The sequence below is a fragment of the Asanoa hainanensis genome, from assembly GCF_900188485.1.
Lineage (GTDB): Bacteria > Actinomycetota > Actinomycetes > Mycobacteriales > Micromonosporaceae > Asanoa > Asanoa hainanensis.
The window spans coordinates 111,944-167,382 of sequence record NZ_FZPH01000015.1 but is presented as its reverse complement, the minus strand read 5'-3'; the positions used below and the strand labels follow the sequence as shown (position 1 = coordinate 167,382).

The 55,439-nt window shown below is 71.5% G+C and carries 56 protein-coding genes (2 of these 56 running past the window's edge); 35 read left to right on the top strand and 21 right to left on the bottom strand.

The features are described from left to right. The 3 genes in view from modA to CHC05_RS30795 are tightly spaced (each overlapping or abutting the next) and all read left to right on the top strand, a layout consistent with a single transcriptional unit that may run on beyond the window. Nucleotides 1-283: the 3' end of a molybdate ABC transporter substrate-binding protein gene (gene modA / locus CHC05_RS30805; protein WP_089254126.1), read on the top strand. Its footprint begins 524 nt before the window's first position; only the last 283 of its 807 coding nucleotides appear in the window; its start codon lies beyond the left edge, outside the window; its stop codon occupies nt 281-283. Further along, the gene (locus tag CHC05_RS30800; protein WP_089254125.1) at nt 283-1,107 is read left to right on the top strand and encodes an ABC transporter permease; all 825 of its coding nucleotides are present in this window, start codon (nt 283-285) and stop codon (nt 1,105-1,107) included. The genes modA and CHC05_RS30800 overlap by 1 nt, the downstream gene beginning before the upstream one ends. Further along, nucleotides 1,104-2,171: an ABC transporter ATP-binding protein gene (locus CHC05_RS30795; protein ID WP_089254124.1), complete on the top strand. Its 1,068-nt coding sequence runs from the start codon at nt 1,104-1,106 to the stop codon at nt 2,169-2,171. Before CHC05_RS30800 ends, CHC05_RS30795 begins: the two co-directional genes overlap by 4 nt. Here the strand turns inward: CHC05_RS30795 and CHC05_RS30790 are convergent. Beyond that, nucleotides 2,153-2,983 (bottom strand): helix-turn-helix transcriptional regulator, encoded by an 831-nt coding sequence (locus CHC05_RS30790; RefSeq protein WP_089254123.1) that lies wholly within the window; start codon nt 2,981-2,983, stop codon nt 2,153-2,155. The two genes, CHC05_RS30795 and CHC05_RS30790, sit on opposite strands and share 19 nt — an antisense overlap. 116 nt (nt 2,984-3,099) lie before the next feature. On the opposite strand from CHC05_RS30790, the gene CHC05_RS30785 reads away from it, so the two are divergent. After that, a complete protein-coding gene (locus CHC05_RS30785; protein ID WP_089254122.1) occupies nt 3,100-3,915 on the top strand; it encodes an SDR family NAD(P)-dependent oxidoreductase in 816 nt (271 codons plus the stop codon). Between the two features lie 13 nt (nt 3,916-3,928). Here the strand turns inward: CHC05_RS30785 and CHC05_RS30780 are convergent, their stop codons facing one another. After that, nucleotides 3,929-4,204 carry a hypothetical protein gene (locus tag CHC05_RS30780; protein WP_089254121.1) on the bottom strand — a complete coding sequence of 92 codons (276 nt, stop codon included), beginning with the start codon at nt 4,202-4,204 and terminating at the stop codon, nt 3,929-3,931. On the opposite strand from CHC05_RS30780, the gene CHC05_RS30775 reads away from it, so the two are divergent. Further along, the gene (locus tag CHC05_RS30775) at nt 4,153-4,944 is read left to right on the top strand and encodes a helix-turn-helix domain-containing protein (protein WP_089254120.1); all 792 of its coding nucleotides are present in this window, start codon (nt 4,153-4,155) and stop codon (nt 4,942-4,944) included. The two genes, CHC05_RS30780 and CHC05_RS30775, sit on opposite strands and share 52 nt — an antisense overlap. A gap of 51 nt (nt 4,945-4,995) precedes the next feature. Here CHC05_RS30775 and CHC05_RS30770 read toward each other — a convergent pair whose 3' ends face one another. After that, nucleotides 4,996-5,340 (bottom strand): GNAT family N-acetyltransferase, encoded by a 345-nt coding sequence (locus CHC05_RS30770; protein ID WP_179266455.1) that lies wholly within the window; start codon nt 5,338-5,340, stop codon nt 4,996-4,998. Nucleotides 5,341-5,520: 180 nt separating this feature from the next. Between CHC05_RS30770 and CHC05_RS30765 the strand changes: the two genes are divergently transcribed. Together CHC05_RS30765 and CHC05_RS30760 are read left to right on the top strand one after the other, a co-directional pair. Then, nucleotides 5,521-5,907, top strand: a complete 387-nt coding sequence (locus CHC05_RS30765) for an OsmC family protein (protein ID WP_089254118.1) — start codon at nt 5,521-5,523, stop codon at nt 5,905-5,907. 45 nt (nt 5,908-5,952) lie between these two features. Then, entirely contained in the window at nt 5,953-6,807 is an 855-nt protein-coding gene (locus tag CHC05_RS30760; RefSeq protein WP_089254117.1) for a GNAT family N-acetyltransferase, read from the top strand. A 13-nt stretch (nt 6,808-6,820) separates the two neighbouring features. Here the strand turns inward: CHC05_RS30760 and CHC05_RS30755 are convergent, their stop codons facing one another. Further along, nucleotides 6,821-7,786: an ArsR/SmtB family transcription factor gene (locus CHC05_RS30755; RefSeq protein ID WP_089254116.1), complete on the bottom strand. Its 966-nt coding sequence runs from the start codon at nt 7,784-7,786 to the stop codon at nt 6,821-6,823. Between the two features lie 60 nt (nt 7,787-7,846). On the opposite strand from CHC05_RS30755, the gene CHC05_RS30750 reads away from it, so the two are divergent. From CHC05_RS30750 to CHC05_RS30740, 3 genes are all read left to right on the top strand, one after another. Further along, entirely contained in the window at nt 7,847-9,040 is a 1,194-nt protein-coding gene (locus CHC05_RS30750) for an MFS transporter (protein WP_089254115.1), read from the top strand. Between the two features lie 67 nt (nt 9,041-9,107). After that, on the top strand, nt 9,108-9,944 hold the full coding sequence (locus CHC05_RS30745) for a hypothetical protein (RefSeq protein ID WP_089254114.1): 837 nt from the start codon (nt 9,108-9,110) through the stop codon (nt 9,942-9,944). Nucleotides 9,945-10,029: 85 nt separating this feature from the next. Then, nucleotides 10,030-10,527 (top strand): YcxB family protein, encoded by a 498-nt coding sequence (locus CHC05_RS30740; protein ID WP_089254113.1) that lies wholly within the window; start codon nt 10,030-10,032, stop codon nt 10,525-10,527. A 5-nt stretch (nt 10,528-10,532) separates the two neighbouring features. Here the strand turns inward: CHC05_RS30740 and CHC05_RS30735 are convergent, their stop codons facing one another. Further along, nucleotides 10,533-12,266: an L-aspartate oxidase gene (locus CHC05_RS30735; RefSeq protein WP_089254112.1), complete on the bottom strand. Its 1,734-nt coding sequence runs from the start codon at nt 12,264-12,266 to the stop codon at nt 10,533-10,535. A 59-nt stretch (nt 12,267-12,325) separates the two neighbouring features. Beyond that, nucleotides 12,326-13,534 carry an alpha/beta fold hydrolase gene (locus CHC05_RS30730; protein WP_179266454.1) on the bottom strand — a complete coding sequence of 403 codons (1,209 nt, stop codon included), beginning with the start codon at nt 13,532-13,534 and terminating at the stop codon, nt 12,326-12,328. On the opposite strand from CHC05_RS30730, the gene CHC05_RS41750 reads away from it, so the two are divergent. After that, on the top strand, nt 13,533-13,691 hold the full coding sequence (locus CHC05_RS41750) for a TetR family transcriptional regulator (RefSeq protein ID WP_218824731.1): 159 nt from the start codon (nt 13,533-13,535) through the stop codon (nt 13,689-13,691). The two genes, CHC05_RS30730 and CHC05_RS41750, sit on opposite strands and share 2 nt — an antisense overlap. Before the next feature lie 26 nt (nt 13,692-13,717). Beyond that, nucleotides 13,718-13,990: a hypothetical protein gene (locus CHC05_RS30725; RefSeq protein ID WP_089254110.1), complete on the top strand. Its 273-nt coding sequence runs from the start codon at nt 13,718-13,720 to the stop codon at nt 13,988-13,990. Here CHC05_RS30725 and CHC05_RS30720 read toward each other — a convergent pair. Further along, nucleotides 13,987-14,379: a nuclear transport factor 2 family protein gene (locus tag CHC05_RS30720; RefSeq protein WP_179266453.1), complete on the bottom strand. Its 393-nt coding sequence runs from the start codon at nt 14,377-14,379 to the stop codon at nt 13,987-13,989. The genes CHC05_RS30725 and CHC05_RS30720 overlap by 4 nt on opposite strands. Before the next feature lie 51 nt (nt 14,380-14,430). On the opposite strand from CHC05_RS30720, the gene CHC05_RS30715 reads away from it, so the two are divergent. The 5 genes from CHC05_RS30715 (at nt 14,431) to CHC05_RS30695 (ending at nt 18,254) form a co-directional block, all read left to right on the top strand. Beyond that, a complete protein-coding gene (locus CHC05_RS30715) occupies nt 14,431-14,970 on the top strand; it encodes a TetR/AcrR family transcriptional regulator (protein ID WP_089254108.1) in 540 nt (179 codons plus the stop codon). A 343-nt stretch (nt 14,971-15,313) separates the two neighbouring features. Next, nucleotides 15,314-15,859, top strand: coding sequence for a serine hydrolase (locus tag CHC05_RS30710; protein WP_218824730.1), 546 nt, complete (start codon nt 15,314-15,316; stop codon nt 15,857-15,859). A 59-nt stretch (nt 15,860-15,918) separates the two neighbouring features. Continuing rightward, on the top strand, nt 15,919-16,527 hold the full coding sequence (locus CHC05_RS30705; protein ID WP_218824729.1) for an HAD family hydrolase: 609 nt from the start codon (nt 15,919-15,921) through the stop codon (nt 16,525-16,527). Nucleotides 16,528-16,602: 75 nt separating this feature from the next. Next, nucleotides 16,603-17,598 carry an LLM class flavin-dependent oxidoreductase gene (locus CHC05_RS30700; RefSeq protein WP_089254106.1) on the top strand — a complete coding sequence of 332 codons (996 nt, stop codon included), beginning with the start codon at nt 16,603-16,605 and terminating at the stop codon, nt 17,596-17,598. Next, nucleotides 17,595-18,254 carry an NADPH-dependent F420 reductase gene (locus tag CHC05_RS30695; protein ID WP_089254105.1) on the top strand — a complete coding sequence of 220 codons (660 nt, stop codon included), beginning with the start codon at nt 17,595-17,597 and terminating at the stop codon, nt 18,252-18,254. The genes CHC05_RS30700 and CHC05_RS30695 overlap by 4 nt, the downstream gene beginning before the upstream one ends. A 4-nt stretch (nt 18,255-18,258) precedes the next feature. On the opposite strand, the gene CHC05_RS30690 is transcribed toward CHC05_RS30695, so the two are convergent. Beyond that, entirely contained in the window at nt 18,259-19,275 is a 1,017-nt protein-coding gene (locus CHC05_RS30690; protein ID WP_245871295.1) for an iron-containing redox enzyme family protein, read from the bottom strand. A 70-nt stretch (nt 19,276-19,345) separates the two neighbouring features. Here CHC05_RS30690 and CHC05_RS30685 point away from each other — a divergent pair, with 70 nt between their 5' ends. From CHC05_RS30685 to CHC05_RS30675, 3 genes are all read left to right on the top strand, one after another. Next, complete coding sequence (locus tag CHC05_RS30685; protein ID WP_089254103.1) at nt 19,346-19,567, top strand: CDGSH iron-sulfur domain-containing protein; 222 nt, start codon at nt 19,346-19,348, stop codon at nt 19,565-19,567. Between the two features lie 66 nt (nt 19,568-19,633). Continuing rightward, nucleotides 19,634-21,145: an MFS transporter gene (locus CHC05_RS30680; protein WP_089254102.1), complete on the top strand. Its 1,512-nt coding sequence runs from the start codon at nt 19,634-19,636 to the stop codon at nt 21,143-21,145. A gap of 55 nt (nt 21,146-21,200) precedes the next feature. Continuing rightward, nucleotides 21,201-21,920, top strand: coding sequence for an SDR family NAD(P)-dependent oxidoreductase (locus CHC05_RS30675; RefSeq protein WP_089254101.1), 720 nt, complete (start codon nt 21,201-21,203; stop codon nt 21,918-21,920). On the opposite strand, the gene CHC05_RS30670 is transcribed toward CHC05_RS30675, so the two are convergent. From CHC05_RS30670 to CHC05_RS30660, 3 genes are all read right to left on the bottom strand, one after another. Then, complete coding sequence (locus CHC05_RS30670) at nt 21,917-22,609, bottom strand: type 1 glutamine amidotransferase domain-containing protein (protein ID WP_089254100.1); 693 nt, start codon at nt 22,607-22,609, stop codon at nt 21,917-21,919. The two genes, CHC05_RS30675 and CHC05_RS30670, sit on opposite strands and share 4 nt — an antisense overlap. Before the next feature lie 151 nt (nt 22,610-22,760). After that, complete coding sequence (locus CHC05_RS30665) at nt 22,761-23,786, bottom strand: coiled-coil domain-containing protein (protein ID WP_089254099.1); 1,026 nt, start codon at nt 23,784-23,786, stop codon at nt 22,761-22,763. A gap of 97 nt (nt 23,787-23,883) precedes the next feature. Beyond that, entirely contained in the window at nt 23,884-25,602 is a 1,719-nt protein-coding gene (locus CHC05_RS30660) for an IlvD/Edd family dehydratase (RefSeq protein ID WP_089254098.1), read from the bottom strand. Nucleotides 25,603-25,648: 46 nt separating this feature from the next. On the opposite strand from CHC05_RS30660, the gene CHC05_RS30655 reads away from it, so the two are divergent. Further along, nucleotides 25,649-26,665: a zinc-dependent alcohol dehydrogenase gene (locus tag CHC05_RS30655; RefSeq protein ID WP_218824728.1), complete on the top strand. Its 1,017-nt coding sequence runs from the start codon at nt 25,649-25,651 to the stop codon at nt 26,663-26,665. Between the two features lie 125 nt (nt 26,666-26,790). Here the strand turns inward: CHC05_RS30655 and CHC05_RS30650 are convergent, their stop codons facing one another. Next, nucleotides 26,791-30,258: a CHAT domain-containing protein gene (locus CHC05_RS30650; protein WP_144022848.1), complete on the bottom strand. Its 3,468-nt coding sequence runs from the start codon at nt 30,256-30,258 to the stop codon at nt 26,791-26,793. Between the two features lie 391 nt (nt 30,259-30,649). On the opposite strand from CHC05_RS30650, the gene CHC05_RS30645 reads away from it, so the two are divergent. Next, on the top strand, nt 30,650-31,138 hold the full coding sequence (locus CHC05_RS30645) for a GtrA family protein (protein WP_179266450.1): 489 nt from the start codon (nt 30,650-30,652) through the stop codon (nt 31,136-31,138). A 1-nt stretch (nt 31,139) separates the two neighbouring features. Here CHC05_RS30645 and CHC05_RS30640 read toward each other — a convergent pair whose 3' ends face one another. The 6 genes from CHC05_RS30640 to CHC05_RS40965 form a co-directional block, all read right to left on the bottom strand. Further along, on the bottom strand, nt 31,140-31,769 hold the full coding sequence (locus CHC05_RS30640; protein WP_089254094.1) for a hypothetical protein: 630 nt from the start codon (nt 31,767-31,769) through the stop codon (nt 31,140-31,142). Further along, on the bottom strand, nt 31,766-32,062 hold the full coding sequence (locus CHC05_RS30635; protein WP_089254093.1) for a hypothetical protein: 297 nt from the start codon (nt 32,060-32,062) through the stop codon (nt 31,766-31,768). The genes CHC05_RS30640 and CHC05_RS30635 overlap by 4 nt, the downstream gene beginning before the upstream one ends. Next, a complete protein-coding gene (locus tag CHC05_RS30630; protein WP_144022847.1) occupies nt 32,059-35,709 on the bottom strand; it encodes a CHAT domain-containing protein in 3,651 nt (1,216 codons plus the stop codon). The genes CHC05_RS30635 and CHC05_RS30630 overlap by 4 nt, the downstream gene beginning before the upstream one ends. A gap of 110 nt (nt 35,710-35,819) precedes the next feature. Next, complete coding sequence (locus CHC05_RS30625; protein ID WP_144022846.1) at nt 35,820-36,518, bottom strand: hypothetical protein; 699 nt, start codon at nt 36,516-36,518, stop codon at nt 35,820-35,822. A gap of 5 nt (nt 36,519-36,523) precedes the next feature. Beyond that, a complete protein-coding gene (locus CHC05_RS30620) occupies nt 36,524-40,450 on the bottom strand; it encodes an AAA family ATPase (protein ID WP_089254090.1) in 3,927 nt (1,308 codons plus the stop codon). After that, nucleotides 40,437-40,727 (bottom strand): hypothetical protein, encoded by a 291-nt coding sequence (locus CHC05_RS40965; protein ID WP_144022845.1) that lies wholly within the window; start codon nt 40,725-40,727, stop codon nt 40,437-40,439. The genes CHC05_RS30620 and CHC05_RS40965 overlap by 14 nt, the downstream gene beginning before the upstream one ends. Before the next feature lie 160 nt (nt 40,728-40,887). On the opposite strand from CHC05_RS40965, the gene CHC05_RS40960 reads away from it, so the two are divergent. After that, nucleotides 40,888-41,466 carry a DUF1707 SHOCT-like domain-containing protein gene (locus tag CHC05_RS40960; RefSeq protein ID WP_144022844.1) on the top strand — a complete coding sequence of 193 codons (579 nt, stop codon included), beginning with the start codon at nt 40,888-40,890 and terminating at the stop codon, nt 41,464-41,466. On the opposite strand, the gene CHC05_RS30610 is transcribed toward CHC05_RS40960, so the two are convergent. After that, nucleotides 41,467-43,539 (bottom strand): beta-glucosidase family protein, encoded by a 2,073-nt coding sequence (locus CHC05_RS30610; RefSeq protein WP_089254088.1) that lies wholly within the window; start codon nt 43,537-43,539, stop codon nt 41,467-41,469. A gap of 92 nt (nt 43,540-43,631) precedes the next feature. On the opposite strand from CHC05_RS30610, the gene CHC05_RS30605 reads away from it, so the two are divergent. After that, nucleotides 43,632-44,306 (top strand): hypothetical protein, encoded by a 675-nt coding sequence (locus CHC05_RS30605; RefSeq protein WP_089254087.1) that lies wholly within the window; start codon nt 43,632-43,634, stop codon nt 44,304-44,306. Here the strand turns inward: CHC05_RS30605 and hypB are convergent. Beyond that, complete coding sequence (gene hypB / locus CHC05_RS30600; RefSeq protein ID WP_089254086.1) at nt 44,303-44,992, bottom strand: hydrogenase nickel incorporation protein HypB; 690 nt, start codon at nt 44,990-44,992, stop codon at nt 44,303-44,305. The two genes, CHC05_RS30605 and hypB, sit on opposite strands and share 4 nt — an antisense overlap. A gap of 3 nt (nt 44,993-44,995) precedes the next feature. After that, entirely contained in the window at nt 44,996-45,325 is a 330-nt protein-coding gene (locus CHC05_RS30595) for a hydrogenase maturation nickel metallochaperone HypA/HybF (RefSeq protein WP_179266449.1), read from the bottom strand. A 121-nt stretch (nt 45,326-45,446) separates the two neighbouring features. On the opposite strand from CHC05_RS30595, the gene CHC05_RS30590 reads away from it, so the two are divergent. The 11 genes in view from CHC05_RS30590 to hypD are tightly spaced (at most 21 nt apart) and all read left to right on the top strand, a layout consistent with a single transcriptional unit that may run on beyond the window. After that, complete coding sequence (locus tag CHC05_RS30590) at nt 45,447-46,502, top strand: NADH-quinone oxidoreductase subunit B family protein (RefSeq protein ID WP_089254084.1); 1,056 nt, start codon at nt 45,447-45,449, stop codon at nt 46,500-46,502. A gap of 21 nt (nt 46,503-46,523) precedes the next feature. Further along, nucleotides 46,524-48,314, top strand: a complete 1,791-nt coding sequence (locus CHC05_RS30585; RefSeq protein ID WP_089254083.1) for a nickel-dependent hydrogenase large subunit — start codon at nt 46,524-46,526, stop codon at nt 48,312-48,314. Further along, nucleotides 48,311-48,862, top strand: coding sequence for a NifU family protein (locus CHC05_RS30580; RefSeq protein ID WP_089254082.1), 552 nt, complete (start codon nt 48,311-48,313; stop codon nt 48,860-48,862). The genes CHC05_RS30585 and CHC05_RS30580 overlap by 4 nt, the downstream gene beginning before the upstream one ends. Then, a complete protein-coding gene (locus tag CHC05_RS30575) occupies nt 48,859-49,485 on the top strand; it encodes a DUF5947 family protein (protein WP_089254081.1) in 627 nt (208 codons plus the stop codon). The genes CHC05_RS30580 and CHC05_RS30575 overlap by 4 nt, the downstream gene beginning before the upstream one ends. Further along, nucleotides 49,482-50,114, top strand: a complete 633-nt coding sequence (locus tag CHC05_RS30570; protein ID WP_089254080.1) for a DUF6084 family protein — start codon at nt 49,482-49,484, stop codon at nt 50,112-50,114. Before CHC05_RS30575 ends, CHC05_RS30570 begins: the two co-directional genes overlap by 4 nt. Then, complete coding sequence (locus CHC05_RS42790; protein ID WP_089254079.1) at nt 50,111-51,478, top strand: hypothetical protein; 1,368 nt, start codon at nt 50,111-50,113, stop codon at nt 51,476-51,478. The genes CHC05_RS30570 and CHC05_RS42790 overlap by 4 nt, the downstream gene beginning before the upstream one ends. Next, entirely contained in the window at nt 51,475-51,594 is a 120-nt protein-coding gene (locus CHC05_RS43520; protein WP_425426867.1) for a DUF6893 family small protein, read from the top strand. Before CHC05_RS42790 ends, CHC05_RS43520 begins: the two co-directional genes overlap by 4 nt. After that, entirely contained in the window at nt 51,591-52,061 is a 471-nt protein-coding gene (locus tag CHC05_RS42785) for a hydrogenase maturation protease (RefSeq protein ID WP_089254078.1), read from the top strand. Before CHC05_RS43520 ends, CHC05_RS42785 begins: the two co-directional genes overlap by 4 nt. A gap of 3 nt (nt 52,062-52,064) precedes the next feature. Further along, complete coding sequence (gene hypF, locus CHC05_RS30555; RefSeq protein ID WP_089254077.1) at nt 52,065-54,596, top strand: carbamoyltransferase HypF; 2,532 nt, start codon at nt 52,065-52,067, stop codon at nt 54,594-54,596. A gap of 15 nt (nt 54,597-54,611) precedes the next feature. Then, nucleotides 54,612-54,860 carry a HypC/HybG/HupF family hydrogenase formation chaperone gene (locus CHC05_RS30550; protein WP_089254076.1) on the top strand — a complete coding sequence of 83 codons (249 nt, stop codon included), beginning with the start codon at nt 54,612-54,614 and terminating at the stop codon, nt 54,858-54,860. Beyond that, nucleotides 54,857-55,439: the 5' portion of a hydrogenase formation protein HypD gene (hypD, locus tag CHC05_RS30545; RefSeq protein ID WP_089254075.1), read on the top strand. The gene runs 518 nt beyond the window's last position; the window shows 583 of its 1,101 coding nt (coding positions 1-583); the start codon lies at nt 54,857-54,859; its stop codon lies beyond the right edge, outside the window. The genes CHC05_RS30550 and hypD overlap by 4 nt, the downstream gene beginning before the upstream one ends.

Sequence of the window (55,439 nt, the reverse complement as noted above, 5' to 3'; positions counted from 1 at the left end):
TACCGTCACCCCGGTGACCCAGGAGCAGGACGTCAAGGCGGCACTGTCCAAAGTGACCCTCGGCGAGGTCGACGCGGCGCTCGTCTACCGCACCGACGCCAAGGCCGCCGCGAGCAGCGTCGACGCGGTCGAGTTCCCGGAGTCGGCGCAGGCCGTCAACGACTACCCGATCGTCGTGCTGAAGAACGCGCCCAACAAGGCGGGCGCCCAGGCATTCGTCGACTACGTGCTCTCCGACCCGGGCGAGAAGGTCCTGACAGACGCTGGTTTCCAGGCACCGTAATGACACGCACAGACGCCGCCGGAGCCCCCCGGTTCCGGCGGCGGGTCGGCCGTACCCCCGCGGTCCTGGTCGTCCCGGCGATCATCGCGCTGGCCTTCCTCGTGCTGCCGCTGGCGGGCCTGCTGGTCCGGGCACCGTGGGCGACGCTGCCCCAGCGCCTGACCGACCCGCAGGTCCTGACCGCGCTGCGGCTGTCGCTGGAGACCTCGACGCTCGCGACGCTGTTGTGCCTGCTGCTGGGCGTACCGCTGGCCTGGCTGCTGGCCCGTGTCGAGTTTCCCGGCCGGCGCATCGTCCGGGCGTTGGTGACCGTGCCGCTCGTGCTGCCCCCGGTCGTCGGGGGTCTGGCGTTGCTGCTCGTGTTCGGCCGCCGCGGGCTGGTCGGCGAATGGCTCGACCAGGCGTTCGGGCTGACGTTCGCGTTCACCACCAAGGGCGTCGTGCTGGCCGAGGCGTTCGTCGCCATGCCGTTCCTCGTCATCGCGGTCGAAGGCGCGCTGCGCGGTGCCGACACCCGCTTCGAGGAGGCCGCCGCGACCCTCGGCGCCGGCCGCTGGACCACCTTCCGCCGCGTCACGCTGCCGCTGGTCGCGCCCGGCATCGCCGCCGGTGCGGTGCTGTGCTGGGCCCGTGCGCTCGGTGAGTTCGGCGCCACCATCACCTTCGCGGGCAACTTCCCCGGGAAGACGCAGACGATGCCGCTGGCCGTCTACCTCACCCTCGAACAGGACCTCGACGGCGCGATCGTGCTGAGCCTCATCCTGCTGCTGGTGTCCGTGGTCATCCTCGCCGCCCTCCGCGACCGCTGGATCACCGCGCCATGACCGCGCCCCTCGTGGACAGCCGCATCGTCGTCGACCGGGGTGCCTTCCGGCTCGACATTCACCTGCGGATCGACCCCGGCGAGGTCGTCGCGCTGCTCGGGCCGAACGGGGCCGGAAAGACCACCGCCCTGCGTGCCCTGGCGGGGCTCGTTCCGTTGACGGACGGGCACATCCGGCTGCGCGACCGTGAGCTCGACGACGCCCGGGCCCGGCGCTGGGTGCCGCCCGAGCACCGGCCCATCGGCGTCGTCTTCCAGGACTACCTGCTCTTCCCGCACCTGACCGCGCTCGAGAACGTCGCCTTCGGCCCGCGCAGCCACGGCACGGCCCGCAAGGAGGCCCGCGTGGTCGCCGCCGCCTGGCTGGACCGGGTGGGTCTGGGTGACCACGCGCGCCGCAAGCCCCGGCAGCTCTCCGGCGGCCAGGCGCAGCGCGTCGCGCTCGCCCGCGCCCTCGCCGTCGAGCCCGAGCTGTTGCTCCTCGACGAGCCGCTCGCGGCACTCGACGCCCGCACCCGCCTCGACACCCGCGCGGAGCTACACCGGCATCTCGCGGCGCACCCCGGCGCGACCTTGCTGGTCACGCACGACCCGCTCGACGCGCTCGTGCTCGCGGACCGGCTCGTCATCCTCGAAGGCGGCCGGGTCGTCCAGGAGGGCGACGCCGCCCAGATCACGGCCCAACCACGGACCGACTACGTGGCCCGCCTCGTCGGCCTCAACCTCTACCGGGGCCGGGCAGCCGGCGGCGGTGTCGAGGTCGCCGGCGGGCTGACCCTGACGACCACCGACGCCGTCGACGGGGACGTGTTCGTCGCGTTCTCCCCGATCGCGGTCGCGGTCCACCTCGACCAGCCGACCGGCAGCCCGCGCAACACCTGGCCCGCGACGATCACCGCCGTGCAACGGCACGGCGACAACCTGCGGCTCCAGCTCGACGGGCCGATCGCCGCGGCCGCCGACGTCACTCCGGCGGCCGCCGCGCAGCTCGAGCTCGTCCCGGGTCGGCGCGTCTGGGCAGCAGTCAAAGCCACCGAGACGCGCGCCTATCCCGCGGACGCGTGACCGACGAACGACTCGAGGGCGAGCAGCGTCAGCCGCTCGGCCGTCGCGGTGCCGGGCACCGGTGAGAACAGGGCCAGGATCTGCGAGCGGTCCTCGTCGACGAGGAACTGGCAGTCGAACTCGAGCAGGCCGACCCCGGGATGCTGGATCCGCTTGCGGCGCCGGCGCAGGACCGCGACGTCGTGCAGGTTCCACAGCGCGGCGAACTCCGGGCTGTCGGCCACCAGCCGTGCGACGAGCGACCGGGCCGGGGCATCGTCGCGGCGGGTCACCGCGGCACGCAGGTCGGCGACCAGCGCGCGGGACTCCGCGGCATGGTCCTCGACCGGGTAGCCGCTCCGCGCGCCGGGCTCGCAGAACCAGCGGTAGACGACGGTCGTCCCGGTGGGCGGGCCGAAGACGGCCCGGGCCAGGCGGTTCTGCTCCAGCGTGTCGCCGAGATCGGTCATGACCTGGGCGGGCATGTCGGTCAGCGCGTCGAGGGCGGTGAGCAGCGCCGGGGCGACGTACCGGTGGTCCTGGTGGCGGTCGGGAACGGGGTGGCCGGTGAGGCGGTAGAGGTGGTCGCGCTCGTCCTGGCTCAGCCGGAGCGCCCGGGTCAACGAGCGCACCACGACCTCGGAGGGCACCGCCGTGGCCCGCCGCTGTTCCAGCCGGGTGTAGTAGTCCGTCGAGACGCCGGCCAGGGCCGCGACCTCCTCGCGCCGCAGTCCCGGGGTCCGCCGCCGGCCCGCCGTCGCCACGCCGACCTCGTCGGGGGTGAGTGCGGCCCGGCGGGTCCGCAGGAACTCCGCCAGCAGTTGAGCGTCCACCCACCAAGTGTGCTCGCCGCGGCCGCGCCAGCCAGAGTGAGACTCACTCTGCCAAGGCGCCCGGGGCCGCCGCAGGCTGGATCACGACCGATCCAACCGATCTTGGGAGCAACCCCATGTCCACCTGGTTCCTCACCGGCGCGTCCCGCGGGCTCGGTGCCCACTGGGCCGAAGCCATCCTGGACCGCGGCGACAACCTCGCCGCTGCCGCCCGCGACGCTTCGACGCTCAAGCCCCTGGCCGACCGCTATGGCGACCGGTTGCTCGCGCTCGAACTGGATGTCACGGACCGCGCGGCCGTCGATGCCGCCGTCGCCCGGGCCGAGCAGCGCTTCGACGGCATCGACGTGCTGGTCAACAACGCCGGGCACATGCTGCACGGCGCGGTGGAGGAGGTCACCGCCGAACAGGCCATCGCGCAGATGGACGTCAACTACTTCGGCGCGCTGTGGACCACCCGGGCGGTGCTGCCCGGCATGCGTCGTCGCCGCCGCGGCCGGATCATGCAGGTCTCCTCCCTCGGGGGCCTGATCGCGTACCCGGCGCTTGGCATCTACCAGGCGTCGAAATGGGCGCTGGAGGCGATGAGCCAGTCGCTGGCCGCCGAGGTCGCCGCGTACGACATCCACGTCACCCTGATCGAACCGATCATGTTCCCGACCGACCTGGCCACGGCCTCGCCCCAGTCCACCCGGGACCCCGCGTACGCGCACGCCCACGAGGCCCTCTACGCCGGCGCGGCGGGCTCCGGTTTCGCACCCGGCGACCCGGCCGCCACCGCCCAGGCGATCCTGGCCCTGGCCGACGCCCCCAACCCGCCGTTGCGGGTGCTCTTCGGCACGAACGGACTCGACGCGGTGCGCACCGAGTACGCCGGCCGACTCGCCGGGCTGGAAGAGTGGGACCACCTCTCGCGCCTGGCCCAGGGCTGAGTGACGGTCGCGCTCAGCGCCTGCTGTCGGCGATCCGGTTGAGCTCGGCGACGTCCCACCAGAACGGCCTGATGTCGGTGATCTTGCCGTCCTCGATCCAGAGCAGCTCGGTCAACAGCATCGACCAGCGGTTGCCCGCGCCGTCGAGGCCGGTCGGCTCGACGACGGCGATGACGCGATGGGGACCGTCCGCGACGAGCTCGTGGGCGGTCATCCCGTCGGCGCCGATCCCGGCGAATATCCGCTCTCGGGCCGCGTTGGCGTCGAGTCCGGTCCAGGAGCCGGGCACCGGATGGCTCTCGGGCAGCGTCAGCCGGTAGTCCGCCGGGCCGCACCGAGCCCGCCGCCGGCGATGGTCTCCGCCCGCGCCGGGTCAACGGATTGCGTCGCGAGGAGGTCGCCCGGCTCGCCGGCGTCAGCTTCGACTACTACGCCCGGCTCGAGCAGGGCCGCGTCGGCCACGTCTCCGACGCGGTGCTGAAGGGCGTCGCGGACGCCCTCAGCCTCGACGCGGCGGAGCGCCGCTATCTGCGTGATCTGCTGGCGGCGCCGCGCCGCCCGTCCACCGCCACCCCGCCGGCCCGTCGGGAGCGGGTACGGCCGACGGTCCGGCGCCTCGTGGACACCTTCGGCGACGTACCCGTCATGGTGACGGGCCGCGGCCTGGACGTCCTGGCGGTGAACGCGCTGGCCGCCGAGCTCTTCTTCGACCCCGCCGCCGAGCGGAACCTCGCCGTGTGGACCTTCCTGGTTCCAGAGGCCAGGCAGCGGTACGTCGAGTGGAGGCGGATCGCCGAGGGCATGGCGGACGGCCTACGCCTGCAGGCGGCGAGCGATCCGGGCGACGCCCGGGTGGCCGAGGTGATCGCCACCCTGCGCGAGCGCAGTGCGGACTTCCGCCTCATGTGGGCGAAGCAGGGCGCTTTCGAGTGCACCTTCGCCAGCGTGCTGATGCGCCCCCCCTGGTCGGCGAGCTCCGGCTCGACTGCGAGGCCTTCCCGGTGCCGGGCGACGCCGTCCAGCGCGTGAACGTCCACAGCGCTCCGGCGGGCTCGCCCGCCGAGGCGAAACTGGCCGAGCTCAGGTCTCTAGCGCGAGACCACTAGCCACTCCCGGGTGTGCCGGGTCGACGAGGTCGGCGTAGCCGGCGTTGTGCTCGATGAAGGCGCGCACGATCGGGCACATGATCGTGACCGTCTTGCCCTCCGTGCGGACGTCCTGGAGCACGCGTCGGATCAGCTCGGTGGCGATGCCCCGGCCGCGGAACTCGGGGAACACCGACGTGGCCCGCAGCACGAGTCGGTCGCCGCCGGCGACGTCGTAGGCGAGCCCGGCCACCTCCCGCCCCGCGGTGACGGCGGAGTAGGCGCCGGCTTCCTCGTCCTTGACGACCTCGAAGTCGAGCGCGCGGGTGGGGTCTGTCATCGGTGTTCCTTCGCTGTTTTTGTAGTGGACCAACCCGTCCATTATTGCGACGGAGCTGCCTGCCGTGAGGCGCAGACTGGACTATATAGTCCGCTCGGGGCTAGGGTTCCGAGGACCGACTACAGGAAGGCGCTGTTGATGGAAACCGATCGGGATCGTGTTGTCGCATCCGCTCGAGCTGTGCTCCCGGCCACCGAGCGCCGGCGCACGGACCTGACCACGCGGGGCTTCGCGTTCCTCGCCGACGAACCGCACAACCGCTCCGTCGGTGAAGGCCCGACGCCGACCGAGTACCTGTTGATGGCGCTCGCCTCGTGCACGGCGCAGACGCTCCGGCAGTACGTCGACTACAAGTACGACACCGCCGGCGACATCACCGTCGAGATCGACTACCACGAGCCCGCGTACGACGGTGCGGAGCGCTACCTCCAGCGCACGATCACGTTGAGCGAGGAGCCCGACCCCGACGACCTGAAGGTGATGCACGACATCGCCGAGAAGTCGCCCGTGACCCTGCTGATCCAGTTCGCCTGGAGCGTGCGTACGGAGTTCGTCGGCCCGCGCTGAAACTGGCGCCACAAACCGATTGCGTGGTGTGGTTGGGTCCGAGGTATGCAGCGTGCGACTCCCAACCAACTGAGCGAGATCGTCGACGCGGTGGCGGGCTGGCAGCACACCGGCGGGCCGGTCCAGCTTCACCCCGGTGACCTGGGGTGGAACTGCAGCCTGGGCGAGCAGGCGTTGGTCGAAGCCCTCCGGGTGTGGACCCGCGACGGGCGGATCGTGGCCGCCGGCATGGTCGACGACGACTCCGGGCTGATCCGGATGGGCATCGCGCCGAGCCTCGACGACGACGCCGCGTTCGCCGCCCAGCTCCTGGCCGACCTGTCGGACCCGGCGCTGTCCGCCGTCGAGGCCCGCTTCGGCAAAGCCTTTCGCGAGCTCCTGAGCGGCAGCGGTTGGGTGGCCGACGAGCCGTGGACACCGTTGTCCCGGGACCTGACCGAGAAGGTGGACGACAGCGGGCTGCGGATCGAGGTCATCGACGCGCACGACGTCCAGGATCGGCTCCTCCAGGACCGGGTCGCGGTGCAGCGGGCCATGTTCGCCAACTCGACGTTCACAGTGGAGCGTTGGCGCGCGATGGCCGCCGGTCCGGCCTACCGGCGGGCCAGGTGCCTGGTCGGCTACGACGGCGACGGCAACGCGGCCGCCACGGTGACGGTCTGGTCGGCGGGAGAAGGGCGACCGGGCCTGATCGAGCCCCTCGGCGTGCACAAGGACCATCGTGGCCGCGGATTCGGCCGCGCCATCACGCTGGCCGCGGCCGCCGCGCTGCGCGAGCTGGGTTCCTCCACGGCGACCGTCTGCACGCCGAGCGGCAACCACGGCGGCGTGGCGGCCTACGTCTCGGCCGGCTTCCGGCAGCTCCCGGACGCCACCGACTTCCGCCGGCCGACGGGCTGACACCGCTGACGGCTCAGCCGGCGAGGGCGTCGCCGAGCGCGGTCCGGCGGTACTGCACGGTCCGGCCGCTGCGGCTGCGGCTGACCAGGCCGGCCTCGCGGAGCACCGCGAGATGGTCGCCGACGGCGCCGAGGCTCATCCCGAGCTGGGCCACCAGCTGGCTCGTGCTGGCCGGCTCAGCGAGCGCACCGAGCAGTGCGGCCCGGGACCGCCCGATCAGGCGGTCCAGGCGGTGCGGCGACGGGCTGCCGGCGCCCGTCCAGGCCTCGGTGACGCCGCCGGCCCGGTAGACCAGCGCGTACCGGTGCGGCGGGTTCAGGCTCAGCCAACCGCCGCTGGACGCGCTCGGCACGAAGAGCAGGTCGGCGCCGACCAGCCGGTGTGACGGGCCGGGCATCGTGGTCAGGTCGATCCGCCCGTCGGCCCGCCAGCGCAGGTCGGACCGCAACCCGTCGAGCGCGCGGGCCCAGCCATAGGTGGCGAGCAGGCCCGACCGCCGGACGATGTCGCGTTCCAGGCCGGCCCGGACCCGGGGCCAGTACGGGGCGATGACCGCGTCCCAGTACGCCGCGAACGCGTCCGCCAGGCGGCCGGTGACGCCGCGGCGGCTCAGGACGGCCGGCAACGGGAGCGGCCGGCCACCGCGCTGGTCGGCGGCGCTGGCCCGCAGGTCGCGCAGGGCGCGCTCGTGCGGGGTGGCGCGCAGGGTGGCCAGCTCCTCGGCCAAGTTAGTGTCCACACCGGACGGTGGCATCGAGATCAGGTCCGGGAGCTCCCGGGTTTCGCGGATCACCGCGGCCAGCGCGCGCAGGACCGGGTCTTCGGCCAACGCGGCCCGGGCCGAGGCGACCCAGGCGGTGTCCAGGGCGGGTTCGCGCCAACCGCTCGCGACCAGCAGCGCACCGGTCAGGTTCGCGATCGGGGACATGGCGAACCGGGCCTTGGCCAGCTCGTCCGGGCCGACCCACAGCGTCGCCATCGTTTCGCCTCCGGACGAAACAATAGCGGAGGCCGGAGCGCGTCCTGGAGTCTCCGGTCCGTGACGACGTATCGGGCCCTCTTCGCCCTCCGGGAGTTCCGCGCCCTGTTCGGCTCGGGCGCGATCTCGGTGGCGGCCAAGACGATCGAGCTGCTGGCGCTGTCGGCTCTGGTCTACGCGCACACCGGATCGCCGCTGCTGGCCGCGGTCGCGTACCTCGGTGGCTTCCTGCCGCAGGCTTTGGGCGCCCTGACCCTGCTGTCACTGGCCGACCGGCTGCCGCCGCGGGCCGCGCTGGTCGGCTGGCGGCTGGCCCACGCGGCTCTGATCGCGGTCTTCGCGACCGGCCTCCTGCCGATCTGGGCCATGCTGGTGCTGATCATGGTGACCGGGGTCGGCGACGCGGTCGTCGGCGCGGTCGGCAACGCGGTCGTGGTCGACGTGCTGCCGGCCGACGCGTACGTCCTGGGCCGTTCGGCGCTCAACGCCTCGGCCGGCGCCATGCAGATCGTGGGTTTCGCGGTCGGCGGCACCATGCTGGCGCTGATCGGGCCGACCGTGGCGTTCTGGGCGGCCGCCGGCCTCGGCGCGTTCGGGGCGGCGCTCGTGCGGTTCGGGCTCCGGCATCGTCCACCCAGGACGGTCGGGCGGGCCTCGGTCGGCGCCACCTGGAGCGGCAACCGCCGACTGCTGGGGACGGCGCCGCTGCGCAACCTGTTGCTGGCGCAATGGCTGCCGAACGGCCTGATCGTCGGGGCCGAGGCGATGTTCGTGCCGTACGCCGGGAACGCGGCCGGCGCGCTCTTCGTCGGTGCGGCGGCCGGCATGCTGGCGGGAGACGTCGTCATCGGCCGGCTGGCGGGCCCACGACTGCGGGCCAGGATCGGCTTTCCCTTGTACGCGCTACTTGCCCTGCCCTACCTCGCGTTCGCCCTGCACCCCGGTGTGGTCTGGGCGACCGGTTTGGTGACGGTCGCGTCGTTCGGCTACGCGGCCACGCTGACCATCCAGGAACAGTTCGTGGCCGCCGTGCCGGAGGACCTGCTCGGTCAGGGCCTGGGCCTGGCCGGCAGCGGAATGCTGACGATGCAGGCGATCGGCGCGACGACGGTCGGCGCGGTGGCCGAGCTCGTCACGCCGGCGGGCGCGATGACGGTGGCCGCGCTGGGCTCGCTGCTGACCACTGCGGTCCTGGCCCGCGCCGGATTCGCATCGCCCGAAAAAGTTGCACAGCGTCAGAAAGCCGATGCATAGCGCACATCGGGCCGGCCGGCTTGGACACTGATCTCCTCATTGCCAAAGCGAACGGGGGAAGATTCGCATGTCCGAGGAAACCATTGGCCGACGGCGGCTGTTGCGCCGTGCGGGAACGGTCGCGGCCGGCGTCGTGGGTGCGGGCGCGGTCGGCGCGGTGGCCGGCTCGCCGGCGCAGGCCGACCCGGGCGACGCGCTCGTCCAGGGTGGCAACGCCGGCGTGGTGCCCACGCAACTCGTCGGCAACGCCAACGACGTGTTGCTGTCGGTGCACAACGCCGGTGGCCCGGCTCTGCGGCTGGTGCCGAGCAACGGGTCGTTGAACAACGCCCCGGTCGGGTCGATGACCATCGACCAGACCGGCAACCTCTACATCGTCCAGCGGCCCGGCGAGACCTACATCGTCCACACGAACATGAACGCCAGCCAGCTGGTGCCGGTCGTCCCGTCGCGCTTGGTCAACACCCGCACCGCGGCGGGGCGGGAGCTCATCATCAACAAGGACGTCCTCGACTCGCAGGGGCGGCTCCGCAGCAACACCACGATGCACGTCATCGCCAGCGCTCTCGTGCGCTACGCCGACGCCATGCACGGCAACGTGACGGCGGTCGACGCGGTGACCGGTGGGCACCTGAGTATCTACCCGTACGGCGTGCCGGGCCGGCCCGACACGTCCACCCTGAACTACCCGGTCGGCACCGCGCTGGCCAACGCGTTCACGGTGGGCCACGGCCGGCACCCGGTGCACGACGACGCCATCTCGATCTACAACTCGGGCGGGCCGGTGCACGTGCTGATCGACGCCGTCGCGTTCACCTTCGCGTCCGGCACCGCGGAGTTCCCGGCCACGGCCAGGGCGGCCAAGCCGATCAACCCCAAGCTCGGCCCGGCCAAGCGGGGCTGACGGGCGATCGTGCCGCCGCCGACCCCGGCGGCGGCACGATCCGGGATGCGGCGCAGGCCGGGCGGGTGGGCACTATCGTTCTGACGTGCACATCCGTTTTGACCTCCCGGCCGATCCGGCCTACCCGGGCCGCGTGGCCGCCGTGCTCAGCAGTGTCGCGCACCGCAAATACGGCTACGTCGGCGCCGTGCTGGCGGTGCTCGGTGCGATCGGCCTCGCCCTCTCGCAGGGGTTCGACCGGGGCGACCAGATCTCGCCGCTGTACATCGCGATGATCGTGGGCGGCGTCCTGGCGATGGTCTACGGGCCGTTGGTGCGGTGGCGTGCGCGCCGCCGCTCCAGCGGCTACGCCGTCGACGGCAGCTACGACATCACCGACGAGAACATCATGATGCGCAGCGGCACCGAGTCCAGTGGCATCGCCTGGGACGGCGTCGCCCGGGTGACCGAGAACCGCGAGTTCTGGATCGTGTACGTCGGCCGGATGGCGGCCACGGTGATCCCTCGCGAACGGATGTCCGAAGCGGACGACGCGACGCTGCGCGCCTTCCTGACCGAACGCGGCCTGCTCGAACGCCGCTGACCCGGTCACTCTACGAGCTTGCCGACGCTCGACACCTCGGTCATGAGGTCGGCGATCTCGGCGGGCACCGGCGGGATCTCCTCGTGCACGACGCCCGTGGCCGGTGACCAGACGAGGTTGACCCGCAGGTCGGGGTCGAGGTCCGGATAGTCGCTGCGGTTGTGGCAGCCCCGGGTCTCCCGCCGTTCCAGCGCAGCAGCCAGGGTGGCCCGCGCGGCCAGCGCCGAGGACTTGAGGTCGAAGGCGTGCGCCAGGTCCTGGAAGCCGGCGATGTCCGGGTGGATGCCCACGTCCCGCATGCGGTCCTCGATCGCGTCGAGCTCGGCCAGGCCGGCCCGGAGCCCCGGGTCGTCGCGGACCACGCCGGCGTACGCGGTCATCGTGTCGCGAACCGCCCGCTGGAGCGCCCGGACGTTCTCGTGACCGTCGGCGGCGAGCAGGTCGTCGACCTCGGCGCGGGCCTGGTCGACGGCGTCCCGCGAGCGGTGCTGCGCGTCCAGCCCGGCGGAGTACGCGGCCGCCGCCGCGCCGACGATGCGGCCGTAGACCAGCAGCTCCGACAGGGAGTTGCCGCCGAGCCGGTTCGCACCGTGCAGCCCGCTGGCCGCCTCACCGACCGCGTAGAGGCCGGCCACGTCGGTGCTGTGGTCCTCCGGCCGGACCCACACCCCGCCCATCGAGTAGTGCGCGGTGGGTGCGATCTCGATCGGGCCGGCGGTGATGTCGAGCATCTGGATCTCCAGCATCATCTGGTAGACCCGCGGCAGCCGCCGCATGATGGTCTCGCGCGGCAGGTGGGACACGTCGAGCCAGACACCGCCGTTGGCGGTGCCCCGACCCGCCATGATCTCCGTGTATTCCGCCAGGGAGACCCGGTCGCGTGTGGACAGTTCCATGCGCTCCGGGTCGTAGCGTTCCATGAACCGCTCGCCGACCGCGTTGCGCAGGATCCCGCCCTCGCCGCGGGCGGCCTCGGAGACCAGGGTGCCGGCCGCGTTCTCGGGCTCGAGGATCCCGGACGGGTGGAACTGCACCAGCTCCGGGTCACGCAGCCGCGCACCGGCGAGGACCGCCAGCCGGAACGAGTCGCCGGTGTTCTCGTCCCGCCGCGACGAGGTGCGCCGCCAGATCCGGGTGTGCCCGCCGGTCGCCAGGATCACCGCGTCGGCGTGCACCACCGCGCGGGTGCCGTCGCCCAGGTCGAAGCCGTACGCTCCGAAGACCGTGTTGTCCCGCACGAGCAGGCGTGTCACGTACACGCTGTCGAGGATCCGGATGTTCAGCTCGGTCGCCCGCCGCACGAGCGCCCGCTGGATCTCCAGGCCCGTGTAGTCACCGGCGAACGCCGTGCGGCGGTACGTGTGCGCGCCGAAGAACCGTTGCGAGATGCGGCCGTCGTCCTCGCGCGCGAACGCCATCCCGTAGCGCTCCAGGTCGTGGATGCCGGCGGCGGCACCCTGCGTCACGATCTCCACGGTGCGCGGGTCGGCCAGCAGGTAGCTCTCCTTGATGGTGTCCGCCGCGTGCTGCTGCCAACTGTCCTGCGGATCCATGGTGCCGAGCGCGGCGTTGATACCGCCGGCGGCCAACGTGGTGTGCGCGTCGAGCCGGGGCCGCTTGCCGAGTACGAGCACGTCGACGCCGCGCTCGGCGAGCTCGATCGCCGCCCGCAACCCCGACCCGCCGGTGCCGATCACGAGAACCGACGCGGACAGGCGACGTTCTGTGCGGTCGGGCATGACCGGCCTCCTTCGACGGGACGGGGTGCTACCTCGTCAACGCTAGGCCGCCCGGGCGGTCAGCCGAAGAACTTCTCCAGCTCGGCGGCCACGGCCTCGGGCTGTTCCTCCGCGATGTAGTGACCAGTGTCGTCGATGGTGACGTAGTGGGCATTGTCCGGGAAGTTGTCCGCCAGCTCCGACTTGAGGAAGGGGAGCGTGGAGCTGTTGCCCAGGCACAGCACGGGCATGGCCAGCCGCGGGTAGGTGGCGTTGTCGACGATGTCCTGGTGGTACGCGCCATAGGTGGCGAACGCGGCCGTCACCGCTTCGGGAGACGCGTACGCCCGCGCGCAGACCTCCCGGTCCGCCTCGGTGATCTTCTCGGGGTGGACCGCGAAGTGGTCGGCCGCCCAGTCGACCAGCGGCCGGAACCGCCCCGCGAGCAGCTTCGCCGGCAGGCCGTCGACGTGGCTGAGCGGGTACCACCAGGGGTTCCCCGCTCCGGAGCGCGGGAAGGACGCGATGGTGGCGTGGGACGGGCCGAAGGGTCCGGCGTCCCACAGCGCCAGCTTCGCGGTGGCCTCCGGGTGGTTCGCCGCGAACGTGTACGCGACCATCCCGCCCATGTCGCCGCCGGCGATGTGCACCTTGTCGTAGCCCAGCCCGCGCACCAGCTCGTACACGTCGCGGGCCATGGTCTTCTTGTCGTAGCCGTCGGCCGGCTTGTCGGAGCCGCCTTGGCCGCGGTAGTCGACGGCGATGACCCGGTAGCGCTTCACCAGCTCGGACATGATGCCGTGCAGGGCGTGCGTGGTGCGGGGGAAGCCGTCCAGCAGGACCAGCGGCTCGCCCTCGCCGCCGATCTCGTAGTGCAGCCGCACCCCGTTGGCCACCGCGTAGCCGTGTTCGAAGCCCTCGAACGCCGGTGGCCTGTCGAACTCCTGGTCGGACGGACCGGTGTAGGCGTTCATGTGCGTGATCAGGCCGTCGTCGCCGAACTCCATCACGTCCAGCGACCGGACCCGCACGGGTGTTCCGTCGACGACCGTCTCGAGCGTGAAGGCCATCGCCGCCGCCGCGCCGTGCGAGGCGCGGATCGGAGTGTCCAATGTGAACCGCGAGCCGGCGGGCACCTGCTCGAACATGCGGGGCAGGCGCTCGTGGGCGTCCGCGACGCCGGTGCCGACGGGGTCCTCCAGCGTGCTGCCGGGCGCGAACAGGGCGACGGCGGCGTCGGCGTCACGGGCGTTGAGGGCGTCGAGGTACGACTGCAGCCTGGTACGCATGAGCTCTTCGCTGGGCATGGTGCGGGACCAGGTGCGCAACCGGCAACGGCTGGTCGAGGCGGCCGTGGCGGTCTTTCGGGAGCGGGGGCCCGACGTCGCGCTCGACGAGGTGGCGCGCCGGGCCGGCATGGCGACGAGCACGAGCGGGCCGCCCTGATCCCGGACCCGGCGGAGGCGTTCCGGGTGATGTTCACGGAGAGCTGCACGATGCCGGCGGCCGAGGGGGACGCCTTCAACCAGCTGGCCTACGGCAGCAGCCGGACCATCGCGTACGCCGTGCGCCTGCTCGAACAGGTCGTGGAGCCGGCCACCACCCGGTTGCGGGCCGCGGGCGGCCTCCGGGACGGGCTCACCGTCGAGGACGTCGCGATGTTCCTCCGCATGGCGAAGGTGACCGACACTCCGGCGCAGCGCGATGTGGCGCTGGAGGTGTTGCTGGTGGGAATGATGTCTTAGGGCGTGTTCGTCACGACCGCGGTGTCCGCGTAGAGCTGGACGCTGACGATGCGGCCGTCCGCGACCCGCAGGAACCAGAGGTTGTCGAAGACCACCGGCTTGCCGGTCGCCTTCGGAACGGCCGTGTTCCTGAGTCGGGCGATGATGTGGTCGTCGGCGGCGAGGACGTCCTCGACGGCGATGTCGAACGACTCCCAGACCGGGCTGGCGGCCGGGCTCTTCGAGAAGAAGCCGTCGAACGCGTCGCGGCCCGTGAACACGCCGCCGTAGGGGAGTGTCGCCGGCAGCGTGAGCACGACGTCGTCGCTGAGCATCGGCAGGATCGGGCCCCGGTCGCCGTCCCGGAACAACCGGGTGACGGCGTCACTCATCTCGGCCTTGCTGTGCATGACCATCATGTTAGGCCTGTTGTATGAGGCTCATCATCTATTCTGGAGTACATGAGTCGGGTATCGCAGGCGCAGGCGCGCGAGAACCGGCAGCGGGTCGTGGAGACGGCCACGCGGCTGTTCCGTGAGCGCGGGGTTTCCCAGGTCAGTGTGGCGGACGTGATGGCTGGGGCCGGTCTGACGCACGGTGGCTTCTACAAGCAGTTCGCGTCGAAGGACGCGCTGGCGGTCGAGGCGCTGGCGCAGGGGCTGGCCGAGGTCGAGCGCCGGCTGAGTGCGCTCGGCGAGCCCGGCGCTCGCGCGGGCTTCCTGGACCACTACCTCTCGCCGGACCATCGCGACGATCCCGGCGACGGCTGCCCGATCGCCGGCTTCGCCCGCGACATGCCGGCCGCCGACCCCGACCTGGCCGCGACGTTCGGCGCGGGGGTCGAGTACTACGCGGACCAGCTCGGCGACCTGGCCGCGGTCAGCACGGCCGTGGGTGCGCTGATCCTCGCGCGGGCGACCGCCGGCACCGCGCTCAGCGACCGCATCCTGGCCGAGGCACTCGCGTCTCTGCGGCCGCCAACCCCTGAAATCGGGTCATAAGCGACAGACGCGAGGTACGTTCACGAAACCAGGGTGCACCGTTTCTTCCACCGAGGGCGGCGGTCCATGAAGGTTTCGAGTCGGCTGTCCACCTTGCTCGTCATGGCCCTGGCCATCGGGCTCGTCACCGCCGGCGACCGCCGCGTCCCGACGGTCGGTGTCAGCGACGGCGGCCCCGCCGCGTCGGCCGGCGACCCGGAGAGCCAAGAGATCGCCGACATCGTCGCGCGGAAGATGCGGGAACGAGACCTCACCGGCGCCGTGTACGGGGTGTGGCGCGCCGAACACCCTCGCGCAGTTCTGCGGCAACCCGTTCACCGGGTTCACCAGCTCGCAGTTGCTCGTGCTCGCCAACGAGCGTCCGCCGTTGTTCGCGCCGGGCACGAGCTTCGCGTACGCCCACAGCGACCTGGTCCTGTTGGGTGACGTGTTGGAGAAGGCGACCGGAGAATCGCTCGCCGACCTGTTGCGGGAGCGGATCCTCGACCCGTTGGGGATGCGGGACAGTCAGGTCGTGCTCAACTCGCAGATCAGCGAGCCCTATCTGCACGCGTACACCAACGAACGCGGGATCTTCGAGGACTCGACGTTCTGGAACCCCACGGTCTTCCTCCACAGTGGAAATATGGCGCCGTCGACGGCCGGGCTGGGAGCGCTCACGGACACCAAATACTTCGCGTATGGCGTCGCGCACGACGGTGACTGGTTCTTCATGAACCCGGCCTATGCCGGCTACGACGGTGTCGTGTACTACGACACGAAGACCCAGACGCTGGTCGTCGCGTACGTGACGTTGGGGCCGAAGTCCAACGCGAACACCGACAACGCGCTGTCGTTGGGCAAGGAGATCGCCACGCTGCTGGTGCCGGATTGCCCGCCGGGTGTCTGATCCGCTTAGTACGTCTTACGTATGTCGCCGCGCGGGGCTTTGTTCGTACCGTGTCGATCATGACGATTCGCGCTGTGGTCTTCGATATCGGCGGTGTGCTGGAGTTCGCCGGTCCGATGGACTTCGAGGGGGAGTGGGAGCCTCGGCTCGGCCTGGTCTCCGGCTCGATGGACGCCGCGATGGCTGACGTGTGGGCCGCCGGCGCGATCGGCACCGTGACGGAGGCCGAGGTGCACGCGGCGATGCGGGACCGGCTCGGCCTCACCGATTCGCAGGTATCGGCCGTGATGGAGGACATGTGGCAGCGCTACCTGGGCAGTCCGAACACCGAGCTCATCTCGTACGCGCGCGACCTGCGGTCTCGGGTGCGCACCGGGATCCTCAGCAACAGCTTCGTCGGGGCGCGCGAGCGGGAGGAGGCCGCCTATGGTCTCGTCTCGCTGGTCGACGAGTGCGTCTACTCGCACGAGGTGGGCCTGAGCAAGCCGGACCCGTCGCTGTGGAAGCTGACCTGTTCGCGGCTGGATGTCTCGCCCGCCGAGGTGCTGTTCGTCGACGATTTCGCTGCGAACATCGCCGGTGCGCGCGCGTACGGGATGCGGGCCGTGCTGTTCGAGAGCACCGCGCAGGTGATCGGCGAGATCGAGGCCGCGCTGGGCGGGGAATGACCGGGCCTGGCCGCGCGTTACGCTCGTCGAGCAAGCGGAGGATGAAGTTCCGCTTTGACGCGTGGGGATTTGATCATGGAACTCGGCATCTACACGTTCGGCGACACGGGGACCGTCACCACCCGGCAGCGGCTCGCGGACCTGGTCGCCCAGGCCCGCTACGCCGACGAGGCCGGCCTGGACGTGATCGCCCTGGGTGAGCACCACCGCGCCGACTTCACGCTGTCGGCGCCGGAGATCGTGCTGGCGGCGATCTCTTCGGTGACGAAGCGGATCCGGCTCAGCACCGCTGTGACGGTGCTCTCCACCGCCGACCCGGTGCGGGTCTACCAGCAGTTCGCGACCCTGGACCAGCTCTCGGGCGGGCGCGCGGAGATCATCGCCGGGCGGGGCGCCTTCACCGAGTCGTTCGGCCTGTTCGGTTACGACCTGCGCGAGTACGAGGTCCTGTTCGACGAGAAGCTCCGGTTGCTGCTGGAGGTGGCCCGCTCGTCGCCGGTGACGTGGCAGGGCCGCACCCGTCCGCCGCTGTCGGACGCGGTGGTCACGCCGCGTGCTCTGCAGCCTGTGCTGCCCGTCTGGGTCGGGGTCGGCGGCACGCCGCAGTCGGCCGTGCGGGCCGGGCGTCTCGGTGCCCCGATGTTCGTGGCCATCTTCACCGACCCGGCGCCGGCGCGGGGGATGGTCGAGCTCTACCGCCGTGCGGCGTCCTCGGCCGGTCACGACCCGGCGGGGCTGCGGGTGGGCAGCGGCGGGCACATGTACGTGGGCCGCACCTCACAGGGCGCGCGTGACGAGTTCTACCCTTACTACGCGGAATACCTCGGCAAGCTTCCGCAGTTCCCCGGTGGTATGCCACGCGAGGTCTACGACCAGTGGATCCGCGCCGGCCTGCTGGTCGGCAGTCCGCAGGAGGTCATCGACAAGATCATGAATCACCGGGAACTGCTGGGCATCAGCCGCTACGTGGGCCAGTTCGACGTGGGCGGCATGCCAGCCGGCATGGTCGACAAGAGCCTGGAGCTCTTCGCCACCGAGGTGGCGCCGGTCGTACGCAAGGAGTCGGCATGAGCGCGCGGGTGGCCGTACTCGGAGCGGGCAAGGTGGGCACCGTCCTGGCCCGGCTGAGTGTCGCGGCCGGCCGTCCTACGGCGATCGCCGGCTCGGGCGACCCTTCTGACCTGGGCCTGATCGTCGACGTGCTGGCGCCGGGCGCCGTCCCGATGCGGGGTGCCGAAGCGGCTGCCCAGGCCGACATCGTGATCGTGGCGGTGCCGCTGGCCCGGCTGGAGACCGTCCCTTCGGCGGCCCTGCGGGGCCGGGTCGTGGTCGACGCGATGAACTACTGGCCTCCGGTCGACGGCGTACTCCCGGAATGGGAGGGCGCCACCCGGTCCTCGAGCGAGATCGTCCGCGAGATCCTCGGCGTGGACGTGGTGAAGTCGTTCAACCATATGGGCTACCACGAGCTGGACGCCTGGACGCGACCGTCGGGCGCCCCCGATCGCCGGGCGCTCGCCGTGGCCGGCGACGACGGTGCCGCCATGACGGCGGTGACCGAACTCGTGGACGCGATGGGCTTCGACCCGGTGCCGCTGCATCCGCTGAGCACGGGCCGCGTGCTGCAGCCGGGCTCTTCGGACATCTTCGGAGCGGACCTCACACGCGCGGAGCTGCTGTCCACGCTGGACGCCCTCGGCGTCGCTCCGGCCACCGCCTGCCCGTGATGGTCTAGCGGGCCGCAGGGGGCAGCAGGGAGCTTTTGCCCGCCGTCCAGGAGCGCACCAGGTGGTCGGCCATGAGCGCGCTGACGGCCAAGCCGCAGCGTGCGCCGAACAGCACGTCATCGGCGCCGTCGGGGGTGTCGGAGGCGTAGCGCCCGGCCAGGTCGTACGCCGCGATCTGTTCGTGCACCGCGTCCGCCTCCACGTGCTCGTCGAAGAACCGGGCGGTCCGGTCGTCCGCGCCCAGCCGGCGGGCCGCGGCCGCGAGGTGCCGGTTCGGCTCCGACGAGGTCATCTCGAAGGCAGCCAACTGGCCGACCAGCGCGCCGCGCCAGCGCCGGTGCAAGCCGAACAGCGACATGAGGTTGACGCCGGCCAGGGTGATCGCGGGCACCCGGTCGACGTGGGCGCCGTAGGTGCTGTCGACGCCGAAGCCGTCCATGGCGTTCCGGAACAGCTGCGCGTGCATACGTTCCGGGCGGCCACCGCCGTACTCGTCGATCTGGATCTCCACCAGCGCGGCCTTCGCCGCACCGCGCAGCCGGGGGATCGCGAAGGTGTGCGGGTCGGCCTCCTTGAGCTGGTAGACCGAGCGATGGACGAGGAGCTCGCGGAACTGGTCGAGGGTCGCGTGCCGGCGGACGTCCGCGGCGAGCGACGGTCCATCGGGGTCGGTCGCCAGTGCGACGAGCGCCGCGGGTACGTCGGTGGGCGGCTCGTGGTCGCCGACGAGGTCGCGCAGGGCCGCCACGAACGGCCGCTCGGCGGACGCGCGCAGGGCCAGCAGCGCCGGGTTCCACTCCCATGCGGGGTCGACGCCCGCGAACCCCTGGAAATGCTGCTCGTAACAGAGGTAAAGGGTGACCTGGAGATCCTCGTCGTGCAGCGGGTCGGTTGCGGGCCAGGTGACGACCGGCAGGTCACGCGGCGGGCCGGCCAGGGCCGCTCGGAGCGCCGCCGAGACCGGGCCACGGGCCAGCGGCAGGGTGGGTCCGGTGAGGCGCTGCGGGGAAACGATGGTCACCGGCGACGGGTGCCCGCGCGGCGGCCGATCAAACCTGGTTTCCGCGTGCCCGCGGGGGGAATCCGACACCATGCGACCTGCCCAGGAGGAACCGGCCGCGACCGTGACACCGTACCCGGACGGGCCCCTGCTGATCCGCGGTGACTTCGAGATGGTCACCGTCGACGGCGAGACGATCGAGACCGGGCGTTCGACGGTCGCGCTCTGCCGGTGCGGGATGTCCGCCACGAAACCCTTCTGCGACGGCTCGCACCGCACGACCCGCTTCAAGGCCGGCACCGGCCGCGACTGAGGTTGTCGAAAAGCGTCCGACGACTCCGACCTCCGGGGTGAACCATTCACCACCGGAGAGGTACTCATGAATGTGAACGACCTGAGGGCGGGGCGCAAGGAGTGGGTGGGGCTGGCGGTGCTGGCCCTTCCGTCGCTGCTCGTCTCGATCGACCTGTTCGTGCTGCTGCTCGCGGTGCCGCAGCTCAGCGGCGACCTCGGCGCCGGCAGCACCGACCAGCTCTGGATCATCGATGGCTACGGGTTCCTCCTCTCCGGCTTCCTGATCACGATGGGCGCGCTCGGTGACCGCCTCGGGCGCCGGCGGCTGCTGCTCGGCGGAGCGGCGGTGTTCGGGGTCGCGTCGGTGCTGGCCGCCTACGCGGACAGCCCGGCCATGCTGATCGCGGCCCGGGCGCTGCTCGGCGTGGCCGGTGCGGCCATGGGCCCGACCACGCTCGCGCTGATCACCGGCATGTTCCGCGACCCGAAGCAGCGCGCCACCGCGATCGGGGTCTGGCTGATGTCGCTGATGGGCGGCAGCGCGATCGGCCCGGTCGTCGGGGGAGTGCTGCTCGGCCACTTCTGGTGGGGCTCGGTCTTCCTCATCGCGGTGCCGGCGATGGTCCTGCTGCTCGCGCTCGGCCCGGTCCTGCTACCCAAAGACCGGCCGGGGCGTGACCCGGCCCCGCTCGACCTGGTCAGCGTCGGGCTCTCGCTGGCCGCCATCCTGCCGGCCGTCTACGGCATCAAGGAGCTGGCCCGCCACGGCGTCTCGCCCACCCCGGCAGCCGCGCTGGTCGTCGGCCTGCTCTTCGCCGTGGTGTTCCTGCGCCGCCAGCGGACGCTGGCACACCCGCTGGTCGACCTGCGGCTCTTCAGGGAACGCACGTTCCGCACGGCGCTCGGCGCGATGTTCGTCAACACGATGCTGCCCGGCACCGTGATGGTGCTGATCACCCAGTTCCTGCAGCTGGTCGCCGGCTACCAGCCACTGCGGGCGGGTCTCACGCTGCTACCCGCGGTGGCGGCGGGCCTCGTCGCCACCCAGCTGGCGCCCCTCGCCGCCCGCCGGATCCGCCCGGCGCCCCTGATCGCCGGCGGCCTCGCGATCTCCGTCGTCGGTCTGGTGCTGCTGACGGCTGCCACGGACGCGACCGCGGTGATCACCGGGATGGCGTTGTTCAACATCGGTGCGGGCCCACTGGTCACCCTCGGCACCGGGATCGTCGTCGGCGCGGTCCCACCGGAGCGGGCCGGCTCGGCCGCCTCCCTCTCCCAGACGGCCAACGAGTTCGGCTTCGCGCTCGGGGTCGCGGTGTTCGGCAGCGTCGCCGCCGCGGTCCACCGGCACGGCGCTCCGGCCGGGTCGGGCGACTCGCTCGCCACGACCCCGCCGGCGCTCCTCGCCCAGGCCCGCGACGCCTTCACCGACGGCCTGCACCTGGTGGCCGCCATCAGCGCGGCCGCGATCGCGGTCGCCGCGGTGCTCTGCCTACGCGCGCTACGACACCTGCCCCCGGTAGGCCAGGGCCACGGCCAGGGGAAGGAGGTGACGGAGCCGACGAACAGCACCCCTGTTGGTCATGGTGGCGCCTGACGCCTCGGGCCCAGATAACGACACCTAGCCGCGAACTGTGCGAAATGATTCCGTTATGGACTCCGTGCGGAAGGTCGTCGTGGTCACCGGGGCCTCGGGAGGCATCGGGGCGGCGGTGGTCGCGGCCTATCGGGAGCTGGGCTACGGCGTCACCGCGACCGGGCTCTCCATCCAGCCCTCGGCCGATCCGGAGGTGCTCGCCGTGCCCGGCGACGTGTCCGAGTTCGGCACCGGGGCGCGCGTTGTCGACGCGGCCGTGCAGCGCTTCGGCCGCGTCGACAGCTTCGTCAACTGCGCCGGGCTCTTCGTCTCCAAGCCGTTCACGGACTACACCGACGCGGACTACGAGAAGGTCGTCGGGGTCAACCTGCGGGGCTTCTTCGACATCGCCCGCAGCGCGATCACCGCGATGCTGGCCCGCGTGGGCGACCCCGGCGGGCACGTCGTCAACATCTCGACCAGCCTCGTCAACCAGGCCGACGCCAACGTGCCCGCCGGGCTCACCGCCCTCACCAAAGGCGGCCTCGACGCCGTCACCAAGTCACTGGCGATCGAGTACGCCACCCGCGGCATCCGGGTCAACGCCGTCGCGCTCGGGGTCATCCGCACCCCCATGCATCCCGACGACCCGGACGGCATCGAAGCGGCGCGCCACCCGGTCAATCGGATGGGCGAGATCGACGACGTGGTGCGGGCGATCCGCTACCTGGAGCAGGCACCGTTCGTCACCGGCGAGATCTCCCACGTCGACGGCGGCCAGAGCGCCGGTCACTAAAGCAGTTGCAGCATCCGATCGCCGAGGACGGCGGCCGAGTGCGGGTTCTGGCCGGTCGTCAGGTTGCCGTCCTCCACCATGAAGGGCTCCCACTTCGGGCCACGGCTGTACTTGACGTGGACCTTCTCCTTCAGGTCCGTCTCCAGCAGCCAGGGCGCCCGGGACGCCAGACCGACCTCGTCCTCCTCCTCGTTGGTGAAGCCCGTGACCTTCTTGCCGGCAAAGGGCGACTCACCGTGGATCCGGGTGACGAGCAGCGACGCCGGCGCATGGCACACGATGAACAGCGGGTTCCCCGAGAGGAGCTGCTCTGTGAGGAGGCGGCCCGCGTCCGCGTCCCACGCCAGGTCCGACATGGGTCCGTGACCGCCGGGCAGATAGACCGCGTCGTAGTCCTCCAGGCGCACGTCCGACAACTGCAGCGGCCGGCGCATCACCTCGGCGGAGCGGATGATCTCCTCCAGCTCCAGGGCGCCCTTCTCGCCACCCGCCATCGAGGGGCGCAGGCTCATCATGTCGACGTTCGGGATGGCTCCGCCCGGGGTGGCGACCACGACGTCGTGACCGGCGTCCGTGAGCATCTTGTACGGGTTCGCGAACTCCTCGGCCCAATAGCCGGTCGCGTACCGCGTGCCGTCGTTAAGCACCCAATAGGTCGCGCCGCTCACGATGAAAAGTACCTTCGACATGACAATCCCCCTCGTCGTCCCCATGGGAAAGCTGGCGACTCGAATTTCCCCACGCTATGCGGCGACGCATTGTGGGTCAGGGGTTCCCGCGAAAAGCCGAAACGCCCGGGCGGCATTCGCCGGCCCGGGCGTCGACACATTCACCGAAGCGTCAAAGCATTGACATGTGTACGTGGTCCGTATGGTCACTCTCGCCGCTGTAGGACTTCCACCCGGTAGCGGGGAACCAGATGCGTTTGTACCAGATCACGTAGAGGATCCCGAGCGCGTCGGCGTTCCTGATCAGGAACGCGGCCAGGTCGTTCCCGTACCTCTCCTGGTCACGGTTGGCCGCCCGCGCGAATCCGCTCTTGAGCAACGACCAGTCGCAGGCCCGGCCCTTCGGATGCTCGAACGGCCCGCCGGACCGGAAGCAACCGACGAACCGGTTGAATCCGGCGCGCTTCACCTCTTTGTACGCGTTCAGCGTGCGCCCCGTGATGCAACCGCTGGTGGTCGGGTCGTCCTTGTTGCACGACTCGTCCGGCCAGCCGCCGTCGGCCGAGCGCGGCGCCGGCTTGGCCTTGGGCGAGGTCGCGGCCACGTTGGTGGGGTCCAGGCCGACCCCGACGGCCAGGTCGCCGACCTTGTCGAGCTCGCGCTCGGCGGCGCTCTTCTGCTTGGCCATCGAGGCAGCCGCGGCCTTCTGGGCGGCTACCTCGGCGTCGATCTTGGCCTTGGTCGCCGCCACCTCTTCCTCGGCCGCGACGAGCGCCTGGAGCTTGCTCGAGTTGTACTGGTTGAGCCGCTCCAGGACGGTCGCCTTCTCCAGGAAGCCGCCGTCGGCCGACGCGTTGAGCATCGCGACCATCGGGGTGAGGCGACCGGTCCGGTACGTCTCGGTCGCGAACTCGCTCACCTGCGGCTGCAGCTCCTTGATCCTCCGCTCGGCCGCCTGGACCTGGAGGTCGAGCTTGAGCTGCTGCTGCCGGGACTTGTCGAGCACCGCCTTGGCCTTCGCGTACTGCCGGCCGGTCGACTCGAGCACGTCACCGAGCAGCGGCACCGCCTTTTCCTTGGGCGCGCCCGGCGAAGGGCTGGGTGCGGCGTAGCCGGCGCTCGGCGGCACCACGGCTACCACGAGCGCGGCGACCAGTGCCAGGACAGTTGCGAGCCAGCGTCGTCGCGCGGCGGTCATTCTCGTCGTTTCCCTCCGTCAAACCGCGCACGAGCATACCCAAGGGAGATCCGGTCGCAAGTGGTGCACAAAGCGACAGCGCAGTAGCCGCGTGTCATCAATGCGAGTCACGGGGCACGCGGTCGCCACTTCCGCCGACGAGAAAGTCCAAATCCGCTCCAGTTTCTGCTCCGCGAACCGTATCGACGTACAGCTTTTCCCATCCCCGGGTCGGCCGGGCGAGCGCCGCGACCATCGCCGGAGCGGGCTCGCGGGCCGCGAACTCGGCGGCGGGCACGTCGACGTCGATCCGGCGGCCCTCGACGTCGAGCACGATCGGGTCGCCGTCGCGCACCTTCGCCAGGGGTCCGCCGGCCGCGCCCTCGGGGGAGACGTGCAGCACGACCGTCCCGTACGCGGTGCCGCTCATCCGCCCGTCGCAGACCCGCACCATGTCGCGGACGCCCTGCTGCAGGAGCTTGCGCGGCAGCGGCAGGTTGGCCACCTCGGGCATGCCCGGGTAGCCCCGCGGCCCGCAGCCGCGCAGCACCAGCACGGAGTCGGCGTCGACATCGAGCGCCGGGTCGTCGATCCGGTGGTGGAGGTCCTCGACGGAGTCGAAGACAACGGCGCGACCCCGGTGCTGGAGCAGCTCCGCCGTCGCCGCCGCCGGCTTGATGATCGCGCCGTCGGGCGCCAGGTCGCCGCGCAGCACGGCGATGCCGGCGTCGGCCATCATCGGCTCGCTGCGGGGCCGGATCACCTCGGTGTCGTGGATGGCGCCGTCCTCGAGGTAGTCGCCGAGCGGACGCCCGGTGACGGTGAGCGCGTCGAGATCGAGCAGGTCGGAGATCTCCCGGAGTACGGCGGTGAGCCCGCCGGCGCGGTGGAAGTCCTCCATGAGGTGCCGGCCGGCCGGCTGGAGGTCGACGAGCAGCGGGATGCCGTGCCCGGCGCGGTCGATCTCGTCGAGGGTCAACGGCACGCCGAGCCGCCCGGCGATGGCCAGCAGGTGCACGACGGCGTTGGTCGAGCCACCGAGCGCGCCCAGGGCGACGATCGCGTTGTGGAAGCTGGCCTTCGAGATGATCTGACTCGGTCGCCGGCCCTCACGCACCATCTCGACCGCGAGCCGCCCGGACTCGTGCGCCCGCTCCTGGAGGCGGCTGTCCGGCGCGGGCAGCCCGGCCGTGCCCGGCAGCGTCGTGCCCAGCACCTCGGCGAGCAGGCCCATCGTCGAGGCCGTACCCATCGTGTTGCAGTGCCCCTTGCTCCGGATCATCGCCGACTGCGACGCCTGGAAGTCACGGTTGGACAGCGTGCCGGCCCGGACCTCCTCGGAGAGCCGCCAGACGTCGGTGCCGCAGCCGAGCGGCGCGCCGCGGAACGTGCCGGTGAGCATCGGGCCGCCGGGCACGACCAGCGCCGGGAGGTCGACGGAGGCGGCGCCCATCAGCAGCGACGGGATGGTCTTGTCGCAGCCGCCGAGCAGCACGACCCCGTCGATCGGGTTGGCCCGGATCATCTCCTCGATGGCCATCGCGGCCATGTTGCGCCAGAGCATCGCGGTCGGCCGGACCTGCGTCTCGCCGAGGGACACGACGGGCAGTTCGAGGGGTACGCCGCCGGCCTCCCAGACGCCGTTGGCGACGCTGCGGGCCACCTCGGAGAGGTGCATGTTGCAGGGCGTCAGGTCGGAGGCGGTGTTGGCGATGGCGATCTGGGGCCGGCCGTCGAACGCCGAGTCGGGCGCGCCGCGGCGCATCCAGGCCCGGTGGATGTACGAGTTGCGGTCCTGGCCGGCATACCACGCGTCGGAGCGGAGAGGGGCAGGCATACTGCCCATTATCAAGATTCGCCTGATCGGGTGGCAGGGGGTGGCGGTGCGCGCGTTCGTCGTCGTCGGGCCGGGCCGGGCGGAGGTGCGGGACGTGGCCCCGCCGGTGCCCCGGATCGGCGAGGTCATCGTCGATGTGGAGCGGGCCGGCGTCTGCGGCACCGACGCCGAGTTCTACTCGGGCCACATGGCCTACCTGCACAGCGGCGACGCCGCGTACCCGATCAGAATCGGTCACGAGTGGTGCGGCGTCGTGTCCGCGGTCGGCGCGGAGGTCGACAACGCCTGGCTCGGCCGGCGGGTCACCGGCGACACCATGCTGGGTTGCGGCAACTGCCTGAGATGTCTCAGCGGACGCCAGCACCTGTGCGCGGACCGCTTCGAGATCGGCATCCGCGGCGGCTGGCCGGGTGCGCTGGCCGAGCAGCTGCCGGTGCCGGTCCGCGCGCTGCACCCGCTGCCGGACTCGGTAGACGCGACCCTCGGCGCCCTGGTCGAGCCGGGCGGCAACGCGTTGCGGGTGGTCGAGGCGGCGGCCCTGACCCCGACGAGCCGGCTGCTGGTGCTGGGCCCGGGCGCGATCGGCCTGCTGGCCGCGCAGATCGCCGTGGCCCGGGGCGCCGAGGTGCACCTGCTGGGCCGCGACGAGCCGTCACTGGCGTTCGCACGGGGGCTCGGCTTCGAGCACACCTGGACGTTGCCCTCGCTTCCCGACGACCTGACCTTCGACGCGGTCGTCGACGCGACGAACGCCACGGACCTGCCAGGCTTCGCGGTGCGCCGGGTCGAGCCGGGCGGCCGGGTCGTCTACATCGGCCTGGCGGAGGAGCCGTCCCTGATCGACTCCCGCGAACTGGTGTTCAAGGACGTAACGGCGGTCGGCGTGCTCAGCGCGTCCGGGGGTCTGTCAGGAACGATCGAGCTGTACGCGACGGGCACGGTCGACCCGCGCCCGCTGGTCGCAGCCACGGTCGGCCTGGCCGAGGCAGCCGACGTGCTGGCGGGCAGCCGCCCGCCGGAATGGGGCGCCGCCCCGAAAATCCACGTGGACCCGCGCCGCTGAGCCCCTGCTCAGGACCGGTGCGGGACGTGATCGGGATGATGTCGTGGACCTCGCCGCTGTGTTGGCACAGAGAGCGGGCTGCCCGTCGCACCGAACCCTTGCCGTCGGGTTGTTCGCTCGTCGGGTCACGGTGCGTTGGTTGCGGTCGGTCCGGCGGGTGCTGTCAGGCGGGCAATGAAGCTCTGGAGGTCAGCGAAATCCTCAGCGGCACCAGCGCCGTAGGACGCGTAATCATCCAGGGCTGTGTTGGCATACAGCAGTGCGTCACCGACACGGCCGCTCAGGGCGAGCAGTACCGCGACCTCGTGTCGCGTCTGCCCGGCGAAGAACCGGTTACCGGACGCCTCTCTCAGCCGGATCGCCTGTTGGTAGTGGGTCCATGCGATGGAGTATTCGCCGCCGCTCCGGTAAATGATGCCGAGCTGGTGGTGGGTGGTTGCGAGGTCCGGCACGGCGTCGGCGGGTAGCAGTTCGAGGACCTGTAGGTACGCGGCGGCGGCGGCGTTGAGATGGCCGAGCAGCATCTCCGTGTCGAGATTTCCGGAGTCGCGGGCGTCGCGAAACCGTAGATATGCCACCTTGCCCAGCTGTCCGGTAGCGCGGGCCCGCCCGACGAGGTCCCGTTCGTCGACCAGGTCAAGACGGCGGCGGTACCACTGTTCGGCCTGGTCCAAGTCTCGCAACGACGGAATGTCCATGTGGGCGTGGCCAAGGTTGAACGCGATTATGCCTTCGCCCTGACGGTCGCCGGTGGCACGGAGGAGTTGGGCGGCGCGTTCGTAGTGTGTTACGCAGGCGCGATCTTGCTGATCGCGCAAGATGTCCCCGAGGGTCGACTCGGAAACGGCAAGGTTGCGGATGTGGTGGCGGTCTGTCTCGGTACGTCGGTCCTTAGCAGTCGCGAGCGCAGCCGCGGCCACCTGCGCAGTATGAGCCACCAGGGTCTCCTGAAGCCGCAGCGCTGCGGCCCAGTCCCGGCGACCAATGGCGATCGCGACTTGGTATTCGGTGAGCAGCGCCCATTCCTCAGCCAGGCCAGATCTGGGCCCGCCGGTCTCTGGGTCGATCAGATCGGGTTTGACCTCGTCGACGAGACGGGCCCACTCGGCGTCGCGCCCAGTGGCCGCGTAGAGGGTACGGAGGCCCTGCATGCAACCGATCGCAGCACTCCAGCCGCTGGTCGCGCGGGCCAACGCCCGGGCGTGGAGCAGGTTCGCCTCTTCGACCCGCAGCACGTTCACCGCCTCGGTGCGGCGGCCCTCGTCGTACCAGCTGTGATAGGTGTGGCCGAGACTACCGATTGCGAAGCTGTAGGCGTCCCGAAGCCGTCCGTCTTTGCCCGGGTCGTCTGCGGCGTCGACAGCCTGGAGCTGGCGGAAGAACCACGGTAGCGCCGGGTGGATCGAGTAGTAGCCGCTACCGATGACGGTGAGTAGCCCGATCTCGGCCGCTCGGTCGAGCAGATCCATCCCAACTTCTCGGGTCAGTCCGGCCAATGCTGATAGGGCCCAGGGGTTGTGCTCGCTGCCCATTCCCACTAGCGCGTCAACGTCGACGGTGTTCTGGAACGTGGCGAGCAGCGCAAGCTGGGCGCGTTCCTGTGCGGTGAACGCGGCTTCCAGCCCGAACGTGAGCGAGGCGGCCAGTGACCGGGAGCGTCCTTGGGCCTCGTCGGCGTCGGCGAGATCGATCTCGCCGGCCCGGAGGCGGGCGACGAACTCCTCGATCTGGGCTTTGGCGGTGTATCGGGCGCGCAGGGCCTGCCCGACCATCACCGTGATCGCCAAGGGGTTGCCGTCGCTGTATTGCAGCAGCGGCCGCCAGTCCTCGACGTCGGTGACGCGGTGGCCGTGTCGGGTGGCGAGTGCCTGGGTGAATTGGATGCGCTCGCGCATCGGCATTCTGGGTAGTCGGACGCGAATGGGCAGGTCGCCGAGCCAGTCGTGTTCGTCGCGGCGGGAGGTGAGCAGCATTCTGGCGGACGTCCGCCCTGCGGCGCGGAGGAAGTCGCGCAGCTCGAGCTGTTCTCTGGGGGTCCACGCGGACGGTGTGCCGGCCGGGAAGCCGGCGACCGGTTCGACGTTGTCCCAGATCCACAGAACCGGTATTTGTGCCAGCACCTGGAGGGCCACGTCCCGCCGCTCGTCGTCAGAGAGGCTGAGCCATTGAATCCCGCTGTCCTCCAGTGCCGAGTCGAACACCGCGCCGAACTGGTTGAGTAGCGCCACCAGCGGCGTTCGCTGCTCCAGGGAAGAGAACAGTATGGGTCCGTGCATGCCGTTGCCTGGGTTGGTGAGGCCGCCGGTCGCCGCGTACCAGCTGGCGAACTCCGCCGCCGTGGATGTTTTGCCGCTGCCGGCGTATGCGTGGAGGAGCACGATCCGGTGGGTGTCGAATGCTCGGTCGAGCGCCAGCAGCGTCTCGTCGCGGCCAAAAAACCCGACCTCGGGCCCGGGCGGCAATCCGCGGGCACCGAAGTCCGTGACGCGGGCTTCAGGTCTGCCCACGGTGATCCGCGCGGTGTCCCGCTTCGTGTTCACCAGCGTCACGGATGCTGTCTCGTAAACGATCGGCACCGACCAGTCCTGGAGTGGACGCGGGTCGAACGCGATCGACCGGTTCGGCTGGGCGGCCAACTGGCGCCGACCGGTTGAAACCGCCCCGCCCAGCGTGCGTCCGGCCAGCAGTGCGGCGTACAGGTCGGCGACGAACTGGGCCGCGGTCACGACGTAGACGCTGTAGCGCATCGCCACGACGCCGGCGACCCCCGCGTCGCTGACCTCCAGCGCCAACGACCCGTAGCCCCTGACGAGCGCGTGCACGTCGTCCGTCTGGTCGGTGCGCGGCCGCTCCGCAGCCTCGGCATATGCGGAGCGGCAGGCGTTGAGCACCAGCACCCCGACACCGGTGCGCGCCAGCAGCGCCCCGAGCGCCGGCCCATCGACCAGCTGCTGGTTGCTCGTCGTGGTCGGGTCCTCGAACAGCAGGTATCCGTGACTGCCCTCGCGAGCTGGGGACAGCAGCCCGTACATGATCGGACCGACCGCCGTGCCGCCACCCGCATGCAACGCTGACGACGGCAGATAGGTGCCGTGCCCGTCGAAGTGCACGACGTGGAACGGCTGCCCCGTCCGATGCGCCTCCTCGAGAACCGCCGAGAGCGCGGCGAAAGTCGGTGGGCGCAGCACCGTCAGGTCCAGCACCTTGCCGGCCGCCGCGTTCTTGAGCAGCAGTGCGCCGACCGAGCGGAACGGCACGTCGTCGCCCCCGCCGGGCCGGCAGATCACCAGGAGCACGCGCAGCCGCTCGGCGTCCTCCGCGACGGGCTGTGCGACGCGCTTGGCGGGCTGGACGTTGACCCGGACGTACTCGCCGGCCTCCAGCGCGACCGGCCGGTCGGTGCGCGGGTCGCGCAGCAGCTCCCACGGCAGCATCGCCGCCGCGTCGACGTCGGAGGCGACCTCGACCCGCACCGTGTGCAGCACGCCCCGTACGCCGGCCCACAGCTCACGCGCCTCCTCATCGGCGAACACCAGCTTGAACAAGCTGGTGCCGATCTCGGCCAACCGGGCCTCCACACTGGCCGCGATCATCGGCGCGGGGTCGAGGGGGTACTCCAAGAAGTCCTCGAGGTACCAGCGGATGCGCTCGCGGTCCTCGTCGGTGATCGACAGCTCGAACTGGCTCGTGAACGCTGCCTCGGCGTAGCCGGGAAGCCCGGTCAGCCGCGCGGTCACCAGGTGCTGACCGTTGTCCGCAGCAGCCTGCGTCAACCGCAGCACGACATCCACGCGCGTCAGCCTCCCACTTGCACCCGTCACCAGTTGCGACTAGCCGATCACTCCACAATGATCACGAGCAACCACCAGCCCGACAAATCACCCCACCCGATCGGACAACGACATCATTGCGCCGGGATCGGCGCCGGGTCTGAACGGCGACCCCGCACCGGGCGGTTCAGGTTTCGGGGCTAGGGTGTGCGGCGTGAGTCGGGCATCGCGGATCTTGCGACTTGCCTACCGCCATTCCGTCACCCGCTTCCTCGCCCTCGCCGGCGTGGGTTTCGCCTTCGACCTGACGTTGCTGGCCGTGCTCGACGCGGTCACGCCGCTGCCGCCCGCCGCGACCGTGAGCATCGCGTTCTGGGTCACGTACGCGCTGAACTTCGCCCTCAACCGTGCCTTCGCCTTCCACGCCTCCGGGCACGGGGTGCGCGGTCAGCTGGCCCGGTTCGCCCCGCAGGTGCTCGGCGACTACGTGCTCACGGTGGCCGGCGTGACCGCGCTCGGCGCGCTGGGGATCGGGCTGGTCCCGGCCCGCATCATCGCCGGCGGCACCAACCTGGTCTTCAACTACGTGCTCTATCGCTGGTGGACCTTCCGCCACCGCCCGGAACCCGAGACTGGGCCCGCGCCCGTCGCTGAGCCGGCGCTGGCGCTGGCCGCGACCGCTCGCACCGATCCGCGGCCGTAGGTCAGCGGACCGGGCAGGCGGTCACCACGGTGATGTCGCGGACAGTGCCCACCTGAGTGCCGTTGACGGTGAGCCGGCCGTCGGCGGCGCGCCCGATCGGTCCGCACACGGCCGCTCCGGTCTCGTCGACCACGACGGCGGTCGTCGTGGCCGCTTTCTCGGGCTTCGCCGCGACACTGATCAGTCCGAGCAGGCCGATCGCGAAGACGGTCAGCGCGGCGGCCAGCCCGGTCCAGCGGGCCCAGCGCAGCCAGTCGAGCGCGTCGTCGGTGTTCCGGACGATGGCGGCGCGGTATGCGGTGCCCGACCAGTTGTCGGAGGTGCGGAGGCTGGCCCCGTGTGCGGCCCGGACGCCGGTGACGATCGACGCGCCGGCCAGCAGCCCGCCGAAAGCGACCAGGCCCACCGCGACCCACCGCAGCGTCGGGCTCGGCACGTCGGCGAGCTTGGTGGTGCCGCCGACCACGGCGACCGCGCCGAACAGGCCGAGGAGCGTGCCCACGGTGCCGGTCCAGGCGGCTGCCGACGCCCGTACCCGGGTGAGTTGCTCGGTCGCGAACGTCACCGCCGCCTTGTCCCACTCGGCCGCGTCCGGCGGGTCGGGATCGTGTGGTCGTGACTGGCCGATCACGACGTCGCCGCTCGGATGTCGGCCTGCTGACCGCAGCCTTTGACGGGTTCGTCGGCCGGTCGGCCTTCGTGGGGATGTCCACAGTTGCATCGGGCGTGCTTCCACTCGACCGGACCGGCGTATCGCTGCCTGGTCTGGTGGACCGTCATTCGGTGTCCGCAAGCGGGGCAGTCACCGGCCTTGAGCCAGCCGAGTTGGACGTCGTGCTCCAGCCAGGTCTGCCACGGCCAGGACGCGACGGTGTCACCCCAGCCGGGAACCGGGTTCGGCTGGTACGGCTGGTCACCGGTCATGATGCCCGCCCGGCGGCCGCGTTCAGCTCGGCGATCATTCGTTCGACCTTCTCGATCTCGGCGCTGGCGCTGGCCCCGTAGGACGTGTAATCGGCCAGGGCAGCGCGGGCGTACAGCAGCGCGTCGTCAGGGCGTCCCGCTCGGAACAGCAGCATTGCCAACACTTGGCGGGTCTGCCCTGCGCCGTAGCGGTTGCTGGCCGCCTCCTCGAGCCGGATCGACTGTTGGAAATGGCTAAGGGCGGAGTCGTATTGGCCGGCCTCGTCGTAGACCATGCCGAGTTGGTGGTGAGCGGTGGCAAGGTCCGACACCGCGTCAGCGGGCAGCAACCGCAGCGCCTGCTTGTAGGCGTCAGCCGCCGCGTTGAGGTACTCCAACAGCACCGGCTCCGGTTGCCCGGCGGCGCGGGCATCGCGAAACCGCTCGTGCGCCACCCGGCCGAGCTGTCCGGTGCTGCGGGCCAGGCCGACGCGGTCCGCTTCGTCGGTCAGCTCGAGGTCGCGGCGATACCAGTGCTCGGCCCGGTCCAGATTCCGCAGAGACGGAATATTGATGTGGGCGTGGCCGAGGTTGAACGCGGTAACGCCTTCTCCGCGGCGGTCGTCAATGGCACGGAAGAGTTCGGCTGCGCGTTCGTAGTGGGTCACGCAGCCGCGATCCTGCTGCTCGCGCAGAATCTGCCCGAGGGCACCCTCGCCTACGGCCAGGGTGCGGATGCGGCTGCGGTCCAGGTCGGTGCGCCGTTCCGGAGTGGTGTCGAGCGCCGCGGCGGCCCGGCTCGTAGCGAGCTCGACGACGGAGTGTTGCAACCGCAGGGCTTCGGTCCAGGCCATGCCAGCGCGGGCGATGAACACCCGGTACTCCGTGAGCACGACCCATTCCTGTTCCAGGCCGGACCGTGGCCCGCCGGTATCCGGGTCGACGAAGTCCGGCACGAGCTCGTCGACGAGGCGGGACCACTCCGCGGCGCGGCCGGTCTGCCCGTAAAGGATCTGTAGGCCCTGCATGCAGCCAGCCACCTGGGACCACCGGCCGGCGGCGCGGGCCAGGGCCCGGGCGTGGAGCAGGTTCGCCTCCTCCAACCGCAGCACGTCGACGACGTCGGTGCGGCCCCGGTTGTACCACCGGTGGTAGGCGCTGCCAAGTTCGGCCATGACGGCCATGTAGGCGGCCTGCGAATGCGCCGTCGCGTCGGAGTCCACGTCGATCGCGCTGAGCTGTCGGAAGAACCACGGCAGCGCCGGATGGATCGCGTAGTAGCCGTCGCCGAGTGCGGTGAGCAGCCCGATCTCGGCCGCGCGGTCGAGCAGGTCGATCCCGGCAGTCCGGGTGAGCCCGACCAACGCCGGCACCGCCGTTCCCGTGTTCTCCTCACCCATACCCACCAGGGCATCGACGTCGACCGTGTCCTGGAACACGCTGAGCAGCGCGAGCTGGCCGCGCTCCGGTGCGGTGAACGCGGCCTCCAGCCCGAACGTGAGCGAGGCGCCCAGCGACCGGGAGCGTCCTTGGGCTTCGTCCGCGTCGGCGAGGTCGGTCTCACCGGCGCGGAGACGGGCAACGAACTCCTCGATCTGGGCCTTCTTGGTGTACGCGGCGCGCAGGGCCTGCCCGACGACGACAGTGATGGTAAGGGGGTTGCCGTCGCTGTAGCGCAAGAGCGGCCGCCAGTCCTCGACCTCGCTGATCCGGTGGCCGTGCCGGGCGGCGAGCGCCTGGGTGAACTGGATGCGCTCACGCATCGGCATCCTGGGCAGCCGCACCCGGGTGGGCAGGTCGCCGAGCCAGCCCTGCTCGTCGCGCCGCGACGTCAACAGCATCCGGGCCTGCGTACGCGATGCGGCGTGGAGGAAATCGCGCAGCGCACGCTGTTCTTCGTGGGTCCACGCCGATGGTGTGCCGGCTGGGAACCCGGCGACGGGCTCGACGTTGTCCCAGATCCACAACACCGGAATCTGTGCCAGAACCTGGAGGGCCACGTCCCGCCGCTCGGCGTCCGAGAGGCTGAGCCATTGGATGCCGCTGTTCTCCAACGCCGGGTCGAACACGGCGCCGAGCTGGTTGAGCAGCGCCACCAATGGCGTCCGCTGCTCCAGCGACGAGAACAGCACCGGTCCGCGCTGGCCGTTCGCCGGGTTGGTGAGCCCACCGGTCGACGCGTACCAGCCGGCGAACTCCACCGCGGTGGACGTCTTGCCGCTGCCGGCGTACGCGTGCAGCAGCACGATCCGATGCGTGTCGAACGCCCGGTCGAGCGCCAACAGAGTCTCGTCGCGGCCGAAGAACCCGACCTCGGGGCCGGGCGGCACCCCGGCGGCGGCGACATCCGCCAAGCGGGAACCCGACCGGCCAACAGTGATGCGCACCGCGTCGCGCGTGCCGTACGCCGCGCGCACCAGCGTCATCGGTGCCGTCTCGTAGACGACCGGCACCGACCAGTCCTGCAACGGCCGCGAGTCGAACGCGATCGACCGGTTCGGCGCAGCGGCCAACTGGCGCCGACCCGCCGACACCGCCCCGCCCAGCGTGCGTCCGGCCAGCAGTGCGGCGTACAGGTCGGTGACGAACTGGGCCGCGGTCACGACGTAGACGCTGTAGCGCATCGCCACGACGCCGGCGACCCCCGCGTCGCTGACCTCCAGCGCGAACGACCCGTACCCGCGTACCTGCGTGTGGACGTCGTCGCCCTGGCCCGTGCGTGGCCGCTCCGCCGCCTCGGCGTACGCCGAGCGGCAGGCGTTGAGGACGAGCACCCCCACACCGGTGCGGGCCAGCAGCGCCCCGAGCGCCGGCCCGTCGACCAGCTGCTGGTTGCTGGTCGTGGTCGGGTCTTCGAACAGCAGGTACCCGTGGCTGCCTTCGCGTGCCGGGGACAGCAGGCCGTACATGGCCTGGCCGACCGAGACACCTTCGGCCGCGCGTAGCCGGGTCGACGGCAGATAGGTGCCGTGCCCGTCGAAGTGGACGACGTGGAACGGTCGGCCCGCGTCGTAGGCCTGGTGCAGCACCGCGGACAGCGCGGCGAACGTCGGCGGGCGCAGCACGGTCAGGTCGAGGATCTCCTGGGTCTGCGCGGTCTTCAGCAGCAGCGCGCCGACCGAGCGGAACGGCACGTCGTCGCCCCCGCCCGGCCGGCAGATCACCAACAGCACGCGCAGCCGCTCGGCATCGTCCGCGGTGGGCAGCGGCACCCGCTTGGCCGGCTGGGCGTTGACCCGGACGTACTCAGCGGCCTCCAGCGCGACCGGCCGGTCGGTGCGCGGGTCGCGCAGCAGCTCCCACGGCAGCATCGCGGCCGCGTCGACGTCGGAGGCGACCTCGACCCGCACCGTGTGCAGCAGTCCCCGGACGCCGGCCCACAGCTCGCGGGCCTCCTCCCCGGTGAACACGAGCGAGAACAGCCGGGTGCCGATCTCGGCCAGCCGGGCCTCCACATCGGCCGCGATGGTCGGGGCCGGGTCGAGGGGGTACTCCAGGAAGTCTTCCAGGTACCAGCGGATGCGCTCCCGGTCCTCGTCGGTGATCGACAACTCGAACCGGCTGGTCGCCGACATTTCGGTGTAGTCCGGCAGCCCGGTCAGGCGGGTGGTCACCAGGTGCTGACCGTCGTCCGCTGCGGCCTGCGTCAACCGCAGCACTACACCCACGCGTCAGCCTCCCGCTCGCTCCGTCACTAGATGCGATTAGCCGATCACTCCACAATGATCGCGAGCAACCACCAAGCCGACAAACCACCACAGCCAATCGGACACCGACATCAGCGCCCGGGTACGACAGATCTCTCCAACGGGAAGTCAGGAAGGGCCGTCCAGCTCAGGTCGGTGTCAAGCTCGGCCGCGACGGCGTCGGCGATCAGGCGGGCGCCGTGCAGGTGGATGCGGGCGCAGGAGATCGCTCCGATCAGGCCGATCGCGTGCCGGCCGCCCGGGCGTGGGCGCAGCACGCTGCTCACGGTCGCGGTGCCGCGCAGCGGGCCCGGCCAGACCTCGCTCCGCCACCCCGAGACCAGCCCGTGTGCCAGGCAGTGCCGCACCTGCATCCAGCCGTCGGCGCGGCGACGCAGCTCGGCCAGGTCGACGGTCTCGATCTGCGGGCGCCGGCCGACCCCCGGCACGTTCCACACCGAGACGCCCGGACCGGCCGCCAGCCGCGCCCCGATCCCGGGGAACTCGTTGGCGCAGCGACGGAAGAACTCGTCCACCGTCGGGTTGTTCATGGACACCCGGCGGGCGATCTGGCCCAGCCCGTACCCCCGCTGGTGTAAAGCCGTCGCCAGGAAGTCCTCGACGAAGCCCTCGAACGCGGAGATCACCCCGAGCACGACCGCCGGTGGCAGGGCCGAGAAGTTGCCGGCGTTTCCGGGTGTACGCGGGTGCAGGCTCACCAGCCGCCGCGGCACCTCGAGCGAGCGTGCGAACCGGTTGACGCTGTCCTGGAGGACGACCGGAAACGACATGGCCGTCAGTGTGGCTGGTCCGTCAGGCGCGGCCACCACCGGCGGACCGTACGGGCGGCTTCGAGGCAGTCGTTGATCGCGGCCTCACCGCCGCAGGCGCGGACCAGGTCGGTCGCGCCGGACAGGATCGAGAGGCAGTCGTCGAGGTCGACGTCGTCGAGGCAGCGGCGGAGCAGACCGAAGGCGTACGCGTCGAGCTGGCCGGCCGCCCGCGCGGTCGCCCGGCTGACCAGTTGCGACCGCCCCCGCGCGAAGCTGGGATCGGCCAGGGTGTGCCGCACGGCGGCCTCGCGTGCGGGCTCGCGCAGGAGCAGGGCGGTGTTCGCGAAGATCAGGCCGCGCTCGCCTGGTGTGGCAACACCCGCCAGAGCGTCGACGCCCAACTGCGCGACCGGGGCCGGTAGGAGGCGAAGCACCTGCTCCAGAACCGCAGGGTCGGCGTCAGGACGCAGGAGCGTGTGGCCCGCGGCCAGGCATCTGACGAGGACCGCCTCCGGAATGACGCGGACCAGCAGGGACGCGAACCGCTCCAGCGGCGGTGCGCCGGGGTCGGCCCGAGCGACGGTGTCCATGGCCTCGCGCAGCAGCGTCCGACCCTCCTCGCCGGGCAGCCTCGCCGCGATCAACATCAGCAGCAAGGACTGGTACGGACCTGACCGCAGCTCGCGGGCCCGACCGGCGGACGCACGCAGCAGTTCAGGAGAGCGGGCCGGCGGGCCGAGCGCGGCCAGGTGGTACAAGGCCCAGGCAGCCGGGGTGGACTCGTGCGACGGTTTCCGGGCTTCGGTGCGGGCGATGTCGAAGACGGTCGACCACTGCTCCGGAGAGAACCACGGCCGGGTGCGCTCGAGGCACATCGTGTTCAGCGTGTCCGGGAGGAACCTCGACGTCAGCCCGAACAGCTCGTCGACGAGGCCGACCGGAGCCGATGGCCCCCCGGCCTCCAGGATGTCCACGAGGGCCATGGCGCGGTCCTGGTGGAACGTGATCCGTTCGGCCTCCGTGAGGGCGTCCGCCAGCAACACCTCGCGCGTCTCCGCGGTCGCAGCGGCGGCCAGGAACCGCGCCCGGCCGTGTTCGTCGGTGATGGACTGGACCAGCGACAGAGCGGCACCGACCTGCGCCCCGGTCAGCCGGTCGGCCAGGTTGTTGACCACGTGCGCGCGAAGGTACGCCTCCGGCAGCCGGGCGACCTCGGCGAGCAGCGTCTCCGCGAGCTCCGCGTCGGCGTTGCGCGCGACCTCGCCCAGCACCCGGGCGCGGTCGATCGCGTCGGACTGCCCGGCGGCCAGCTCCACGATGGTCTTCGCGGCCGGACCGGTCGCGACCTCCCCGAGCGCCGCCAGCGCAGATGGCCGACCCCGCTCGTCGGTGATCCGGTCGACGAGTCCGAGGAGCGCGTCGACCGGCGGACCGTCGACGGTCGCCAGCGCCTGGATGAACTCGACCCGCACCTCGGCCGTCGCCAGGCGGTCCAGGCAGTCCGCCAGTGCGTCCTCGCCCTGCACCTCTCTGGTCAGGCAGGCGACGTTGACCAGCGACTCCAGCGCATCCATCTCGGGCTCGCAGCTGAGCGCCGCCGCGACAGCCTCGCGCACCAGGTCGGCGCGATCGAGGGAGGCGGCGGACCTCGCCAGCGCCAACGCACGGTGGCTGGGGTCCACCGTTGCCCGGACGTCCGCCAGCGACTCGTCCCGTACGTCGGCACTCAGGCCCACGGCGATGCTCAACAGCGCCAACCCGCGGTCGTCGCTGGTCGCGATGGCATGGGCGGCAACGAGCAGGTCCGGCAACGTGGCAGGCACCGACCGCTCCGCCACCGCCTCGATCAACTCTGCCCTGAGCTGGTCCTCGGGGGTGGCGCCGACGGCATGCACGAGACGGGGGAGCTCGTCCTCGGGAACGTGCCGGGCCAGCGAGGTCGACAACCAGAGCCGGTCACCAGGGTCGTCCAGCGTGAGTGCGACCTCGACGGCGGCACGCAGGCACCGGGCCGGCAGCAGCGGTGCCAGGCGGACGATGGCCTCGGCCCGCATGCTGAGGTCGAGGTGCAGCGCGGCATCCATCGCCTCCATGACGAGCGCCTCTTCGGGCTCGTCGACGCTTTCGAGGATCTCGGCGAGGGACTGGGCACGGTCGGCCGCGTACTCGTCGGATCGGGCGGAGGCCAGCGCCAGCGCGATCGCCCGGGCCCGATGCGCGCCGGTGAGCACGGGGAGGAGCAGCAGCGCCTGCTGGACGCGATCACGCGACCGCCGCAGCCGCTCCGTCTCGGCGAGCGCCCGCTCGGCGCCCCACAAGCCGTGCCGGACCAGCGCCACCGTCAGCCCGAACGGAATGGCGACCGTCAACGAGTACGTCGCCGCCGCGATGATCGCGTAGCGCAGGTCCAGCCCCGCGTGCGGCGACGGCCGCCCAGCCCGCAGGTCGGCGTCCACCCGCTGGGCCACCAGCGCCCGGGCCCGGCCGAGGTCGGTACCGAAGTCGGCGCTCGCGGACACGTGGTCGAGGGCCGCGTACCAGAGGCAGGCGCCACGCGCCTCGACGGCCAGCAACCGGTGCAGGTCGTCCTCGCGGCCACCGCGTTCGAGATGGAAGGCGAGGTTGCGCCGGGCGTAGCCACCGTGGACGTCGACGAGGTCCAGGTCGCCGGCGAGCGACGGCAACCCGTCGGCGAGCCCGCCGAACAGCGCGAGATAGAAGTCGGCGATGGCCCCGTGGGCGGCGGCGGTCGCGCGGCCGAGCCGGTCGCTGCGATGCCGGTCGGCCGCCAGCATCGGCCCGGTCGCCGCGCCGTGCAGGTAGTCGCGCAGGCTCAGGTGGTAGATCCCGTAGCGGGAGTCGTCCGTGACCGTGAGGAACGGTCGGAACGGGCCTTCGCACAACGTCTCGACGTCGGGGGAGCCGAGCCCGCAGAGGTCGGCCAGCAGCGGCGCGGGGAGCGGTTCGGCCACCGCGGCCAGGGTCGACAGGACCCGCGACCGGATCGGGTCGTCGGCGCCGGGGGGAAACAGCGCCTGCGTGTAGTAGCCGGACAGGTCGGCGGGCAGGGCCGCCAGGTCGTCGGGGGAGCGCAGGCCGAAGCGGACCTCGTCGAGGACGTACCGCAGGTAGACCCAGACCCCGCCGCAGCGCTCGAGGAGGCGGTCGATGAAGACCTCCGGGTCGATGGTCAGCCGGTCCGCGATCTGCGGGTCGGCGCGCACCGACCGGTCCAGGAAGCGCCGCATGTCGTCGAGGTTGCGGCGGTCGCCGAGCTTGATGGTGGTGACCTGCCACGGCAGTCGCAGGCCGGGCAGCGCGCTGCCGGTGCGGCAGGTGGCCACGACGACCACGTTGCGCGGGAGGCGGGCGGGCAGGCCCAGCGGCAGGTCGCCCTCGAACGTCTCGGCCTCGTCGAGCCCGTCGACCACGATCACGAGGCGTTGCCCGGCCGCCGCGGCCCGTTCGCCGCCGGCCCGCAGGACCTGCTCGAACCAGCCCGGCTCCGCGGCGGTGTCGGGCAGGCCGCCGCCGGGTGCGAACTGCTCGGACAGCTCGTACGCGGCGATGATCTGCGCGGCCAGGTTGCGCAGTGCGGTCGCCGCGGACCGGCCCTTGGCGCGGCGGGTGAAGTGGCAGGGCCAGCCGCGCCGGGCGGCGAGCCAGGCGGCGACCGCGGTCTTGCCGACGCCGGCCGGCCCTTGGACGACGACGAAGCCGTGGTCGTGCCGGTCCACGAAGTCGTCCACTTTGGAGATCAGCCACTCCCGGCCGGCGAAGCGGTCGAGTTGCACCTCGTCGAACACCGGCTGCGGGTCGAGCCACACGTCCCGCAGCCGCGCGAAGCCGCCGTTGAAGACCGTGCCGGTGATGACGTCGCGGCCCGCCTGCAGGATCGTCCCCGAGCCGCGGGCGACCGCCTTGAGCGCGCCGACGTCAACGTTGGTCATCGGCCACGTCGGAGCGGGTGACGATGTCGCGCCCGGCCTGCACGATCGTCGAGTGGCCCGTCGCCCTGGCCCGCAGGGAGACGGCCGACCCGGCGTCAGCGTCAGCTAGCAACGACACGAGCACCTGGAGGACGACGGCGGCGACCACGAGCGCGATCAGGCCGACCAGCAGCCCGACGTCCCAGCTCTCGGTGAGGACGTTGGTCACCACACCGACACCGGCTCCGAGCGCGACCGAGACCCCGGCCGCGGCGGCACGCCAACCCGAACTCGACATCGGCCCTCCGTCCGAAGCACGCAGTACGAAGCACGAAGTACGCAGCCAACAGCCAACAGCGTACGGCCCGCGATCGAGGCTCACCGCCACCGAAAGGGCGACAGATCGACGCCCGCCGGACCTGTTCCCGGTCGATGCCCGGCACCGTAGAGTCATCGACGTGAGTGCCGACCAGCGCGACATCCGGATGTCGGACGCCGACCGGGAGAGCGTGATCGCGCGGCTCAACACGGCGGTGTCCGAGGGCCGGTTGACGATGGCCGAGTTCGAGGAGCGGGTCGACGGGGTGCTGCGGGCCCGCACCTACGGCGAGGTCGAGCCGTTCGTCGCCGACCTGCCCGCGGCCGCCCTGCCGGCCGTCGCACCCACCGACACCGCTGTCGAGTTGCGCAGCCACGCCGGGCAGATCCGGCGGTCCGGCCGCTGGGCCGTGCCGCGCAAGCTCGTGGTGCGCAGCAGGGCCGGCATCGTCAAGCTCGACTTCCGGGAGGCCGTGCTCACCCAGCGGGTCGTCGAGATCGAGTTGGCCACGCAGGCCGGCAACACGGTGATCGTCTTGCCGAAGGGCGCGACCGCCGACCTCGACCGGCTCAGCACCACCGCCGGCACCGTGTTCTGCCGCGTTCCGTCGTTCCCCGAGCCGGGCGGCACCGCGCCGCACCTGGTGATCAGCGGCAGCAGCGCCGCCGGCTCGGTCGTGGTCCGCTACCCGTTCCGGCTGGGCCGCTGGACCTGGTGATCAGAAGACCAGGTCCAGGGCGCCGTCCAACGTGGATGGGTGCTGGGTCGCGGCGACGATCCGCCACCGCCCCGGGCGTGGCGACCAGGTGCGGGTGGCCGGGTCCCGTTGGCGCGTCGGGGTCAGGTCGAGCTCCACGTCCACCTCGGCCGTGGCGCCCGCGTCCAGAGTGACCCGCTCGAAGCCGACCAGCACCGGCACCGGCGGGTCCGCGTCCGCGTCGAACGCGTAGAGCTGCGCGACCGTCGAGCCCGCCCGCTCACCGGTGTTGGTGACCCGCACCCGACCGGGCGCCAGCAGCGTCACGGAGAAAGTCGTGTAGCCCAGACCGAAACCGAAGGGGTACGCGGCGCGGCGCCCGTCGCGGTCCAGCTTTCGTTGGCCCCACCAAGCGTCGTACCGGATGCGGCTGGCGGACGCGTCGAAGAACGGCAGGTGTGCGGCGTCGCGGGGGATGGCCACCGGCAACCGGCCGCCGGGCTCGACCGCGCCCGTGAGGATGTCGGCGATCGCCTGGCCGCCCTCCATGCCCGGGTACCAGGCCAGCAGGATCGCCGCCACCCGCGACCGCCAGGCCTCCATGACGATCGCGCTGCCGCCGATCACGACCACCACGGTCCGCGGGTTGGCCGCCGCGACCGCGGCGATCAGCTCTTCGTCGGGCGGGTGCAGGGTCAACCGGGTACGGTCGCCGCCCGGCTCGAACCGGGTGACCCGCCGGGCGAGCCAGGCGGCCAACCGCTGCACCGGCCGCAGGGTGAGCGGAAAGCCGAGGAACGCCAGGCTCGCCGGATCGTCGTTGGTGACCCGCTCACCCTCGTCCGTCGGACCCATGCCGACGACGACCACGGCGACATCGGCGTCGCGCGCGGCCCGCACCGCGGCGTCGACATCGCGGCCATCCAGATAGGACAGAGCAGAGAATGCCGCGCGCAGCCCGTCCAACGGCGACGACGTCGACGGCGGGTCGACCGTGGAGGAGCCCCGGTCACCGAGATTCGGCGTGGCCGCGAGCCGCCCCACGACGGCGACCCGCGTCGAGGCCGGCAGCGGCAACACCGAGGGCTCGTTCCGCAGCAGCACGGCGCCGCGCACGGCGGCCTCGTAGGCCAGCGATCGGTGCGCCGCCGAGGCCACCACGTCCGGCGAAGGCTCGGCGGCCGCCCGGTTGGCGTAGTGGAGCAGCGTCGTCCGCAGGATCCGGTGGGCTGACCGCCGCACCACCGAGCGGGGCACGAGGCGCAGGAGCGGCGATCGGGCCCGGTGCATGCGCAGTGGCATCTCGATGTCCAGCCCGGCGACGAGGCTGTCGACCGCGTCGTGCGTGCCCCACACCCAGTCGCTGGTGACGAAGCCGGTGAAACCCCACTCGCCCCGCAGGATGTCGGTCAGCAGCACCGCGTTCTGGTCGGCGAACGCGCCGTTGACGGAGTTGTACGCGCTCATCACCGACTCGGCGCCGGCGTCGATCACGGCCTTGAAGTGTGGCAGGTACACCTCGTGCAGCGCGTGCTCGTCGACCTCCACGTCGACCGTGAAGCGCGCGTTCTCCATCGAGTTGAGGGCGAAGTGCTTCACGCAGGCCATGACGTTGGGGCGCAGGCCGCGGGTCAGCGCGGCGCCCATCCGCCCGGTCAGCACCGGGTCCTCGCCGTAGCACTCCTGCGCCCGACCCCACGCCGGATGCCGCAGCAGGTTGACGCACACCGCACCGGAGTAGTTGGCGCCCCGAGCCCGCGCCTCCAGACCCATGGCGAGCCCGACCCGTTCCTCCAGCGACGGGTCCCAGGTCGCCGCCCGGGCCATGGTGACCGGGAACGCGGTCGACCGCCCCATCACCACCCCGCGCGGGCCGTCGCTGAACCGGACGCCCGGGATGCCCAGCCGGGGGATCGCGCCGGCGGTCACCGGGCCGGCCTTGATCCGGGCCGGCAGCCGGACCGCCGCCCACACCGGGAGGTCACCGTCGAGCAGCCAGGCCAGCTCGTCGTCGGTCAGCGCCGCGATCAGCCCGTCGGCGGCCGCGTCAGCGTCGAGTGCGGCGGCGCGGACCGCCTCGTCGAAAGCCGTCATGCCCGAGATCAGATCAGACGCGGGTCGGCGTCGGCGTGTCGGTTGCCGTACCCTCCCGCCGGAATAGATCTTGTCGTAACGGGGGTTCGGTCATGAGGCGTGTCGCGCTCGTCGTCGCGGTCGGGCTTCTGCTCGCGGGTTGTGGAAACGTCGTCCGCCAGGCCGACCGGGCCGACGAGCAGGTCAGGGCCGCGGTCGAGACCATGGCGAAGAGCAGTTTCTCCTACCACCACACGGCGGCGGGCGACGAGTACGACGGGTTGGTGCACCGGCCGTCGAAATCCACCACGCTGCGGCTGTCCACGCGCGAGGGCGCGGTGACGACCGAGACCGTGCTGATCGGTGACCGCGGCTGGGTCCGCACGAACGCCGACCTGACCGCCGTCGGCGACGCCCCGCCCCTCGACGAGATCTCCCCGTGGAGCGAGGTGACCGCCGAAACGCTGAGCGAGCCGCCGTTCCGCTACGTGGCCGGTGCGGATGCGCTTGTCGGCGCGGAACTCTTCTCGAGCGTCTCCGGCCTGCACGAGACCGCACCGCTGACGTACGCGGGGACGATCGACCTCACCGCGAACATGTATCTCAACGCGACCAACGGCGCCGCCGCACCCAAGGAGCTGGACCAGGCGCGGGCCGTGCCGATGACCGTGACCCTCGACGACCGCGGCCACATCACCCGCGTCACCATCGACGTGCCCGCGGCTCCGACGAAGTCCGAGTTCAGCGACTTCGACGCGGTCACCGCACCCACGGCACCGAAAAGCTAGACGCCCGCGATCCACTCCAACCACGCCGGCACGCCCTCGCCCGAGGTCGCCGAGACGGTCAGCAGGGCCAGGTCCGGGTTGACCGACCGCGCGTTCTTGGCGCACAGGTCCACGTCGAAGTCCACGTACGGCAGCAGGTCGATCTTGTTGATCACCACCAGGTCGGCGGCCGCGAACATGTACGGGTACTTCAGCGGCTTGTCCGTGCCCTCGGTGACCGAGATGACGACCACCTTGCGCTGTTCGCCCAGGTCGAACATCGCCGGGCAGACCAGGTTGCCGACGTTCTCCACGAAGACCACCGCGCCCGTCGGCGGGTCGAGTCTGGACAGGGCCGACCGCACCAGCGCCGCGTCGAGGTGACAACCGGCTCCCGTGTTGACCTGGACGGCCGGCGCACCGGTGCGGCGCAGCCGTTCCGCGTCCAGCGAGGTGGCCTGGTCGCCCTCGATCACCGCGGCCGGCCGTACCCGGGCCAGGGCGGTCAAGGTCCGCTCCAGCAGCGTGGTCTTGCCCGCGCCGGGTGAGCTCATCAGGTTGAGCGCGATCGCGTCCCGCTTGCGCAGCCACGCCCGGTTGTCGCGGGCGATCGCGTCGTTCTTGGCCAGCACGTTCTGCTCCAGCGAAACGTGCTCATGCGAATGCGAGTGAGCAGCAGAGTCAGAACAACCGCAGGTGCCGCACACCGGTCAACCCACCTCCATCGAGACGATCTTCAACTCGCGGCCGGCGAGCACCGAGACGTCGGCGCTGCCGCACGCGCACAGCAACACGGGGTCGGGCAGGTCGAACGACACGCCGCAGGAACGACACGCCGCGCGGCCGGGCACCAGGTCGATGTCGAGCCGGGCGCCCTCCGCGACGGTCCCCGCGGTGACCAGGTCGAAGCAGAAGTGCATGGCATCGGGTACGACGGCCGTCAGCGCCCCGACCTGGAGCCGGATCGCGTGCACCCGCCGCTCACCCGCGCGGGCCTGGACCGACTCCACGACGCTCTGCGTGATCGACAGCTCGTGCACCGGACTCCTAAGTGACATTTGTCTGCGTTGCACCCACTTGCAGACTAGGTCCGATATTACGCTGAGCACCGAGCTACGCACGTTCTGCGACGCCGGACGCGCGACGGGGAAGGCGGACACCATGCCCACAGCGGAAGCGATCAAGGCCGAGGACACGCTCATCCACGTTCTCTGGATCAACGCCGGGCTCAGCTGCGACGGCGACTCCGTGTCGCTGACCGCGGCCACCCAGCCGAGCATCGAGGAGATCGCGCTGGGCGCGCTGCCGGGCCTGCCCAAGGTGGCCGTGCACTGGCCACTGATCGACTTCGAGTGCGGCCCCAACGGCGGGCAGGACGACTTCCTGGAGTGGTTCTTCAAGGCCGACCGCGGCGAGCTCGACCCCTTCGTCCTCGTGGTCGAGGGCTCGATCGCCAACGAGGAGCTGCACAGCGAGGGCTACTGGACCGGGTTCGGCAACAACCCGGCGACCGACCAGCCCATCACGATGAGCGGCTGGCTTGACCGGCTCGCGCCGAAGGCGACCGCGATCGTGGCGACCGGCACCTGCGCGACGTACGGCGGCATCCACGCGATGGCCGGCAACCCGACCGGCGCGATGGGCGTGGCCGACTACCTGGGCTGGGAGTGGAAATCCAAGGCCGGCATCCCGATCGTCAACGTGCCCGGCTGCCCGATCCAGCCCGACAACATGTCGGAGACGCTGGTCTACCTCCTTTACATGGCGACCGGGCAGGCGCCGATGATCCCCCTCGACGACGCCCTGCGGCCGACCTGGCTGTTCGGCAACACCGTGCACGAGGGCTGTGACCGCGCCGGCTACTACGAGCAGGCCGACTTCGCCACGGAGTACGGCTCGCCGAAGTGCATCGTCAAGCTCGGCTGCTGGGGTCCCGCGGTCAAGTGCAACGTGCCCAAGCGCGGCTGGATGAACGGCCTCGGCGGCTGCCCGAACGTCGGCGGCATCTGCATCGGCTGCACGATGCCCGGCTTCCCGGACAAGTTCATGCCGTTCATGGACGAGCCGCCCGGCGCGAAGCTGTCGACCACGACCGTCGGCGCCTACGGCAACACGATGCGCCGCCTGCGCGGCATCACGACCCACACGCTCGACCGCGAGCCCAAGTGGCGCAAGCGCGGCCGCGAGCTGACCACCGGCGCGAAGCGCACCTGGTAACCGAGAGAGGCCGAGAACACGATGACGGTCACGCAACCGCAGCGCGCCACGGGGTCAGGCACCGAGTCCCTGGTGGACATGGCGTGGGACCCGATCACCCGCATCGTCGGGAGCCTGGGGATCTACACGAAGATCGACTTCAACCAGCGGGTCGTCGCCGAGTGCCACAGCACCAGCTCGATCTTCCGCGGGTACTCGATCTTCATGAAGGGCAAGGACCCGCGCGACGCGCACTTCATCACCAGCCGGATCTGCGGGATCTGCGGCGACAACCACGCGACCTGCTCCTGCTACGCGCAGAACATGGCGTACGGGGTGAAGCCGCCCGCGATCGGCGAGTGGATCGTCAACCTCGGCGAGGCCGCCGAGTACATGTTCGACCACAACATCTTCCAGGAGAACCTGGTCGGGGTCGACTACTGCGAGAAGATGGTCGCCGAGACCAACCCCGGCGTGCTGGAGATGGCCAACCGCACCGAGGCACCCAATGCCGGCGCGCACGGCTACCGCACGATCGGCGACATCATGCGGGCGCTCAACCCCTTCACGGGCGACCACTATCGCGAGGCGCTCCAGGTCAGCCGGATGACCCGCGAGATGTTCTGCCTGATGGAGGGGCGCCACGTGCACCCCTCGACGCTCTACCCGGGCGGCGTCGGCACGGTCGCGACCATCCAGCTGATGACCGACTATATGTCCCGGCTGATGCGCTACGTCGAGTTCATGAAGAAGGTCGTGCCGATGCACGACGACCTCTTCGACTTCTTCTACCAGGCGCTGCCCGGCTACGAGATGGTCGGCAACCGGCGGATCCTGCTCGGCTGCTGGGGCTCGTTCCAGGACCCCGAGCACTGCAACTTCGAGTACAAGGACATGACGGACTGGGGTCGCAAGATGTACGTGACCCCCGGTGTCGTCGTGGACGGCAAGCTGGTCACCACGGACCTGGTCCGGATCAACCTCGGCATCCGCATCCTGCTCGGCTCGTCCTACTACCAGGACTGGGAAGGCCAGGAGATGTTCGTGACCGAGGACCCCCTCGGCAACCCGGTCGACCGGCGGCATCCCTGGAACCAGCACACCAACCCGCAGCCCCAGAAGCGCGACCTGGACAACAACTACAGCTGGGTGATGTCGCCGCGCTGGTTCGACGGCAAGGACTACCTGGCCCTCGACACCGGCGGCGGGCCGCTCGCCCGGCTCTGGTCCACCGCGCTGGCCGGCCTCGTCGACATCGGGTACGTGCAGTCGACCGGCCGCAGCGTGAAGATCAACCTCCCGAAGACCGCGCTCAAGGGCCCGGTCGAGCTGGAGTGGCGCATTCCGCAGTGGAGCAACACCCTGGAGCGCAACCGCGCCAGGACCTACTTCCAGGCGTACGCGGCCGCCTGCGCGCTGCACTTCGCCGAGCAGGCGCTGGTCGAGATCCGCGCCGGGCGCACCAAGACCTGGGAGAAGTTCGAGGTGCCCAAGGACGGTGTCGGCGCCGGGTTCACCGAGGCGGTGCGCGGCGTGCTGTCGCACCACATGGTGATCCGGGACGGGAAGATCGCCAACTACCACCCGTACCCGCCGACCCCGTGGAACGCCAGCCCGCGCGACAGCTTCGGCACTCCGGGCCCGTACGAGGACGCGGTGCAGGGTCAGCCGATCTTCGAGGAGAACGACCGGGAGCACTTCAAGGGCATCGACATCATGCGTACGGTCCGCAGCTTCGACCCCTGCCTGCCCTGCGGCGTGCACATGTACCTGGGCAACGGGAAGAAGCTCGAGATGCTGCACTCGCCCACGCAGTCGGCGGGCGCCGAGTGACCACCGTGGAAGTCGAGGTTCCCACCGACTGGCGTGGGGCCGGGGATCGCATCGAGGCACTGATCACCGCGAGCGCGGCCGGCGGCGCGGTGGCCCGGCAGCGGGCCGAGGAACTGGTCCGGCTCGTCGTCGACCTGTACGGCGCCGGGCTGGAACGGCTCCTGGAACTGCTGCACGAGCGCGGCGCGCTGTCCGACGACGTGCTCGACGCGCTCGCCGCCGACGACCTCGTCGCCAGCCTGCTGCTCGTGCACGGACTGCATCCGGAGAGCGCGTCGACCCGGGTCGCCAAGGCCCTGGCGGCGGCCGCACCGGGTGGCGAGGCCGAGCTGATCGACATCACGCCCGACGGGATCGCCCGCGTCCGGCTGACCGCCAGCGGCTGCTCGTCCGCGCCGCTGAAGGCCGCGGTCGAGTCGGCCGTCGCCGACGCGGCACCCGAGGTGGTGACCATCGAGGTGGTCGAGCCGGACCGGTCCGCCGGCACGGTCATCCCGATCGGCTCGCTGTTCAGCCGGGTAGGGCCGGCGCCCGCGGAGGCGCCGTGAGCCCGGCGCTGGGCGCGCTGCGCCGGATCAGCCGGGACCGGCCGGCACCGCGGGTCCCGGGGGAGCACTGCGACCTGTGCGCCCAGCCCGTGCAGGAGGAGCACGGCCACGTCGTGCATCTCGAGGGGCGCGCGCTGATGTGCGCGTGCCGGCCCTGCTACCTGCTCTTCGCCAGTGACGCGGACCAGCGCTACCGCGCGGTGCCGGACCGCTACCTGCGCTTCCCGGACGTGTCGGCCGACGGCCCGGCGTTCGACGCGCTGGACATCCCGGTCGGGCTGGCGTTCCTGTTCCACAACTCGGTGCAGGAGCGCCTCGTCGCGTTCTACCCGAGCCCGGCCGGCGCCACCGAGTCGGAGCTTCCGCTCGAAGCCTGGAACGGCGTGCTCGCCGCCCACCCGTCGCTTGCGACGTTGCGCCCCGACGTCGAGGCGCTGCTGGTCCGCCGCGCCGCACCCGGTGCCGCGCACGAGGGCTCCTGCCATCTCGTGCCCATCGACGTCTGCTACGAGCTCGTCGGCACGCTCCGGCGGGGCTGGCGCGGCTTCGACGGCGGCTCCGAGGCCCGGGCCGCGATCGCCGAGTTCTTCGCCACGGTCGACCGGCGGAGCGTCGACGGATGAGCCTGACGTTCGCCGTGCGTGACATTGTCGCCGAACCGCACGCCGTGACACCGCAACTCACCGCGAAGCTGCGCGTCGACGACGACGCCGGCCGCCGGGTGCACGCGATGACGCTGCGCTGCCAGGTGCGGGTCGACCCCGCGCGGCGCGGCTACGACACGGAAGAGGGCGAGGCGCTGCGCGGGCTGTTCGGCGGCCGGGAACGCTGGGCCGACACCGTGCGCTCGTTCCCGTGGCTGCGCTGCGACACCACCGTGCCCGGCTTCGCCGGCGGCACCGAGGTCGACCTGGCGCTGCCGTGCACGTACGACCTCGATGTGGTCGGCACCAGCTACCTCCACGCCCTCCACGCCGGCACGGTTCCGCTGACCTTCCTGTTCTCCGGCACCGTCTTCGTGCCTGGCGCCACCGGCTTCTCGGTCGAACCCGTGCCCTGGGACCGCTCCGCGGCGTACGACCTGCCGGTCACGGTCTGGCGTTCGCTCATCGAGCAGTATTTCCCGGGCACCGGCTGGATCCGGCTCGACCGCGAGGTGCTGGACGCCCTGGCGGCCGTGCGCGCCCAGCGCGGGCACATCAGCTGGGAAGAGACGATCCGGTCGCTGTTGCCCGCCGAGGTGCTGACATGACTGTGGAAAGCGTCCGCGCGATCGCCGACGCGGTGCTCTACGAGGGCTACCTGCTCTACCCGTACCGGGCCAGCGCGCAGAAGAACCGCACCCGGTGGCAGTTCGGCGTGCTCGGCCCGCCCGGCGCCGCCGAACGTGGGCTGGGCGAGGAGTCCGGCATGGCCGTGCAGTGCCTGCTCTCCGGTGTCGGGTCCACCGTGGACGTGCATCTGCGGTTCCTGCAGCTCCAGGTGCGGCAGGTGCGGCGGTTGGACGGCGACGGTGGTTTTACGGACGTCGAGGCGCTCGACGTCGGCGGGCGGACCGTGCTCAGCTGGGACGAGGCGGTCGAGCGCGAGGCGGTGTTCACCGGGCAGCCGGTCGGGCCCGACGGCGAGCTGCGCGTCGAGATATCCGGCGGCGAGGACGTCGAGGCGGTGTGCGACGGGTCCGGCGTCGAGCTCGGGCAGGTCGTGCGCCGGCGCTGGCCGCTGCGCGCCCACCTGCGGCTCGCGACGGAACCCGACGGCGCGTACACCCGGCTGACCGTGGCGGTCGAGAACGCGTACGACGGAGCGCTGTCCACGAAGGACGATGCGACGCGCGGCTCGCTGCTCGGCGCGCACCTCGTGCTGCGGGCGGCGGCTGGGGCCGGGTTCGTCTCGGTGATCGACCCGCCCGACGCCGCCGCTGCCGCCGCCGCGCGCTGCGTGCAGCACCGCTGCTGGCCCGTGCTGGCCGGCCCGCCCGGCGCGACCGACCTCGTGCTCGGCTCGCCGATCATCCTGTACGACCACCCGGAGGTGGCCGAGCAAAGCCCGGGCGCGCTGTTCGACGCGACCGAGATCGACGAGATCCTGGTGCTGCGCATCATGACGATGACCGAGGCGGAGAAGGCCGAGGCGCGAGCCACCGACCCGCAGGTCGCTGCCATCATCGACCGTTGCGACGGGCTGACCCCGGAGCAGCTCCAGGGGCTGCACGGGATTCTCCGCGACCCGCTGGCGGACATGCGCAACGTCGAGCCGCCGTCGTTCGACACCGCCGGGGCGCCGTGGTGGGACCCGGCCGCCGACGCCGCCGTCTCGCCCGACACCGACGTCGTCGTCATCAACGGCGTGCCGGTGGGCAAGGGCAGCCTGGTCCGGGTGCACCCGAGCCGCCGCGCCGACGCCCAGGACCTGTTCTTCGCCGACCAGGTCGCCCGCGTCACCGCCGTGCTGTCCGATGTGGATGGCGCGGTGCACGTCGCGCTGGTCCTCGTCGACGACCCCGCGGCGGACCTGCACGACTGGTACGGGCGCTACTTCTACTTCGCGCCGGACGAGCTCGAACCGCTCGCCGGCGACGCGAAACCGATCGAGAGAGAGGAGAGCCGGTCATGAGAAGACTCGGCATGATGACCGCGGGAGTCGGTGCCGGCCTGGCCCTGGTGGCGCTGGTGATGACGGTCCGGTCGATCCCGGACATCCGCCGCTACCTGAAGATCCGCTCGATGTGAGACGGGTCCTGGTAGCCGGCATCGGCAACGTATTCCTCGGCGACGACGGCTTCGGCCCGGCGGTCGCCCAGCACCTGGTCGAGCGGGGAGACCTGCCCGACCAGGTGCGCGTCGTCGACTACGGCATCCGGGGCCTGCACCTGGCCTACGACCTGCTCCACGGCGTCGCGGCCCTGGTGCTGGTCGACGCGCTGCCCGGCGACGACGCGCCTGGGACGGTGACGGTGCTGGAGGTCGACGACGTTCCGGCCGGTGTGGGCCTCGACGCCCACGCGATGGACCCCGCCACGGTGCTCGCCACCCTGCACCGCCTCGGCGGCACCTTGCCGCCCACCTACGTGGTCGGCTGCCGGCCCGCCAACCTCGACGAGGGCCTCGGCCTCAGCCCCGCCGTCGCCGCCGCGATCCCGGAAGCGGTCGCCGCGGTCGACGTCCTGCTCGGCAAGCTCACCACCGAAGGGACCTGACACATGTGCCTGGGCATCCCGGGACAGGTCGTCGAAATCGTTCCCGGGTACGAGGGCCAGCTCGCCCTCGTCGACGTCGAAGGCGCCGCCCGCCGGGTCAACGTCGGCATGCTCGACGAGCCACCGGAACCCGGCGCCTGGGTGCTCATCCACATGGGGTTCGCGGTCGAGCTCATCGACCGGGAGCGCGCCCGGAAAGCCCTCGACGGGTTGGAGCTGATCGGTCGGGGGCGCGCCGCCGACCGGCGAGAGCGCCGCCGTTACGAGGTGACCGGCGTCGTGCAGGGCGTCGGCTTCCGCCCGTTCGTCTACGCCACCGCGACGGCCCTGGCGCTCAGCGGCCGCGTCTCCAACACCGCGACCGGGGTCACCGTCGAGGTCGAGGGGCTGCCGGACGCCCTCGACACGTTCGGCCGCCTTCTGCGCACCGAGCCGCCGCCGCTGGCCGTGGTGGAGGCCGTCAACGAGTCCATCATGGACGCGACCGGCGGCACGGGCTTCACCATCGTGGACTCCGGGCCGACCGGCCGGTCCCGCACCCTGGCGTCGCCCGACGTCGCCACGTGCGACGACTGCCGCGCCGAGCTGCGCGACCCGGGCGACCGCCGCTACCGGCACCCGTTCATCACCTGCGTCAACTGCGGACCGCGGCTGACCATCATCACCGCGCTGCCGTACGACCGGGACACCACCACGATGGCCCGCTTCCAGATGTGTGACGCCTGCCGCCGCGAGTACGAGGACCCGGCCGACCGCCGCTTCCACGCCCAGCCGATCGCCTGCCCCGACTGCGGCCCGCGCCTGGAGCTCGTCACCGGCGGCCCCGGGCGGCACAGCTGGCCGCCGGTGCACGGCGAGACCGCGCTGCGCACCGCCCGGGAGCTGCTGGCCCAGGGCGGGATCGTCGCGGTCAAGGGACTCGGCGGCTACCACCTGGCCTGCGACGCCCGCGACGAGCGCGCCGTCGCGGAGTTGCGGCGCCGCAAGCGCCGGGGCGGCAAGCCGTTCGCGGTGATGGTCGCCGACCTGGCGGTGGCCCGGCGGATCGCGGTGCTGACCGACGACGAGGAGCGGCTGCTCGCCGGGCCGCAGCGGCCGATCGTGCTGGTGCCCAAGCGCGAGCCGCTCGCCGACGGGGTCGCGCCCGGCAACCCGGACCTCGGCGTCCTGCTGCCGTACACGCCGCTGCACGAGCTGCTGTTCGGCCTCGACGGCGATCCGCCGATCACGGATGCGCTGGTGCTCACCTCCGGCAACGTGGCCGGCGAGCCGATCGCCACGGACGACGCGGACGCGCTGGAGCGCCTCGCCGGCATCGCCGACGCCTGGCTGCGCCACGACCGGCCGATCCACGTGCCGTGCGACGACTCGGTCACCCGCACCGTCGGCGGGACACCGCTGCCCGTGCGGCGCTCGCGGGGTTATGCGCCGCTGCCGGTCGCGCTGCCCGTCGAGGTGCCGCCGACGCTGGCCGCCGGCGGCGATCTGAAGAACACCTGCGCGGTGGCCGAGGGCCGCTACGCCTGGCTCAGCCCGCACGTCGGCGACATGGACGACCTGCGCACCGTCGACGCCCTGACCGCCGTCGCGGGCCAGCTGGAGGACCTGACCGGCGTGCGGCCGGAGCGGCTCGTGGTCGATGCCCACCCCGGCTACCGCAGCACCCGGTGGGCGCTCGACCACGCCGACGGGCGGCCCGTGCACCGGGCGCAGCACCACCACGCGCACATCGCCTCGGTGATGGGCGAGCACGGGGTCGGCGCGGGGGAGCAGGTCATCGGGGTCGCGTTCGACGGCACCGGCTACGGCACCGACGGCGCGGTCTGGGGCGGCGAGGTGCTCGTCTGCGACTACAAGTCCGCCGAGCGGTTCGCGCACCTCGGGTACGTGCCGCTGGCAGGCGGCGACGCCAGCGTGCTGCGGCCCTACCGGATGGCCCTCGCGCACCTGCGCAACGCGGGCATCGAGTGGACCGACGACATCCCGGCCGTGGCGGCGTGCCCGCAGGCCGAGCGGGACGTGCTCGCACACCAGCTCGACACCGCGTTCGGCAGCGTGCCGACGTCCAGCATGGGGCGACTGTTCGACGCCGTGGCCTCCCTCGTCGGCGTGAAGCATGTCGTCGACTTCGAGGCCGAGGCCGCCATCGTGCTGGAGGGCCTTGCCCGCGACCGCTCGCCCCGTCGTGCGTATCCGATGGATCTGAAAGAAGGCGGACCGCTGGTGGCCGATCCGGCCGAGTTGGTCCGGGCCGTCGTCGCCGATCTGCGTGCCGGCGTGCCGGCGGCGGAGATCGCGGCGGTCTTCCACAGCACGGTCGCCGCGCTCATCGCCGACCTCGCCGACCGGGCCCGCGACCGCACTGGCCTGAACACCGTTGCGCTAGGTGGCGGGGTCTTCCAAAACTCGCTCCTGCTCGATGCGGGCGAACGGCAGCTCGCCGAACGGGGCTTCACCGTGCTGCGCCCGCGCCTGCTGCCGCCCAACGACGGCGGCATCGCGCTCGGACAGTTGTTGATCTCCGCAGCTTCGTAGAGGGGAACCGTCACCGTGTGCCTGGCAGTACCCGGACAGGTCATGAGCATCGCCGAACGCGACGGGACGTTGATGGCCGACGTCGACTTCGGCGGTGTCCGCAAGGACGTCTGTCTCCAGTACGTCCCTGACGCGACCGTCGGCGAGTACGTCGTCGTGCACGTCGGGTTCGCGATCCAGCGGCTCGACGAGCAATCCGCTTTGCAAACGCTTGCAAACTTCGAACAACTGGGCATTCTCGAGGAGGAGTTCGGGGCCAAATGAAGTATCTCGACGAGTTCAGCGACCCGGTGCTCGCGCGCCGGCTGCTCGACCAGATCCACGCCGTCACCACGCGGCCCTGGGCGATGATGGAGGTCTGCGGCGGGCAGACCCACTCGATCATCCGCCACGGCATCGACCAGCTCCTGCCCGAGGGCATCGAGCTCATCCACGGGCCCGGCTGCCCGGTCTGCGTCACGCCGCTGGAGATGATCGACCGGGCGCTGGCCATCGCCTCGCGCCCGGGCGTCATCTTCTGCTCGTTCGGCGACATGCTGCGGGTGCCCGGCAGCGGGCGGGACCTGTTCACGGTCAAGAGCCAGGGCGCGGACGTACGGGTGGTCTACTCGCCGCTGGACGCGCTGGAGATCGCCAAGGCGCACCCGGACCGCGAGGTCGTGTTCTTCGGGATCGGCTTCGAGACCACGGCGCCGGCCAACGCGATGACCGTGCACCAGGCGCGGCGGCTCGGCGTCCGCAACTTCTCGCTGCTGGTCTCGCACGTGCTGGTGCCGCCGGCGATCGCGGCCATCATGGAGTCGCCGTCGTGCCGGGTGCAGGCGTTCCTGGCCGCCGGGCACG

What these genes read in the sequence shown, in the direction of transcription:
- hypF (WP_089254077.1), top strand. Translation starts at nt 52,065, where the DNA reads ATGTGCCTGGGCATCCCGGGACAGGTCGTCGAAATCGTTCCCGGGTAC.
- CHC05_RS30680 (WP_089254102.1), top strand. Translation starts at nt 19,634, where the DNA reads ATGAATGTGAACGACCTGAGGGCGGGGCGCAAGGAGTGGGTGGGGCTG.
- CHC05_RS30605 (WP_089254087.1), top strand. Translation starts at nt 43,632, where the DNA reads ATGAGGCGTGTCGCGCTCGTCGTCGCGGTCGGGCTTCTGCTCGCGGGT.
- CHC05_RS42790 (WP_089254079.1), top strand. Translation starts at nt 50,111, where the DNA reads ATGACTGTGGAAAGCGTCCGCGCGATCGCCGACGCGGTGCTCTACGAG.
- CHC05_RS30705 (WP_218824729.1), top strand. Translation starts at nt 15,919, where the DNA reads ATGACGATTCGCGCTGTGGTCTTCGATATCGGCGGTGTGCTGGAGTTC.
- CHC05_RS30745 (WP_089254114.1), top strand. Translation starts at nt 9,108, where the DNA reads ATGTCCGAGGAAACCATTGGCCGACGGCGGCTGTTGCGCCGTGCGGGA.
- CHC05_RS30715 (WP_089254108.1), top strand. Translation starts at nt 14,431, where the DNA reads ATGAGTCGGGTATCGCAGGCGCAGGCGCGCGAGAACCGGCAGCGGGTC.
- CHC05_RS30635 (WP_089254093.1), bottom strand. Translation starts at nt 32,062, where the DNA reads ATGACCGGTGACCAGCCGTACCAGCCGAACCCGGTTCCCGGCTGGGGT.
- CHC05_RS30620 (WP_089254090.1), bottom strand. Translation starts at nt 40,450, where the DNA reads ATGACCAACGTTGACGTCGGCGCGCTCAAGGCGGTCGCCCGCGGCTCG.
- CHC05_RS30770 (WP_179266455.1), bottom strand. Translation starts at nt 5,340, where the DNA reads ATGACAGACCCCACCCGCGCGCTCGACTTCGAGGTCGTCAAGGACGAG.
- CHC05_RS30570 (WP_089254080.1), top strand. Translation starts at nt 49,482, where the DNA reads ATGAGCCTGACGTTCGCCGTGCGTGACATTGTCGCCGAACCGCACGCC.
- CHC05_RS30670 (WP_089254100.1), bottom strand. Translation starts at nt 22,609, where the DNA reads ATGTCGAAGGTACTTTTCATCGTGAGCGGCGCGACCTATTGGGTGCTT.
- CHC05_RS40965 (WP_144022845.1), bottom strand. Translation starts at nt 40,727, where the DNA reads ATGTCGAGTTCGGGTTGGCGTGCCGCCGCGGCCGGGGTCTCGGTCGCG.
- CHC05_RS30760 (WP_089254117.1), top strand. Translation starts at nt 5,953, where the DNA reads ATGCAGCGTGCGACTCCCAACCAACTGAGCGAGATCGTCGACGCGGTG.
- CHC05_RS30665 (WP_089254099.1), bottom strand. Translation starts at nt 23,786, where the DNA reads ATGACCGCCGCGCGACGACGCTGGCTCGCAACTGTCCTGGCACTGGTC.
- CHC05_RS30675 (WP_089254101.1), top strand. Translation starts at nt 21,201, where the DNA reads ATGGACTCCGTGCGGAAGGTCGTCGTGGTCACCGGGGCCTCGGGAGGC.
- CHC05_RS30785 (WP_089254122.1), top strand. Translation starts at nt 3,100, where the DNA reads ATGTCCACCTGGTTCCTCACCGGCGCGTCCCGCGGGCTCGGTGCCCAC.
- CHC05_RS30585 (WP_089254083.1), top strand. Translation starts at nt 46,524, where the DNA reads ATGACGGTCACGCAACCGCAGCGCGCCACGGGGTCAGGCACCGAGTCC.
- CHC05_RS41750 (WP_218824731.1), top strand. Translation starts at nt 13,533, where the DNA reads ATGAGCTCTTCGCTGGGCATGGTGCGGGACCAGGTGCGCAACCGGCAA.
- CHC05_RS30590 (WP_089254084.1), top strand. Translation starts at nt 45,447, where the DNA reads ATGCCCACAGCGGAAGCGATCAAGGCCGAGGACACGCTCATCCACGTT.
- CHC05_RS30800 (WP_089254125.1), top strand. Translation starts at nt 283, where the DNA reads ATGACACGCACAGACGCCGCCGGAGCCCCCCGGTTCCGGCGGCGGGTC.
- CHC05_RS30700 (WP_089254106.1), top strand. Translation starts at nt 16,603, where the DNA reads ATGGAACTCGGCATCTACACGTTCGGCGACACGGGGACCGTCACCACC.
- CHC05_RS30730 (WP_179266454.1), bottom strand. Translation starts at nt 13,534, where the DNA reads ATGCGTACCAGGCTGCAGTCGTACCTCGACGCCCTCAACGCCCGTGAC.
- CHC05_RS30720 (WP_179266453.1), bottom strand. Translation starts at nt 14,379, where the DNA reads ATGCACAGCAAGGCCGAGATGAGTGACGCCGTCACCCGGTTGTTCCGG.
- CHC05_RS30685 (WP_089254103.1), top strand. Translation starts at nt 19,346, where the DNA reads ATGCGACCTGCCCAGGAGGAACCGGCCGCGACCGTGACACCGTACCCG.
- CHC05_RS30625 (WP_144022846.1), bottom strand. Translation starts at nt 36,518, where the DNA reads ATGTCGTTTCCGGTCGTCCTCCAGGACAGCGTCAACCGGTTCGCACGC.
- CHC05_RS43520 (WP_425426867.1), top strand. Translation starts at nt 51,475, where the DNA reads ATGAGAAGACTCGGCATGATGACCGCGGGAGTCGGTGCCGGCCTGGCC.
- CHC05_RS30650 (WP_144022848.1), bottom strand. Translation starts at nt 30,258, where the DNA reads ATGATCGCGGCCAGTGTGGAGGCCCGGTTGGCCGAGATCGGCACCAGC.
- CHC05_RS30610 (WP_089254088.1), bottom strand. Translation starts at nt 43,539, where the DNA reads ATGACGGCTTTCGACGAGGCGGTCCGCGCCGCCGCACTCGACGCTGAC.
- CHC05_RS30795 (WP_089254124.1), top strand. Translation starts at nt 1,104, where the DNA reads ATGACCGCGCCCCTCGTGGACAGCCGCATCGTCGTCGACCGGGGTGCC.
- CHC05_RS30695 (WP_089254105.1), top strand. Translation starts at nt 17,595, where the DNA reads ATGAGCGCGCGGGTGGCCGTACTCGGAGCGGGCAAGGTGGGCACCGTC.
- CHC05_RS30755 (WP_089254116.1), bottom strand. Translation starts at nt 7,786, where the DNA reads ATGGCGACGCTGTGGGTCGGCCCGGACGAGCTGGCCAAGGCCCGGTTC.
- CHC05_RS30660 (WP_089254098.1), bottom strand. Translation starts at nt 25,602, where the DNA reads ATGCCTGCCCCTCTCCGCTCCGACGCGTGGTATGCCGGCCAGGACCGC.
- CHC05_RS30735 (WP_089254112.1), bottom strand. Translation starts at nt 12,266, where the DNA reads ATGCCCGACCGCACAGAACGTCGCCTGTCCGCGTCGGTTCTCGTGATC.